Origin of the sequence: Bacteroides sp. NSJ-39 (assembly GCF_014287315.1) — a bacterium.
Taxonomy (GTDB): domain Bacteria; phylum Bacteroidota; class Bacteroidia; order Bacteroidales; family Bacteroidaceae; genus Bacteroides; species Bacteroides finegoldii.
This window is the reverse complement of record NZ_JACOOB010000024.1, coordinates 1-57,671: the sequence shown is the minus strand read 5'-3', so window position 1 is coordinate 57,671 and position 57,671 is coordinate 1. Positions and strand designations below refer to the sequence as shown.

General features: G+C 41.0%; 47 protein-coding genes, 1 tRNA gene and 4 pseudogenes (1 of these 52 running past the window's edge). 29 read left to right on the top strand and 23 right to left on the bottom strand.

The features are described 5' to 3' along the window. The 13 genes from H8S63_RS18215 to H8S63_RS18155 form a co-directional block, all read left to right on the top strand. A protein-coding gene (locus tag H8S63_RS18215; protein ID WP_186927582.1) for an AAA domain-containing protein crosses the window boundary here: on the top strand, window positions 1–2,625 show its 3' portion. It extends 153 nt beyond the left edge of the window; 2,625 of the gene's 2,778 nt are visible here — the last part of the coding sequence; its start codon lies off the left edge, out of view; the stop codon is at window positions 2,623–2,625. A gap of 157 nt (window positions 2,626–2,782) precedes the next feature. Continuing rightward, window positions 2,783–3,193 (top strand): DUF3276 family protein, encoded by a 411-nt coding sequence (locus H8S63_RS18210; RefSeq protein WP_229102267.1) that lies wholly within the window; start codon window positions 2,783–2,785, stop codon window positions 3,191–3,193. A 132-nt stretch (window positions 3,194–3,325) separates the two neighbouring features. Continuing rightward, the gene (locus H8S63_RS18205; RefSeq protein WP_186927580.1) at window positions 3,326–4,831 is read left to right on the top strand and encodes a class I SAM-dependent DNA methyltransferase; all 1,506 of its coding nucleotides are present in this window, start codon (window positions 3,326–3,328) and stop codon (window positions 4,829–4,831) included. 48 nt (window positions 4,832–4,879) lie between these two features. Then, complete coding sequence (gene xerA, locus H8S63_RS18200; protein ID WP_004304867.1) at window positions 4,880–5,872, top strand: site-specific tyrosine recombinase/integron integrase; 993 nt, start codon at window positions 4,880–4,882, stop codon at window positions 5,870–5,872. A gap of 1 nt (window position 5,873) precedes the next feature. Further along, on the top strand, window positions 5,874–6,689 hold the full coding sequence (locus tag H8S63_RS20225) for a hypothetical protein (protein WP_186927579.1): 816 nt from the start codon (window positions 5,874–5,876) through the stop codon (window positions 6,687–6,689). Window positions 6,690–6,699: 10 nt separating this feature from the next. Further along, a complete protein-coding gene (locus H8S63_RS18190; RefSeq protein ID WP_255467684.1) occupies window positions 6,700–7,929 on the top strand; it encodes a restriction endonuclease subunit S in 1,230 nt (409 codons plus the stop codon). A gap of 6 nt (window positions 7,930–7,935) precedes the next feature. Continuing rightward, complete coding sequence (locus tag H8S63_RS18185; protein WP_186927578.1) at window positions 7,936–9,012, top strand: YhcG family protein; 1,077 nt, start codon at window positions 7,936–7,938, stop codon at window positions 9,010–9,012. Between the two features lie 38 nt (window positions 9,013–9,050). Next, entirely contained in the window at window positions 9,051–9,614 is a 564-nt protein-coding gene (locus tag H8S63_RS18180) for a restriction endonuclease subunit S (protein WP_186927577.1), read from the top strand. 8 nt (window positions 9,615–9,622) lie between these two features. Next, window positions 9,623–10,273, top strand: a complete 651-nt coding sequence (locus H8S63_RS18175; RefSeq protein ID WP_186927576.1) for an abortive infection family protein — start codon at window positions 9,623–9,625, stop codon at window positions 10,271–10,273. After that, complete coding sequence (locus H8S63_RS18170; protein ID WP_186927575.1) at window positions 10,254–13,412, top strand: type I restriction endonuclease subunit R; 3,159 nt, start codon at window positions 10,254–10,256, stop codon at window positions 13,410–13,412. The genes H8S63_RS18175 and H8S63_RS18170 overlap by 20 nt, the downstream gene beginning before the upstream one ends. Next, window positions 13,409–15,436, top strand: coding sequence for an AAA family ATPase (locus H8S63_RS18165; RefSeq protein ID WP_186927574.1), 2,028 nt, complete (start codon window positions 13,409–13,411; stop codon window positions 15,434–15,436). The genes H8S63_RS18170 and H8S63_RS18165 overlap by 4 nt, the downstream gene beginning before the upstream one ends. Continuing rightward, on the top strand, window positions 15,436–16,491 hold the full coding sequence (mcrC, locus tag H8S63_RS18160) for a 5-methylcytosine-specific restriction endonuclease system specificity protein McrC (protein ID WP_186927573.1): 1,056 nt from the start codon (window positions 15,436–15,438) through the stop codon (window positions 16,489–16,491). The genes H8S63_RS18165 and mcrC overlap by 1 nt, the downstream gene beginning before the upstream one ends. A 430-nt stretch (window positions 16,492–16,921) precedes the next feature. Then, window positions 16,922–17,356 carry a DUF6078 family protein gene (locus H8S63_RS18155; RefSeq protein ID WP_120067484.1) on the top strand — a complete coding sequence of 145 codons (435 nt, stop codon included), beginning with the start codon at window positions 16,922–16,924 and terminating at the stop codon, window positions 17,354–17,356. 100 nt (window positions 17,357–17,456) lie between these two features. Here the strand turns inward: H8S63_RS18155 and H8S63_RS18150 are convergent, their stop codons facing one another. The 7 genes and pseudogenes from H8S63_RS18150 to H8S63_RS18120 form a co-directional block, all read right to left on the bottom strand. Further along, entirely contained in the window at window positions 17,457–19,547 is a 2,091-nt protein-coding gene (locus H8S63_RS18150; RefSeq protein WP_186927572.1) for a BT4734/BF3469 family protein, read from the bottom strand. Window positions 19,548–20,180: 633 nt separating this feature from the next. Next, window positions 20,181–20,486: pseudogene (locus H8S63_RS18145) on the bottom strand (DNA-binding protein); the annotation flags it as partial. Between the two features lie 188 nt (window positions 20,487–20,674). Then, window positions 20,675–21,121: pseudogene (locus H8S63_RS18140) on the bottom strand (SWIM zinc finger domain-containing protein); the annotation flags it as partial. Window positions 21,122–21,130: 9 nt separating this feature from the next. Then, the gene (locus H8S63_RS18135; protein WP_128858939.1) at window positions 21,131–21,991 is read right to left on the bottom strand and encodes a hypothetical protein; all 861 of its coding nucleotides are present in this window, start codon (window positions 21,989–21,991) and stop codon (window positions 21,131–21,133) included. Continuing rightward, window positions 21,988–25,656, bottom strand: coding sequence for an ATP-binding protein (locus H8S63_RS18130; protein WP_186927570.1), 3,669 nt, complete (start codon window positions 25,654–25,656; stop codon window positions 21,988–21,990). Before H8S63_RS18130 ends, H8S63_RS18135 begins: the two co-directional genes overlap by 4 nt. After that, window positions 25,640–26,191: a hypothetical protein gene (locus tag H8S63_RS18125; protein WP_186927569.1), complete on the bottom strand. Its 552-nt coding sequence runs from the start codon at window positions 26,189–26,191 to the stop codon at window positions 25,640–25,642. The genes H8S63_RS18130 and H8S63_RS18125 overlap by 17 nt, the downstream gene beginning before the upstream one ends. 29 nt (window positions 26,192–26,220) lie before the next feature. Continuing rightward, window positions 26,221–27,417 carry a hypothetical protein gene (locus H8S63_RS18120; RefSeq protein WP_004320669.1) on the bottom strand — a complete coding sequence of 399 codons (1,197 nt, stop codon included), beginning with the start codon at window positions 27,415–27,417 and terminating at the stop codon, window positions 26,221–26,223. Between the two features lie 183 nt (window positions 27,418–27,600). On the opposite strand from H8S63_RS18120, the gene bla reads away from it, so the two are divergent. The 3 genes from bla to H8S63_RS18105 are packed head-to-tail and all read left to right on the top strand — an operon-like array spanning window position 27,601 to window position 30,475. Next, the gene (gene bla, locus H8S63_RS18115; RefSeq protein ID WP_186927568.1) at window positions 27,601–28,488 is read left to right on the top strand and encodes a class A beta-lactamase, subclass A2; all 888 of its coding nucleotides are present in this window, start codon (window positions 27,601–27,603) and stop codon (window positions 28,486–28,488) included. Window positions 28,489–28,537: 49 nt separating this feature from the next. Then, window positions 28,538–29,911, top strand: coding sequence for a GNAT family N-acetyltransferase (locus H8S63_RS18110; RefSeq protein ID WP_186927567.1), 1,374 nt, complete (start codon window positions 28,538–28,540; stop codon window positions 29,909–29,911). Between the two features lie 39 nt (window positions 29,912–29,950). Continuing rightward, window positions 29,951–30,475, top strand: a complete 525-nt coding sequence (locus tag H8S63_RS18105; RefSeq protein ID WP_022275971.1) for a hypothetical protein — start codon at window positions 29,951–29,953, stop codon at window positions 30,473–30,475. Here the strand turns inward: H8S63_RS18105 and H8S63_RS18100 are convergent. From H8S63_RS18100 to H8S63_RS20430, 3 genes and pseudogenes are all read right to left on the bottom strand, one after another. Next, window positions 30,472–32,016, bottom strand: a complete 1,545-nt coding sequence (locus H8S63_RS18100) for a M20/M25/M40 family metallo-hydrolase (protein WP_186927566.1) — start codon at window positions 32,014–32,016, stop codon at window positions 30,472–30,474. The genes H8S63_RS18105 and H8S63_RS18100 overlap by 4 nt on opposite strands. 269 nt (window positions 32,017–32,285) lie before the next feature. Continuing rightward, window positions 32,286–32,750 (bottom strand): MaoC family dehydratase, encoded by a 465-nt coding sequence (locus H8S63_RS18095; protein ID WP_004308264.1) that lies wholly within the window; start codon window positions 32,748–32,750, stop codon window positions 32,286–32,288. Window positions 32,751–32,870: 120 nt separating this feature from the next. Next, window positions 32,871–32,963 (bottom strand): annotated as a pseudogene (locus H8S63_RS20430) (SGNH/GDSL hydrolase family protein); the annotation flags it as partial. Between the two features lie 154 nt (window positions 32,964–33,117). Between H8S63_RS20430 and H8S63_RS18090 the strand changes: the two are divergent. Further along, the gene (locus H8S63_RS18090) at window positions 33,118–34,803 is read left to right on the top strand and encodes an RluA family pseudouridine synthase (RefSeq protein ID WP_186927565.1); all 1,686 of its coding nucleotides are present in this window, start codon (window positions 33,118–33,120) and stop codon (window positions 34,801–34,803) included. Here the strand turns inward: H8S63_RS18090 and H8S63_RS18085 are convergent. Beyond that, complete coding sequence (locus tag H8S63_RS18085) at window positions 34,800–36,161, bottom strand: MATE family efflux transporter (protein WP_099146116.1); 1,362 nt, start codon at window positions 36,159–36,161, stop codon at window positions 34,800–34,802. The genes H8S63_RS18090 and H8S63_RS18085 overlap by 4 nt on opposite strands. A gap of 123 nt (window positions 36,162–36,284) precedes the next feature. Continuing rightward, on the bottom strand, window positions 36,285–36,491 hold the full coding sequence (locus H8S63_RS18080; RefSeq protein ID WP_007750505.1) for a hypothetical protein: 207 nt from the start codon (window positions 36,489–36,491) through the stop codon (window positions 36,285–36,287). Between the two features lie 68 nt (window positions 36,492–36,559). Here H8S63_RS18080 and H8S63_RS18075 point away from each other — a divergent pair, with 68 nt between their 5' ends. The 3 genes from H8S63_RS18075 to H8S63_RS18065 all read left to right on the top strand — a co-directional run bounded on the left by H8S63_RS18075 (window position 36,560) and on the right by H8S63_RS18065 (window position 37,998). Then, entirely contained in the window at window positions 36,560–36,859 is a 300-nt protein-coding gene (locus tag H8S63_RS18075; RefSeq protein WP_004304816.1) for a nitrous oxide-stimulated promoter family protein, read from the top strand. Between the two features lie 19 nt (window positions 36,860–36,878). After that, complete coding sequence (locus tag H8S63_RS18070) at window positions 36,879–37,610, top strand: SDR family NAD(P)-dependent oxidoreductase (RefSeq protein WP_004308271.1); 732 nt, start codon at window positions 36,879–36,881, stop codon at window positions 37,608–37,610. A gap of 118 nt (window positions 37,611–37,728) precedes the next feature. Next, entirely contained in the window at window positions 37,729–37,998 is a 270-nt protein-coding gene (locus tag H8S63_RS18065; protein WP_004320675.1) for a zinc ribbon domain-containing protein, read from the top strand. Between the two features lie 82 nt (window positions 37,999–38,080). Here H8S63_RS18065 and H8S63_RS18060 read toward each other — a convergent pair whose 3' ends face one another. Both H8S63_RS18060 and H8S63_RS18055 read right to left on the bottom strand, forming a co-directional pair. Next, entirely contained in the window at window positions 38,081–38,356 is a 276-nt protein-coding gene (locus H8S63_RS18060; RefSeq protein WP_186927564.1) for a GNAT family N-acetyltransferase, read from the bottom strand. Window positions 38,357–38,468: 112 nt separating this feature from the next. Next, entirely contained in the window at window positions 38,469–39,782 is a 1,314-nt protein-coding gene (locus H8S63_RS18055) for a TIGR01777 family oxidoreductase (RefSeq protein WP_186927563.1), read from the bottom strand. Between the two features lie 131 nt (window positions 39,783–39,913). Between H8S63_RS18055 and H8S63_RS18050 the strand changes: the two genes are divergently transcribed. Further along, window positions 39,914–40,894: a lytic transglycosylase domain-containing protein gene (locus tag H8S63_RS18050; protein ID WP_032853836.1), complete on the top strand. Its 981-nt coding sequence runs from the start codon at window positions 39,914–39,916 to the stop codon at window positions 40,892–40,894. Window positions 40,895–40,932: 38 nt separating this feature from the next. Then, window positions 40,933–41,802: an ion transporter gene (locus H8S63_RS18045; protein WP_128857508.1), complete on the top strand. Its 870-nt coding sequence runs from the start codon at window positions 40,933–40,935 to the stop codon at window positions 41,800–41,802. Between the two features lie 4 nt (window positions 41,803–41,806). Here H8S63_RS18045 and H8S63_RS18040 read toward each other — a convergent pair whose 3' ends face one another. Further along, window positions 41,807–42,175: a DUF2809 domain-containing protein gene (locus H8S63_RS18040; RefSeq protein WP_186927562.1), complete on the bottom strand. Its 369-nt coding sequence runs from the start codon at window positions 42,173–42,175 to the stop codon at window positions 41,807–41,809. Between the two features lie 174 nt (window positions 42,176–42,349). Here H8S63_RS18040 and H8S63_RS18035 point away from each other — a divergent pair, with 174 nt between their 5' ends. Next, window positions 42,350–43,018 carry an MgtC/SapB family protein gene (locus tag H8S63_RS18035; RefSeq protein WP_004308274.1) on the top strand — a complete coding sequence of 223 codons (669 nt, stop codon included), beginning with the start codon at window positions 42,350–42,352 and terminating at the stop codon, window positions 43,016–43,018. 32 nt (window positions 43,019–43,050) lie between these two features. On the opposite strand, the gene H8S63_RS18030 is transcribed toward H8S63_RS18035, so the two are convergent. The 3 genes from H8S63_RS18030 to H8S63_RS18020 form a co-directional block, all read right to left on the bottom strand. Further along, window positions 43,051–43,824 (bottom strand): TIGR03915 family putative DNA repair protein, encoded by a 774-nt coding sequence (locus H8S63_RS18030; RefSeq protein ID WP_186927561.1) that lies wholly within the window; start codon window positions 43,822–43,824, stop codon window positions 43,051–43,053. A 21-nt stretch (window positions 43,825–43,845) separates the two neighbouring features. Continuing rightward, window positions 43,846–45,114 carry a putative DNA modification/repair radical SAM protein gene (locus H8S63_RS18025; RefSeq protein ID WP_186927560.1) on the bottom strand — a complete coding sequence of 423 codons (1,269 nt, stop codon included), beginning with the start codon at window positions 45,112–45,114 and terminating at the stop codon, window positions 43,846–43,848. A gap of 182 nt (window positions 45,115–45,296) precedes the next feature. Then, the gene (locus H8S63_RS18020; protein ID WP_007750534.1) at window positions 45,297–45,473 is read right to left on the bottom strand and encodes a histone H1; all 177 of its coding nucleotides are present in this window, start codon (window positions 45,471–45,473) and stop codon (window positions 45,297–45,299) included. Window positions 45,474–45,619: 146 nt separating this feature from the next. Here H8S63_RS18020 and H8S63_RS18015 point away from each other — a divergent pair, with 146 nt between their 5' ends. From H8S63_RS18015 to H8S63_RS18005, 3 genes are all read left to right on the top strand, one after another. Then, complete coding sequence (locus H8S63_RS18015) at window positions 45,620–46,267, top strand: helix-turn-helix domain-containing protein (protein WP_186927559.1); 648 nt, start codon at window positions 45,620–45,622, stop codon at window positions 46,265–46,267. A 252-nt stretch (window positions 46,268–46,519) separates the two neighbouring features. After that, window positions 46,520–47,152, top strand: a complete 633-nt coding sequence (locus H8S63_RS18010) for a hypothetical protein (RefSeq protein WP_007765521.1) — start codon at window positions 46,520–46,522, stop codon at window positions 47,150–47,152. Between the two features lie 111 nt (window positions 47,153–47,263). Beyond that, window positions 47,264–49,405 (top strand): KamA family radical SAM protein, encoded by a 2,142-nt coding sequence (locus H8S63_RS18005; RefSeq protein WP_186927558.1) that lies wholly within the window; start codon window positions 47,264–47,266, stop codon window positions 49,403–49,405. Here H8S63_RS18005 and H8S63_RS18000 read toward each other — a convergent pair. From H8S63_RS18000 to H8S63_RS17985, 4 genes are all read right to left on the bottom strand, one after another. Continuing rightward, the gene (locus tag H8S63_RS18000) at window positions 49,402–50,724 is read right to left on the bottom strand and encodes a nucleobase:cation symporter-2 family protein (RefSeq protein WP_007765516.1); all 1,323 of its coding nucleotides are present in this window, start codon (window positions 50,722–50,724) and stop codon (window positions 49,402–49,404) included. The genes H8S63_RS18005 and H8S63_RS18000 overlap by 4 nt on opposite strands. After that, the gene (locus H8S63_RS17995; RefSeq protein WP_186927557.1) at window positions 50,725–51,432 is read right to left on the bottom strand and encodes a DUF5020 family protein; all 708 of its coding nucleotides are present in this window, start codon (window positions 51,430–51,432) and stop codon (window positions 50,725–50,727) included. A gap of 76 nt (window positions 51,433–51,508) precedes the next feature. Next, a complete protein-coding gene (locus H8S63_RS17990; RefSeq protein WP_186927556.1) occupies window positions 51,509–53,104 on the bottom strand; it encodes a SusD/RagB family nutrient-binding outer membrane lipoprotein in 1,596 nt (531 codons plus the stop codon). 16 nt (window positions 53,105–53,120) lie between these two features. Continuing rightward, the gene (locus tag H8S63_RS17985) at window positions 53,121–56,255 is read right to left on the bottom strand and encodes a TonB-dependent receptor (protein ID WP_186927555.1); all 3,135 of its coding nucleotides are present in this window, start codon (window positions 56,253–56,255) and stop codon (window positions 53,121–53,123) included. Window positions 56,256–56,361: 106 nt separating this feature from the next. Here H8S63_RS17985 and H8S63_RS17980 point away from each other — a divergent pair, with 106 nt between their 5' ends. The 3 genes from H8S63_RS17980 (at window position 56,362) to H8S63_RS17970 (ending at window position 57,476) form a co-directional block, all read left to right on the top strand. Then, entirely contained in the window at window positions 56,362–56,943 is a 582-nt protein-coding gene (locus tag H8S63_RS17980) for a uracil-DNA glycosylase family protein (RefSeq protein ID WP_186927554.1), read from the top strand. A gap of 41 nt (window positions 56,944–56,984) precedes the next feature. Further along, window positions 56,985–57,338 carry an arsenate reductase family protein gene (locus H8S63_RS17975; protein ID WP_186927553.1) on the top strand — a complete coding sequence of 118 codons (354 nt, stop codon included), beginning with the start codon at window positions 56,985–56,987 and terminating at the stop codon, window positions 57,336–57,338. Window positions 57,339–57,403: 65 nt separating this feature from the next. After that, window positions 57,404–57,476: transfer RNA gene (locus tag H8S63_RS17970), tRNA-Trp, on the top strand. 87 nt (window positions 57,477–57,563) lie between these two features. On the opposite strand, the pseudogene H8S63_RS20425 reads toward H8S63_RS17970, so the two are convergent. Beyond that, a pseudogene (locus tag H8S63_RS20425) lies at window positions 57,564–57,671 on the bottom strand (DDE transposase); the annotation flags it as partial.

Genomic DNA, 57,671 nt, shown 5'->3' with positions numbered 1-57,671 from the left:
ACTGATCCGGACAAACCGGACCCCAATAATTATCAAATAATCAGTAAAGGGAGAACTTTATCGAACATTAAAGCCTTATCTATTTTTAAAGCCGGATCACACAGCTATTGGCACATTCGTTTTCTGAATGGTAAAGAGTATGATTACAGAGAAAAGGACTTAGAAATTATCGAATCATGCTTGGGAGAGAGTCGTTCGAAAAGTATATTCGAATATTTGAAGAAAGTTGCCGATGCGAACGAATTGAAAGCTGATGACGGAACGAAGCTATTGGCAAAACAATATGAAAAGATTCATTTCATCGCAAACAACAGAGCTATTGCTGTATATCTGAATCCTCAAAAATATAAAATGCAGACCCGGACTGCCTCAACCTTGATTTTTCCTTTCGGTTGTAATGCAAGCCAGCAAAAAGCAGTCCAGGCAGCTTTTGAGAATCAAATCAGTGTTGTGCAAGGACCTCCGGGAACTGGAAAGACCCAAACGATTCTGAACATCATTGCCAATATCCTTGTACGTGGTAAGACTGTTCAGGTAGTATCTAATAATAACTCCGCCATTGTCAATGTACTTGAGAAGTTATCCAAATACGATATGGGATTCATTGTTGCATTGCTAGGCAGCACAGCTAACAAAGAGAAATTCATCGAGACTCAAGAAGAGGAAAAACAATATCCGGAGAACTTTGAGTCATGGCATGATGCGGATGCCGACCAACCTCAATTTCTCGATCAGATACATCATCAGACCGAAGAACTAAAAAGCATATTTTCCAAACAGGAACGCCTTGCCATGGCAAGACAGGAAATACAAGCTTTAAAAATAGAGTGGCAACATTATCTGCAAGAGTTCGGAACAAAAGGAATTACTCTCCAACAACGAAAGAGTTCCAACTCGGCAGACCTTCTAAATTTATGGAATGAATGTCAACAATTTGCAGAAAAAGAGCAATCATCAAGTCTTCGGGGAATAGCAGCTTTTATTCAACGGTTGAAATGGTTATTCTTTAAATTCAGGAGCAAAACGATTTGTAAAATCCCCGATAAAGGTTTCTATAAACGGGAGATGAGTTTGATTATCGCCGACTTCCAAATCTTATTCTACCAAACAAAGTATGCAGAGCTGGAAGTTGAAATAGACACATTAGAAAAGGAGCTTGCCAACAAAGATGCAGCAGAAATGGCTAGACAAATGGCCGATACATCAATGAAATATCTAAAGAATCAGTTATTTCATACCTATGGCAATAATCATGACAAGCCCATCTTTACGCTCCCTGATCTAAAAAATAATTGGCGAGAGGTACAAAAAGAATACCCTATTATCTTAAGTACAACCTTCTCATCATTAAGCAGTCTGCAACGAGATGCTATATATGATTATATCATTATGGACGAAGCGTCGCAGGTTTCCGTTGAAACCGGAGCTTTAGCTTTGTCATGTGCTAAAAATGCAATCATTGTCGGTGACACCATGCAACTTCCCAACGTGGTCACAGAAGAAAATAAGAAAACGCTAAACTTTATCGCTAATGCGTGCCTGATTAAACCGGAATATGATTGTGCCAATATGAGTTTTCTGCAATCCGTCTGCAAAGTTATTCCGAATGTACCACAGACCTTGTTACGGGAACATTATCGATGCCATCCTCGAATCATCAACTTCTGTAATCAGAAATTTTACGGTGGAGATCTCGTCATCATGACACGTGATAAAGGAGAAGAGGATGTCATTTGTGCCATACGGACAGCCAAAGGTAATCACTCCCGCAGTCACATGAATCAACGGGAAATAGATGTTATCAAAGAGGAAGTACTACCGAATCTATCTTATGAAACAGATGAAATTGGCGTCATAGCTCCATATAACAAACAAGTAGATGCAGTAAAATCCGCACTTGAAGAGGATATTGATGTTGCAACAGTCCATAAATTTCAGGGAAGAGAAAAGGATGCTATCATTATGACCACTGTCGACGATGTCATCACTTCCTTTTCCGACGATCCCAACCTGCTCAATGTTGCTGTTTCGCGGGCTAAGTCACAATTCTATTTAGTCGTATCGGGAAACGAACAACCCAAAGACTGCAATATCAGCGATTTGATTGCTTATATCGAATATAACAATGGCACTGTTTCCACCAGTAAGATTCATTCTATATTCGATTATCTATATGAGCAATATACAGATGCCCGAATTGCCTATTTGAAAAAACACAAGAAAATATCCGAATACGATTCCGAGAATCTTACATTCGCCTTACTCGAGGATATCCTGAAAGAGAATATCAATATGCGTCATTTGAATATCATTTGCCATTTACCACTCTATATGTTGATTCAGGATTACTCTCTATTGAATGGAGAGGAAAGCAAATATGCTGCAAATATAAATACTCATATTGATTTTCTAATTTATAATCGTGTGAGTAAACAACCGGTATTGGCTATTGAAACAGATGGTTATACATTCCATAAATCGGGGACGAGTCAATCAGAACGCGATATTAAAAAGGATCATATCTTAGAGTTGTACGGAATTCCGTTGGTGAGATTGTCTACTATAGGTAGTAATGAGAAGAAAATTATTGGAGATAAGTTAAGCGAAGTATTACATTTACATTAGAATAACCATCTCAAACTATATTTTTAACATACATTTTTTTCTCAAATAAAAGTTTTTGCAGGTTCTAGCCATAGAAAGAAGAAATTTTACTCCATTTATAATAACAACATCAGTAATAATGCCTACATTTACTCCCAATTTAAAGTACGACAACATTATGGAATATAGATTATCAAGTCATAGCGGAGATTTATTCTTTGATCTGAAAGAAAATAATGAAGAACAATATCTCAAAATAACCCAAAGTAAAAATATAGGTTCCGGAAATTTCAGAAGAGAAAAAATATTCATAGATCGTTCAGAGCTATTACAATTCAGAGATGCTATCAACAAAGCTATTGAATATTGGTCTTTAGAAATAAAAAGAGAAAATAAACCAGAGAAAAAATATTCTTTAGAAGAAAAGAGACAAGAATACGGAAATGCTTATTTACCTTGGGAAAAAGAAGCTGACGAATATCTAATTCGCTTATATGAAGAAGGAAAAAGCATCAAAGAATTAACAGAAATCTTTGAACGTAATAATGGTGCTATCCGTTCAAGATTGAAAAAACTCGGGAAATTATAATAAAAAACACACTAAATGTTAAGATAAACATTACTGATTATTCGTATTTTTGTATTAATGCATTCAATGTTTTTGGAAAACATTGAATGCATATAAAATATAAATCGCAATAGTAAAAAAATAGTTATAAGTATGGCAAAGACAAATACAGCCGAATTAGGATTTGAAAAACAAATATGGAAAGCAGCTGATTTATTACGTGGCAACATGGATGCATCAGAATATAAATCAGTCGTTTTAGGACTTATTTTCCTTAAATATATATCAGACAGTTTTGAAGCAAAACATCAAGCTCTCATCAATGAAGGAGAAGGCTTTGAGGAAGATAAAGATGAATATTCCTATGAGCATATTTTCTTTGTACCCAAAGAGGCTCGTTGGTCGGTCATAGCAGAAGCAGCGCATACTCCGGAGATTGGCACTATCATCGACAATGCCATGCGACTGATAGAGAAAGAAAATCCTCGTTTAAAAGGGATTCTTCCTAAAAACTTCGCACGACCAGAATTAGATAAACGCCGCTTAGGAGATGTCGTAGATTTATTTACAAACGTTCAAATGAAAGAACATGGGGACAGCAAAGATATACTGGGGCGTACCTATGAATATTGCCTCTCCAAGTTTGCAGAAGCAGAAGGAAAACTTGCCGGCGAATTTTTTACACCATCATGTATTGTCCGTACATTAGTTGAAGTGCTTCAGCCATATAGCGGACGTGTATACGATCCGGCTTGCGGCTCTGGTGGCATGTTTGTACAATCAGCCAAATTTATCGAACGACATCATGGAAATATCAATAACATATCAGTATTCGGTCAAGACAGCAATCCTACTACATGGAAAATGGCTCAAATGAATCTGGCGATTCGAGGCATTGAACCTGACCTTGGAAAATTCAACGCTGACACATTTTTTGATGACCAGCATCCTACACTAAAAGCTGATTACATTCTGGCAAACCCTCCGTTTAACCTAAGTGATTGGGGAGCAAACAAACTTCAGGATGATGTACGCTGGAAATATGGTATACCTCCTGCTGGAAATGCCAACTTTGCCTGGCTTCAACATATGATTCATCATCTTTCCCCAAAAGGACGTATAGGAATGGTACTTGCCAATGGTTCTCTATCCTCGCAAACAGGCGGTGAAGGAACTATCCGCGAAAATATTATAAAGGCAGATCTAATAGAAGGAATTGTAGCATTACCTTCCCAACTTTTTTATACAACAGGTATTCCAGTCTCTTTATGGTTCCTCAACCGGGCTAAAAAACAAACGAATAAAATACTGTTCGTTGATGCCCGTAATATGGGTAGTATGGTTACTCGCAAACTCCGTGAATTATCCGAAGAAGATATAATGAAAATAGCGGGTACCTTTGATGCTTTCAATTCAGGAACTTTAGAAAATGAAAAAGGTTATTGTGCTGTTGTATCAATAGAGGATGTAGCCAAACAAGATTATATCCTCACCCCGGGACGGTATGTAGGAATTGCAGAAACAGAAGATGACGGGGAACCGTTCCAAGAAAAAATGGAACGTTTGACTTCTGAATTATCTGATTTATTTGCACAATCCCATGACCTCGAAGAAGAAATTCGCAAACAATTATCTAGTATAGGATTCACAATCAAATAAATATTACTATATTCTTCGATTTATTAATTAACTCAATAATAGAAGAATATGAAAGAAAATTTGATTCAAGAAATTAGCAATGCGATGACAGATGTTTTAAGTATAGAACAAATGGCTCAACTTAATGGAGTATTACTTCAAGTTATAAGTAAATACACCATTACAAAAGACGGTGAGAAAGAGCATGAAAATGCTGCTACAAACGACCGTCTGCTTGAAATCTTTTTGTCCGCAAAGCAAGTTGAAGGCTGTACTACTCCGACTATCAAATATTATAGTTCAACAGTCAAACAACTTTTCAAGACTATGCCTAAAAAAGTAGTAAACTATTCTACAGAAGATATACGAGCATACTTGGCTGTATTCCAACGCAAGCATAAGTCCAGTAAAGTGACAATAGATAATATTCGACGAATCTTTTCTTCTTTCTTTTCATGGCTTGAAGAAGAGGATTATATCATAAAGAGCCCTATACATAGAATCCATAAAGTAAAAACCGGCACACAAATCAAAGAAGTGCTTACTGATGAGAACATCGAACACCTTCGCGACAACTGTACGGAAATTCGTGACCTTGCAATGATTGATCTCTTATGCTCAACCGGAATGCGTGTCGGTGAATTAGTAAAACTAAACCGAGAAGACATCAATTTTAACGAACGAGAATGCATCGTTTTTGGCAAAGGCAATAAAGAACGAATAGTATATTTCAATGCAAGAGCTAAAATACATCTGCAACAATATCTTAGCTCCCGTAAAGACAGAAATAAGGCATTATTTGTCTCTCTTGCCAAGCCACATAATCGACTACAAATATCGGGTGTAGAGGTTCGGTTACGTAAAATTGGGCATTCTTCAAAAATTGCTCGTGTCCATCCTCACAAATTCCGACGAACACTTGCTACAATGGCTATAGATAAAGGAATGCCTGTAGAACAAGTACAAAAGTTACTTGGTCATGTAAAAATTGATACTACCATGCATTATGCTATGGTTAATCAAAATAACGTAAAACTATCTCATCGTAAATACATTAATTAAAATGCGGATAAGATACAATACATATAACAATAAGAATCATCTGTTTTACAAAAACAGGCAGATAAATGATAATTTAGAGCAGCAGGCACAGGCATTGTTCAAGTCGTGGTTTGTGGATTTCGAGCCGTTTAGAGGTGGAAAGTTCGTAGAATCGGAGTTGGGGATGATACCGGAAGGATGGCATATAGGAGTTCCAAATGACATTATCATTTCAACATTAAGTGGAGATTGGGGAAAAGAGAAGCAACAAGGAAACTATACTAAAAAAGTGTCCTGCATCAGGGGCGCAGATATTCCATACATAAAAATGGGAGAAAAAGGTAATATGCCTACTCGATTCATCTTGGAAAAGAACTATCAATCCAAAGTATTAACTCCCGATGATTTAGTAATAGAAATATCTGGAGGAAGTCCAACTCAATCAACGGGAAGAATTTGTAGAATTTCCCAAGCGTTATTAGAAAGATACAATAATTCGATTATCTGTACTAATTTTTGTAAGGCAATTAAGCCAACATTGGAATATTCTTCATATCTATATTATTTATGGAAAATGCTCTATAAACTAGGCATAATGTTCTCTTATGAAAATGGAACAACAGGAATCAAGAACTTTGATATTAACGGATTTGCCCAAAAAGAACGAATAATCATACCCCCTAAAGAAATTGTTTATGCTTTTAAGCAAATTATAGAAACTTTTTATGTAAAAATACAGACTAACGGAATCGAATCCGAACAATTGGCAAAAACAAGAGATACTCTTCTACCAAGATTGATGTCAGGAGAGTTAAATACTAACGATTTAAACTGCTAAATTCTCATTTATGGAACAGTGGAAAAAATATCAATTAAAGGATGTGACCACCCTTTTAGGGGATGGTTTACATGGTACCCCAAAATATGACAAAAATGGAACTGTTTTTTTTATCAATGGGAATAATCTTGTTGATGGAAAAATCGAAATAAAAGATTCAACAAAGCGTGTGTCAGAAGATGAAGCTAATAAGTATAGGAAAAATCTAAACCATCGAACTATATTAGTTTCTATCAATGGTACAATCGGTAATGTCGCAAAATATCAAGGAGAAGCGTGCATCTTGGGTAAAAGCGCTTGTTACTTCAATGTTGCAGAAGATTTCGACTTGAATTTTATATATTACGTTGTTGCCTCCCAACAGTTCAAGAATAGCATAATGCATTTAGCTACAGGTACAACGATTAAAAATGTGTCATTGGAAACAATGAGGAATTATTCATTTGTAGCACCAAGCATAAATGAACAAAAGCGCATATCATCTCTTCTTTCATCTCTTGATAATAAAATAGACTTGAACCGTCGGATAAATGATAATTTAGAGCAGCAGGCACAAGCGTTGTTCAAGTCGTGGTTCGTGGATTTCGAGCCGTTCAAGGATGGAAAATTTGTCGAGTCAGAGCTGGGGATAATACCAAAAGGATGGAGAGTTGGTAAAGCCGAGGATTTTTATTATATTAATATTGGTAAGACCCCACCACGAAAAGAGCAAGTATGGTTTTCCAGTAATTCATCAGATTATATATGGGTATCTATTTCAGATTTAGGATCATGTGGAAGATTTGTTTTTACATCATCTGAATTCTTGACACATGAAGCCATCAAAAGGCATAATATTATACTTGTTCCCAAAGATACGATTTTACTAAGCTTTAAACTTACAATCGGAAGAGTTGGAATTGCGGGAACTGAATTAACAACTAATGAAGCTATAGCAAGATTTATCACATCGGATGAAAATAGGGAATATACATATTTCTTATTAAAAGGGTATAATTACGAAAAGCTTGGAAGCACATCATCCATTGCAACTGCTGTCAATTCTAAAATAATTAAGGCGATGGTAGTTTTGATGCCAGATAAAGAAATACTTAAAGCATTCAGTTCATTGGCTAAACCGTATTTCGACCAAATACTAAGAAATGAACAGGAAAGTATTAGGTTAACAATTCTACGTGACACACTTCTCCCGAAGCTGATGTCAGGAGAACTAAAAATTAACGCAACTGAAGTATTATAGATTACGATGAACAAGTCAATAAACATACTTGATAAAGAATATCTGCAATGGGTGAAAGACCTTTGCGGTCGCTACCGTCAAAGCCAAATAAAGGCAGCGGTGAAAGTAAATGTGGAACAGTTGAAATTCAACTGGCTTTTAGGTCGTGACATTGTTGAATTGCACGTAGAAGAACGCTGGGGCGAAAGTGTTATCACTCGATTGAGCAAAGATTTACGTGAAGCTATACCCAATGCGGCTGGTTTGTCAAAGAGCAATATTTACTATTGTAGGAAGTTTTATTTGTTATACAAGGATGCTCTGAAAACTTTCCACCAACTTGGTGGAAAAAATGAAACGGAATTATTCCACCAAGTTGGTGGAATATTTGAAGTCCCATGGAGACACCATTGTTTGATAATGGATAAAGTGAAAGACGATATAGACAAAGCTCTGTTCTATGTTCACCAGACGGTGGAGAACGGCTGGAGTCGTAGTATGCTGCTCAATTTCATTAGCACCGACCTTTATGAGCGGCAGGGCAAGGCACTGACTAACTTTACAAAAACATTGCCTGACGCGATGAGCGACCTTGCACAGGAGTTGACCAAAGACCCCTACAATTTTGCTTTCACGGGTATAACTGGGCGTTACAATGAACGGTTGCTCAAAGATGCTCTACTGAATAACATTACCCGATTCCTGATTGAACTGGGTACGGGTTTCGCTTATGTGGGCAAAGAATATCGTTTAGAAATAGGCGAAACGGAAAACTTTATCGACTTGCTCTTTTATAATCTTTCGCTTTCCTGCTATGTAGTGATAGAGGTAAAGATCGGTAAATTTGCTTTTGCCGACATCGGTCAATTAGGTGGATATGTGGTAGCTTGCAATCATTTGCTGCGTAAGGAAGGAAGGGATAACCCAACCATCGGCTTACTGATTTGCAAAGAGAAAGACCGCATACAAGCTCAGTATGCTTTGGAGGCAAGTAGCCAACCTTTGGGTATTTCCGAATATGATCTGGAGAAGTTTTATCCCGAAAAAGTGGAAGGTACCATGCCTACCATAGAAGAGATAGAAGCTAAATTAAGAGATAACTAACAATGAAACCAACAATTTAACCCGCTAAATTCTCATTTATGGAAGAATGGAAAGAATATAAATTAGGAGAAATATTTGATTTCAATAACGGCTTATCCAAAGGAGGCAAATTCTTTGGACATGGTTATGATTTTGTTTCATTCAAGACTGTTTTCAAGAATCATTTCTTACCCAATACACTAGATGATTTAGTTGAGTCATCAAAAAAAGAAAGAGAAAAATTCTCGATAAAAGAAGGGGATGTTTTCCTGACTCGTACCAGTGAAACACAAAATGAACTGGCATATAGTTGTGTTGCACTAAAAGATTATCCAAATGCTACTTATAATGGTTTTACAAAAAGACTTCGTCCTAATGGAAAAATCAAGATTGATTCAATCTTCTCTGCCTATTTTTTCAGAAGTGCTATTTTTAGAAATCAAGTTACATCTATGTCTAACATGGTAACAAGAGCTAGTTTAAGTAATGAAATGTTGGATAGAATGAGTATTAAAATACCAAGTTATGATTTACAAAAGACTATTGGCAAAATACTTTTCAGCTTTGATGCAAAAATTCAATTAAATAAACGTATAAATGATAATTTAAAATTAATCGCCTAATATTCACTATGCTTTGGATTCGAAAATATATTAACCAAACACCAAGTTTCAACAACTTTGAAACTCACATTTCAACCATCGAAAAGACAGTTGAAACGAATCCTGCATTATGTATAGAAACCTGTAAAAGCCTAGTTGAAAGCATTTGCAAAACAATACTTACTAATCAAAATATCGAACACGACAACTATGGGCAATTTCAAGCTTTGGTAAAGCAAACAATAAATTGTCTGATAGATACAAATGAATGCTATAAAGATGATTTATGTGAACTCGTCAGGAGAATAGCGTCAGTCTCCCAAAAACTAGCGGAAATAAGAAATATTTCCGGATTTGCGTCTCACGGTCAAGACATTAACCATGTCTCAATGAGTACAACAATGTCCTTACTGGCATACAAAATAACAGATGTGTTAGGTGGGTTTATTATACATTATTATATAAATCATGCAAGTAAAAGAGACTCACGCATACATTATGAAGACTGCCAAGAATTTAACGAACTGTTTGACGAAGAAAATCCTCTAGAATTAGGTGGAGTTATTTTATCTGCTTCCGAAGCATTATATAAACAAGACTATCAAGCATACAAAGAAATATATTTTTCATATTTAGATAACTTAGAAAAAGAACGAAAATATGTCATTTACAGAAGGTAGTTATGAAAAAGCATTGATAGCTCTCTTCGAGAACTTAGGCTATCAGCATCAATATGGTCCCAATATTGAACGGGACTATTATGTACCTTTTTATGAAGAACAATTAATTAAAAGTTTAACCACTATCAATTATGGAAAACCTCGCCCGGCAATTGACGAAGCTATATCTAAACTAAAAGATATCGAAATAGGTAGCCTGCCACAGAAAAATGAGCTTTTCATGGACTATCTTCAACATGGAATCGAAGTCTCTTTTTTCGACGGAAAAGAACAACGTAACGATATCATCTACCTGATAGATTACAATGACAAAAACATCAAACGTAATGACTTTAAAGTTATTAATCAATGGACGTTCGTTGAAAATTCAGAAAAGCGCGCTGATATAATCCTATTTGTCAATGGTTTGCCACTCGTTGTGATTGAGTTAAAATCTCCATCAAGAGAAGAAACAAATGTATCTGAAGCCTATCTTCAGTTACGTAATTACATGAAAGAAATTCCCTCACTTTTCGTATATAATGTCTTTTGCGTAATGAGTGACATGGCTTGCTCAAAAGCAGGAACAATCACCAGCAATGAAGACCGTTATATGGAATGGAAAACCAAAGACGGAAAATATGAAAGTTCCCAGTTTATTGATTATGATACCTTTTTTGAAGGAATATTCATAAAAGAACGTTTCATTGACATTATCAAGAATTTCATTTGTTTTTCTAAAGAAGAATCAGGTGCTGCAAAGATTTTAGCCGCCTATCATCAGTATTTTGCTGTGAAGAAAGCAGTAGAACGAACTAAAAAGGCAACACAAGGTGACGGAAAAATCGGAGTCTTCTGGCATACGCAAGGAAGCGGAAAATCACTATCAATGGTATTTTACGCTCATCTTCTTCAGGATGAATTAAGTCAGCCAACTATAGTAGTTATTACCGACCGGAATGATTTGGACGATCAACTCTATACTCAATTCTCCAAATGCCAACAATTCTTGCGCCAAATCCCCATACAAGCAAAAAGCCGGGAAGATTTAAAATCACTATTAGCCGGACGAGAAGCCAACGGAATAATATTCACTACAATGCAGAAGTTTGAAGAATCTGACGAACCTCTTTCTCTAAGACGAAATATTGTAGTCATGACCGATGAAGCACATCGAGGACAATATGGATTTGAAGAAAAAGTAAACGAAGAAACTGGAAAAATATCAATCGGTACTGCAAGAATTATACATAATTCATTACCCAATGCGTCCTTTATAGGTTTCACAGGAACACCCATTTCTACTAAAGATCGAGATACAACAGAAGTGTTCGGCGACTATATCGACATCTACGATATGACACAAGCAGTATCCGATGGTGCAACTTGTCCCGTGTACTATGAATCTCGTGTCATCAACCTGAATCTTGACAAAGATACATTGAAAGCAATAGATGACGAATATGAAATACTTGCGTCAGAAGGTGCTACTGAAGAACAGATAGAAAAGAGTAAAAAACAAATGTCACACCTTGAAGAGATACTTGGCGCACCTGCTACCATAGATTCATTGTGCAAGGATATTATAAAACATTATGAAGAAAACAGGCAATTTGAATTGACAGGAAAAGCAATGATCGTCGCTTATTCCCGCCCTATCGCAATGAGTATCTATCATAGAATCTTAGAACTTCGCCCCGACTGGACTGATAAAGCGAAGGTGGTAATGACAGGCAGCAATAAAGATCCGGAAGAGTGGCATGACATTATTGGCAACAAACAATACAAGAAAGAACTTGCCAAGAAATTCAAAGACAACAATGACCCTATGAAAATAGCCATAGTCGTAGATATGTGGCTTACAGGCTTTGACGTACCATCTCTGGCGACAATGTATGTCTATAAGCCAATGAGTGGGCACAATCTCATGCAAGCAATAGCTCGTGTGAACCGCGTCTTTAATGATAAAGCTGGTGGTCTTGTTGTCGACTATATCGGGATAGCCAAAGCATTGAAACAAGCAATGCACGATTATACAGTACGAGATCAAAAAAGATTCGGCAATCCCGATATCAAAAAAACTGCTCTTATTAAGTTTCAAGAGAAATTGGAAGTTTGCCGAGATATCTTCCACGGTTTTGATTATAGCAAATTCCAATCCGGCACTGATAACGATCGTGCACAAATTATCAAAGGTGGAGTCAACTTCCTCATGGACAGTAATAAGAATGATAAAATGCAACTATTCCAAAAGGAATCATCCTTATTACATAGTTCAATCACATTATGCCGTAGCCTGCTTAATGAGCAACAACGCTATGAAGCAGCTTTTTTTGAGACAGTACGCATATTACTATCCAGAATGACAGGCAAAGGTAAAGTTTCCAAAAAAGAAATAAACGCCCGTATTGGCGAACTTATCAAACAAAGTGTAAAAAGTGAAGGTGTAATCAATTTATTCTCGGATGTAAAAGCCGAATTCTCCATTTTTGACGCAGCATTCTTGGAAGAAATATCCAAAATGAAAGAGAAAAATATAGCAATAGAGCTATTAAAGAAACTTTTGGCGGAAAGAGTTACCATATATCAAAAAACTAATTTAGTTCAAGCGGAAAAGTTTTCTGATTTATTAAACAGAGCATTATCTAACTATTTGAAAGGATTACTTACTAATGAAGAAGTCATTCAAGAGTTATTAAAGCTTGCTGCAGAAATCTCGGAATCAGAAAATCAAGGCAATGAATTAGGACTTACTGCAGAAGAAAAATCATTTTACGATGCTTTGACCAAACCGAGAGCAGTACAAGATATATATACGAACGAACAACTAGTTGCGATGACAAAGGAGTTAACAGACGCCCTACGCAAAAATCGTACAATCGACTGGCAGAAGAAAGAATCCGCCAGAGCAGGGATGCGTCGTATGATAAAAAGACTTCTGAAAAAATACAAATATCCACCAGAAGAAGCTGAAAATGCACTGGAAACAGTTATTCATCAATGTGAACAATGGACTGATAATGATTCTGATAATTACAACTCATTACTCAACGAAACTAGAAAATATGATTTTCATAACGAAACATATCCTCCAATGGCGGCAGATGAAAGAGTTGAATATTATACCCCAAAGAACAACAATAAAAATACCCTATTATGAATATAGACATAAATAAGTTAGAGAAGGAAATAAAAGATTATAAGGCAAATTTCTTCTCCTCTTGGAATGATGAAAAGTATAAATGGGAAGCAGTAAGCTGGTTTCAATCCCATTGGGATATCAAGTCCCCAGATTTCACACAAATGCTTGAAACTTCTCTTTCGAAAACTCAAAATCTTCTAGGAGCACAACATTATTTTCCTAGACGCATGATAAAGAATTTCGCAATGGTTGCCCCTGAAGATGTAAGAAAGATGTTTATTGATTTATATAATGAACATATTCCCCTTTCCGATCGAATTTATAAATTTATTAAAGAATCAGACTTTATACTTGAGAAATACAAAAGCACTTGGAGAAATCACTTTCAAGATTATAGAACAATAAGCACCTATTTATGGCTTAGATATCCAGAACGATATTACATATTTAAACCAAGGGAATTCTCGCGAGTATCTCAAATTTTAAATACTAGTTACACCTTCAAAAAAGGTGCTACTCCCAATACTGTATTGCAAGCATACGAATTATATAATGAAATCAAATGGATTTTGCAACAAGATACAGAACTGAAAGCAATGCTTTCTGATGTCCTCACTCGCACTCCGAATTGTGATCCTGATCTCGAATTAACAACTACTACTGTAGATTTTCTATACTTCTTAGATAAGAATAATCAGAAAAGTCAAAAAACATTTCAGATAGCAGGAAAAAAGCAAGAAAAAGACATCCCTCCCTTAACTCCCTCTACTTCCAAACTTCACTACTGGTGGCTAAATGCTAATCCTCAAATGTGGAGTTTGTCCAATTGGAGCATAGGAGAAATTCAGTCTTACACTTTATACAATGACAATGGAAATAAACGCCGTGTATTCCAGAATTTCTTAGATGCAGAAGCTGGTGATATAGCAATCTGTTATGAAGCAACTCCTACCAAACAAGTAGTTGCACTTGCTAAGATTTACAAAAAGAATGATGGAAAACTTATCTATTTCCAAAAGACAGAATCGCTTACTTATCCTATTGATTATTCGATTTTAAAAAACTGCGAGGAACTCAATAATATGGAGTTCTTCGCTAATCCTAATGGCAGTTTATTCAAACTTACCCAAAATGAATATGATTTCATTATGGATATAATTCGAGATACAAATCCTATTAAACGAACAAATGAAAATATCAGCCGATACACAGATGAAGATTTTCTAAATGACGTATTTCTTGATGAACAAGAACTCAAAACCCTAAAAAGTATACTCAAATACAAAAAAAATATCATATTGCAGGGAGCCCCGGGAGTAGGTAAAACATACTCTGCCAAACGACTGGCCTATACAATAATGGGAGAAAAAGATGATTCAAGAATCTCAATAGTCCAATTCCATCAAAATTATTCATACGAAGATTTTGTTATGGGTTATAAACCTCAAGAAGAAAAATTCGAACTAAAAAAGGGAATATTTTACAAATCTTGTATTACTGCCGGAAATGATCCAGAACACGATTATTTTTTCATAATTGATGAAATCAATCGTGGTAATATGAGTAAAATATTCGGAGAATTATTAATGCTAATTGAAAAAGATTACCGTAATGTTAAAATAGCATTAGCACACAATGGAGAACTTTTCTCTGTGCCAAACAATCTCCACATCATAGGTATGATGAACACCGCAGATCGCAGTTTGGCTATGATTGATTATGCATTGAGAAGAAGATTCTGTTTCTACAACATGAAACCTGGATTTGGTTCAATCGGCTTCCAAAAGTACCAAAATGAATTACATAATACCACTTTCGACAAATTAATTGAAACGATCAAGAGATTAAATGATGAAATATCCAGAGATGAATCACTCGGTGACGGATTTCAAATAGGACACAGCTATTTATGTGGATTAGAATCTTGTGATAGAGTAAAAGAAATTATATTCTATGACATTATTCCTATGTTACATGAATATTGGTTTGATGATAAACAAAAAGTTGATTTTTGGGAAAATGAACTAAAGAGCTTATTCTAATGACAAATGACAAAAATATATTAATTAAAAATATTTATTACATGCTAGCTTATGCCTTTCAGGTACTTAAGCGTAACAACTATGCAAGTATAGCTTCTGAAAAATTCGAGCATATAGAAGACTTGTTTGCAGAAATCCTATCGCGAGGTATTTCGTATCAACTAAAACAAGGATTATATCGTGAATATGTACCAAGAACAGAATCACTACCTACAATGAAAGGGAAAATTGACATAACAAAAACTATTAAACATAGAATACAATGTCAGCAGATCCTATCATGCGAATTTGATGAACTATCAGAAAATAATATATTTAACCAAATATTAAAAACTACAATCAGTATTCTTCTCCAAGAAAAGATAGTAGCCAAAGAACGAAAAAACAAATTAAAGAAAGTCCTACCATTCTTCGTCAACATTAATACCATTGAACCATCCATCGTAAAGTGGAATACACTCTATTTTCAACGTAATAATCAGACCTATAAGATGCTGATGAATATTTGTTATTTTGTTTTAGAAGGTTTACTACAGACAACTGAAGATGGTAAATATCACATGGCAACTTTCTCTGATGAATATATGCATCGGCTTTATGAGAAATTTGTATTAGAATATTACAAAACAGAACATCCTGAATTAAAGACCAGTACTTCCCGAATAAAATGGAATATTGACTATCAATCCGATAACAAAGCACTAGAATTACTTCCATGTATGCAATCAGATATCATGCTAGAATACAATGGAAGAACGCTTATTATTGACACCAAATATTATTCGCAAACAATGCAAAAACAATATAACAAACAAACCCTTCATTCTAACAACTTATACCAAATTTTCACCTATGTAAAAAACTATGATATACAAAATTCAAGCAATGTTGCAGGTATGCTTTTATATGCAAAAACTAATGAAGAAATTACTCCTGATTTAGAAACCAGTATATGTGGAAATAGAATCTATGTCAAAACTCTCGACTTATATACAGATTTCAAAAATATTGCATCCCAATTAGATGAAATAATAAGCTATATAAAGATACATTAAACACATATAGACTCATTGTGTATTTTAAGCATCATCCGATGAATCCCATATTTATAAGATTATAAACAAATATTTGTCTCGCTATCCCCCCCTAATTACAATAGATAACCTTTATAAAACACTCAACTTCGTTTATAACAATTATTTCCCTAAGGAAGTTGTAGATGAATTGATTTCCTCAAAAAACAAAAAGATTGATTGGCTAAAAATAGAGATAAAGAACCTTAAACAAGAAAGAGAAACCTTGCTGCAAATAATTAGGGATATGTATTGAGTATCCCTAATTATCAAATGTTGATAAGAAATCCCCATTACATACAAATAAAACAATCCCAACGCTTCCCATTCCCAAAATAAAGTCCTACTTTTGTGAAGAATTCTGTTTGCTATATTTACAACAGTATTTCACAAATAAAATAAACCCTACAAAATGAAAGAAGAACCCGACAGCCTGTCTGTCCCCTACAATTTTGCCCGTTGCTTCAACGCTCAATGTCCACAAGCCCCCAAATGCCTGCGCCACATAGCTACACAACTTGATACAGCCGACAACCTATATATCACTATCATTAATCCGGCACGTTATCCTGCGGATGGGAATCAGTGCGAATGTTTCAAGACTGCTGTCAAAGTTCATGTGGCATGGGGACTAAAACGGTTGCTTGACAGAATCCCTTATGAGGATGCAGTCAGTATCAGAATACAATTGGTAGGACACTATGGGAAAACAGGATATTATAGGTTTTATCGCGGAGAACGGGGGCTTATGCCTAAAGACCAAGCCTACATCAGACAACTATTCCGTAATAAAGGGATAAAAGAAGAACCAACTTACCAACGTTACACAGAAGAATATATTTGGTAAGTTGCTATCATCTGTCACAGTTTAGGGGTTAATAGTTTAGTAATGAACCGATAAGACTGTGACAGCAAAAGGTGACAGCAGGGTGATGGCATTTTTGCCGTCACCTGGTTATTAGTCTTACAACATGATAGAGTGTACCGCTACGCGTATGTTTGGAAGGTATTTCTTGCTTTTTCAGTATTCTTCCGAAGGAATTAACCCTCTTGACAGACATCGGGATTGAACTGCCTTTTTGAATATCTTCCATAATCTCCGCTGGAGACAACCACTCCCCTTCTTCAGGCTGTGCGGCACGGAAATAACGGAAGAAAAGTTGCTCTTCCGGCGGGACTTGTTCAAATTCACGGTTGTTTTCCACCATGATCTTTTCTTCCTCCTGGTCGAACCAGTAACGTTCGCCATGTTCCAATTCGTACATAGCTTGTGCGTAAAGCTGCTCATAGTCTATCGGACGGTTGGTGTCAATCACTCCGGTCACTTCGATGCAAATAAAACGACGGCTGCCGGAAGGGTCGGTCAACAAGTCTTTTTGGTTGCTTGTGGCTATGAATGAGGCGTAACGACGCATTTCAAGCACGGCACTGCCATGAGGTTTCTTCACATTCAATACAGGCTTTTGCAGAATATGTTTCAGAAAGCCTTGTTGTGTCGAACTCACCTGGTCAAATTCATCGATATTGATAAGTGCAAAACGATTGAGGTAAAGTTCGGCATCTTTCTTTCGGGAGAAATCAATGCTGTCAGTATAGTAGGAACGCTCGGAAGGGGGCATTATGCTCCGGCAAAAGGTGGATTTACGTGTCCCTTGCGGTCCGACAAGTAAGGGCGAAACACTATTCGCATACTTTTTATCGCTTCCTCTCCAATGAGAAACCATATTGAGGAACCAACGGTGGAACAAATCCATCCAATACGGATTCTTACAAGGGACGGTGGCTGCCAATGCACGAATACGGTCTTTACCGTCCCATGCGGGAAGCCGGTAGAGGAAATCTTCCAACGGGTTGAATACAGGGACGCGGTTGGAGTAAATATAACGACTAATGTCCCTGTCCCACAATGGGATGCCTTCCATTTGCGCATCCAAAGCAATGCTGTTCAGCGCACGTTTGTCGAGAGGATTGAAGCGGAAACGAAAAGAAAGCCTTTCACGATATTCTACCTCACCAATTTGAGTGTTATGACGGAATTCATAGCGGCGTTTCATAAATTCTTCAGTCTGCAAGGCGAGTTGCTGTTCTTTGCTTAGGCTGATATTCTTACCGAAGCCTTTGCACTCAGTATATATATTGCCAATCATTTGCCGGATAAGCTCTTCCTGTTTATACATATAGAAGTGGAAAACAGTACGTTTCACAACTTCTTCTTGCGGAAGTCCCGAAGCAAAACAGTTTTTAGCCAGTTGGACAACTAAAGGATGCCATGTGTCTTCGCTCAATTCGAGTCCCGCTTCCCGGAGATCGGCATACGCTTTCCGAAAAGCGGCTTCGAAAAGCATCAGGAAGGCATTTTCCGCATCATATCCCGGTACGGCACGGGTTAATGGAGATTTCTCCGCCTGAACCGCTTCACGGAAAGTGGTTTCTTCGGGCATTGATGATGGTTGAGAGAGATAAAATTGGACTGAATCCGGACGATATATGATATCCGGATCGTGGGATAATCGCGAATATTGTTCCAAAGTCGGTTCTTTGGGAAGTATATCGAATGGGATCTGGGGCTGATAACATTTCACAGCCAATCGATAAGCATGGGCGTGGAATAATTCCGCTTCTTCCCGTGTATTGGGAAGCGAGTTGTCCGGTCGGGTAAAGGTAGTCCATATTTTCACCGTTTTGCCACTTGAACCCATGAAAACACAACGGGTTTGTGGTTGCTCGCAGGCTTTTTGTTTCACTAAAGCTATTTCCGACTTATTGGATAAGGGACCGACAGTTAGTTCTACAATACCGTTGTAGTTTTTCATCTGTTTCTGACCGTTTACTTTACGGAATTCAGCGGAAGGAATTATCTTGGGCAGTTTATCGGCAAACATACACCGTTCATCGGAAAGGGTATATCGCAGATGTTCTCTGAATGTAGAAACAGGACGGGATTTTATTTCTGTCTTTATCTTATTTACCAGTATATCAAGATCCATTACGCTGAGCGCTATCGTATCTTCATTCTTACGAAATTGAGTAATTTTCATTAATTTGATAATAATTTGTTTTGTCAGCGTCTTTGTGATCGTTGAGACTGCTAAATTAATCATAATATCCGAAACCAGCAAAGAAAACAAGTTTTTAATACAGAGAATTATTGATATATCAAGCATCTCTTTAGCTGAAAGAAACGGGATTGTCACCACCTAATTACGGGACAAATTAGTTTTCTCTGCTTGAAACTACAGTTCCAGCGAAGGGAAACTAGAGTTTCATCGGTGAGAAACCAATGGTTTCAAGTAATTGGAACTAGAGTTTCAAGCGTATAAACTAAAGTTTCAAACCGCAGAACCAACAGTTTCGCACCTTGAAACTGTTGGTTTCAAGGCAGGACACAATTCATAAGTACGGGGGTAATAAAATGAACGACTTATCCATTTATGGCTAATACTATTCATTTTCAAACAAAGACTTTATTTTGTCTTTGTTTTTTAGGTGACAGCATTATTGCTATCACACTGCTGTCACCTTGTGCTGTCACAGCATTAAGCACTTATACTCTGCAAGTTAGATTATAGTCTGTGACAGATGACAGATATATTTTGTTTTTTCATTTCATAGAGAGCTGAATTCTGAGTTCAAGTTATAAATGTGACACCGACTTATTTCACAGGGAACAATTATTCAGTCATTGTATCATATTCCGCAATCTTCTCCTTACACAAGCGTTCAGTAATATCTTTCAGAATATCTACACGGGAAATAAGGTATTCTAGTTGTTCTTGTGAGATACTGAAATCTTTGTTATAGCGAGCTTCTATGTAAGAACGGCATAATAAATCAAAACATTCTTTTTCTGAACCTGTATTTTGAGGAAAGACTGTTGTCAATTCCTGTGAGAAACGCTTTACCATCCCACCAAATTCTTTGATTTTATGACTCTTCGGACGATAGTTCGTAAAGACCATCAGAATACAATTATAAATCCAGCAAGACTGTCAATTTTTCCTGTGTACGTTTGGGTAAACGTTTTATAGACTTTTTCATTATCATTCTTATTTGTAACTTTACAAAGGTACGAACTTTGCCATACCCTAGCAACAAAGATACAAAAAACTTATAATAAAGTTGATATACACAAGTCTTTGGTACCGGAGACCATTCCTTAACTATTAAAATAATTCAAAAGCGCTATTTTAAATTCCGGATTCATTGAGGCATACTCACTGATAAATTTAGAAAGTTCCTGCGGATTAATGAATGACAGCAATTGTTTGATGTCCACATCGGGTTGTACAACCTCTTCTTCCTTTGTAACTATTCTCATTTTTGAAAATGCACTACGACTTACTCGTTTATTATTATCACGGATTGCCAGAAGTGCTGCCACGACATGCTTGCAGATTTCTCCATCATACGGACAATCACAGTACCAGGATTCTACTTCCTTTCCGTTCATAGATATTTCTACATTATAATCATCCGTTCCCTCTACGGTTGCAGTCCATTCACCAGGTGAGGTTTCTTTCAGTTCGGAAACGGCATCTGTATCATAATACTCTTCCCCGCGCATCAATATCTTATAGGGGACAAAGTTCTCAAAATTATCCAGTGTAATCATATGACTAATTTAATACTTTATATATCCTTCTTGTTCATACGCTTTCCCATATTTATGAATCATTGCCACCAACGGCCTTAAACGTGCGTCAGAAACCAACATAGCCCGATAACGCAAATACTGATTATCATAAAGCTGCCGATTTCCGTCCTTGAGACGCTTCTCTACATCCGCAGGAATGAAAAATTCCGCACGGTTGCCCAATTTGACATAGAATTCATTTAAAAAGATAGAAATGCCAGCCAAATCTATGTCTCCGAAATGAATATAGCGATTGGGAATTATCTTTAGCCAGTTACACAAATCCTTCGATTGCGGATAACGGGACACGAAAAGAACTTTCATTCCTTCAAACAAGTACTTTTGGGCACGGATATGTTGGAAATTTTCTCCATTCTCTATACCCACTACTACAACATCTTCAGGAATACGGAAATATTCGTAATCCTGCATGAAAATAGAAGTGCCTTGCAAGGGAGAAAGCACACATGGTTCGCCATGAAACGTAGCTTCTATAGGCGTATAACAATTGAGGAGAAAACCTTTGAACGTACGGGTATATCTCAATTTAGAGTCCCCCGCCTTCGCCACTTGCTCCGAACGTGACACTTCATCCGGACAGTTCTTCATCTCAATCCAATCTTCCAGCTCCATGCCGGAAGTATAATTCTGGGAGATGTAGATACGGCATCCTTCCGGATCAATCATACGAAAACTACGCTTACTCCCTCGGGGAACAATAGTGATAATTCCCTCATCCATTAATCTATTTGCTATCAGTCCATCAAACTTTGTGTAAGGTATGAGCTCGCCGCCCAGCATTTTCAGAACTAGCCTCGCCATTGCCAATGTAAATAAACTGCCACTCATTTTTCTATCTTATTATAGGTTAACAATGGGACAACCTGTGTATTTGACCGCCCGTCTTTACTCAATAAATAGGTATAACGATAATCTTCCACATTGTAAGTAGTGGGAGAACTGTTTACCAACAATATATTCCGGCAATTGGCAAAGTCCAAAATACCTTTCACATTGTTGGGGTGTAACTTGCCTATTTCATCCATCATACAATGGATTTTAAAGTCACCAAACTTACGTGACGCCTTTTCTTTGAATACATTAATCAGCATGATATTGACCATTGCTTTTACCAGAATATCCGTGCCGTCAGAACCTACATTGGCAATCTTCTCCACCCATCCCGTGTCATTATCATTCTCTTTCACGCGGAACTCCAGTTTGAATGTATCGGCAAGCGCCAACCGCCTGCGTCCCGGCTCGTCAAGCAGGAATTTCATAAACGACAACAAATGCCGGACAGCCACCGCATTGACATCTTCACGGGAATCCTGCGAGAACAAATCAACCTTTCCCATATTATATTGGTTCTCATCGCTAAACCGTTTAATCTCCAGCAATAACTGCATCAGTTTATCGCTGCTCTGAAGCGGGCGAAGAGCTATTTCCTTTATTACTCCGGCAAAATTCCGCTTGACAAAATCGTCGTTGATATCCTTTATTGTTCTGTGTATCTCGCTTTCATTACGGGTCAGTCCTCCCACTTCCTGCGAAATCCGGCGGATTATATCCGTATACCGTTCACTGATATGTTTCTGATAATCGGAAATCTTATCATTATCTACAAACTCGCACAGATTGGAAGCGAAATCATAGTAATCCTGTTCTCCAACCAGTTCCGTACGGAAATGAAACGTGTTTTTTGACGAGAAGTTTCCATTGAACTGCGTCACCGCTTTCTTGAATTCTTCTGTTTTTCTGATAGTGGATACGATGAGCGACTTCAACTCTTCCACAATAACATCGCAATTTTTCCGAGTAGGCTTCTCTCCTATTTCTATCACAGAAGGCGGACAAAAAGTTTCATCTTTCCGGAACATATCCACTTTATTCAACCCGTCCTCCAATAAGTGCAATTCTTTGCCAATCCGCTCGAGATGCTCGTCCGCCCCTTTTTTCTGAACCTGCAACTTCTCCTTTTTCAGAGCGAAACGTTCGTCCAATGCAACTAGCTTCGCATCCAGTTCTTTCTTCCTGCTTCGCGTAGCAGGTTCTTTATCAAACAGCTCCTCCTTGTCTCTTTCATAAAAAAGAACTTGTGGGCGGGATTTACCTATATAATCCAATTCTTTATTTATTTCGGCAAGCCTGTCATCATACTTGCGGATAGTGACCGTATCAGCACCCTTTCCATTCAATTCATTCTCCTGCGCCTGCTTCAATTCCTTTTTCCGCTCCGCAGTTTGCTGTTTCATCCGCTCTATCTCTTGCTGAATGCCGGCAACAAACTCCTCCAGTTCCTTCCGGAGTTCCGTCCTGCTATCATTATACACTTTCCGGCAAGCTTTCAACAGTTTTTCCCGTTCCGCCAAATGCTTCTCCTTCTCGCCTTCCGCCACATAAAGACGATGACCGATATCATTCAGTTGCGCCTGTAATTCTTCGGTACATCCTCTTTTCCATTCCTCTTCCTTCGTCTTCCATGAGGCGTAATCAGCCTGCAAATTCTTCAATTTTGCAGGAATCTGCATTCGCTCGGCTTCCATCAGATGTTGTTCTTCCAAAATACTATGTATTTGCTTCGAATACTTCTTCTCCAAAGAAGAAACAGCTTCCCCCTCTTCTTCCGTCAGTCGGGTGAGACGGTCGGTACAGAGTTGCCGGGCTGCTTGTTGCCTGTCGCGCTCCTGCTTCATTTCCTCGGGAGTGCGGACAGAACGCTCGATTGCTGTCAGATTGAGTGAAACGCCGAACAAAGTAGCTTCCTTATTCACTAATTGAGGTTGCAGTTCATTGTTGTACAACACCAGTTCCTCATCCGCCACCTTGCCTATCGTCTCCTGCCAATCCGGTTTGTTCTTCTCCAGCCATTCACACAAAGAACCTTTTCGTTTCTCAATCAAGGCATCCAATGTTTGCAACTGTTCTTCAATCGCGCTCCGTTCTTTACGAACGGTCTCCATCTTTGTCTGAAATTCCCATTTCAATTCTTTCACTTTCCATTCACACTCCTGTCTCAACTGCTTTATTTCTCCCTGTTGCTGACGGATGCTATGTTCCAGTTCCTTGTCCTTTTTGCGCAGTTCGTTAATCCCATCTTCACAATCGGACATTTCCTTTTGATGGGGATGTTCGTATTTCACCTTTTGAAGTTTCATGTTACACTGTGCCTGTTCGTCGCGCAACTGCCGGATACGATTATCCACAGTCTGCACTTTCTCTTCTTGCGTTGCCCTTACTTTCTCTTCTTCCACACGAAGTTGTTGCATCAATTCTTCCTGCTTGCCGGCAATCTCCGCATTCCGAGCATTTATCCGTGCTTGCTGGCTATTCTCAAAAGTACGGAAATCAGCTTCCAGTTTCTCAAACAGCAATCGGTACTTACTCAATACGTCCTCATAAGCCCTTGTCAGTTCCGATTTCATATTCCGGACTTGTTCAAGTTCCTGAATCAGTAATTCTTCGCAAGATACCCGTTTGATGATTTCTTCAATCTGCATCTGCTCGTAATGCAGACGTTTCTCACGTATCTTTTTGAGCAAATCGTTTATTATACCTATATCCCTAATCAAGCCATCACGCTCATTGGTGTACTTTTGTTGCAGTTCACCCATAAGCCGCAGCAACCGTTCACGTTCCGTCTCCGCTTTAGCCTGTTCTTCCTTCACTAACGGAATCTCATGCAAAGCCTGTTTCTCTGCAAAGTTAAGCTCCGCACGCCCTTCACCAATCTGCTTTTGAGTATAAATCAAGTCACGATAGGCGTTCATTACTTTCTCCGCCATCTTCCGGACAGGCACTTCTCCATTCTTGTTCTTTGTAAACCAAAGCATCACGTCCCTGTATTCCTGCTCGAATTCCTTTATCTGGCTACGATAGAAGTCCAAATCGACAGAGATATCCTCATCACTCATCGAACGGATAATGGTATCTTTTATAAAGTCAGCATCCAGTTTGGAATTTAAAAAGACGTTCTGTATCGTACGGGGAATATTCTGATATTTTGCACTTTCCACAATGGCAAACTTGCGGTAGGGTATCATTTCATGCTTGCGGTTATTACCGAAAATAATGTCCCGATACATTTCATAGCTAGTCACTTGTGCAGTAATCTGAATCTTCGAACCGATATGTTCGCGGATGCGTCCCCACTCGGAATGTACCACATTGTGTTCGTCAATGAACCAGTCCTGTTGGAATGGCGCATCAATAAAACGGAAAAACACCCGTCCCTGGGATTTGGCAGCTACCACACAATACGCCCCATTCTCCCGCATCACCTCATAGATAATGTAAGAATTGGCGTATGGAAAGTAAAAAGCATCGAAGCTTTTCTTCTCCTTCGGAATACCCAGTCTTAGTTTGTCAGCATTATAAAAGAAGAGGATGGCACGGAGCAGCGTACTCTTACCGACACCTTGCGTACCTATAAAATGTACGTTCCCATCCAACTTCACTTCCGCATACGGAATATGGGCACTGTTCAGAAAAATAATCTTATTCAGGTATCTCATCTTGCACCTCCTCTGAAATTGTGATACAATCAACCAAGTCCTCCATATAATGGAAAGCCGACAATACTTTATACGTCCCGTCAAGTTCGTTTTCTTTCTCTATCAGTCCTATACTCTCCAGTTCTTTCAGCAGTTTGCCGACTACTTCATCATATTTCTTCTTATCCGAAAACAGTTTGGTTGCCTTTTCTTTCAGTTCGATATCGCATCCTATCTGAATCTCAATATCAGCAGCACGGAACAGAAAGCCCGGGCCAAATGCCGAATGATAGGTTTTCAGGAAACTCAAGTAATCAATCCACTTCTGAATTGCTTCCAGTTTACGTTCCAAATCGACTTTCGATTCCTTGCGGGTAAAGTAGTAATAACTATCACCACCTTCCAGATAAAAACCGATGCCTTTGTAGTAATCATAATAATCGGGCAAATCTTCCTCAATGGCATCATACAAGCGTTTCACTTGGGTAGAGACACTATTGGAAGAAATGAATCCCCCTTTGCTAAGTATATTAAATATCTCTTCAGTATATTTCATAGTCATCTGTTTTTAGCATTCAGCATACATCATTTGGCATATATTAAAGGGTATTCCACCTCATCGGAGATTTCATAAGTATCCGTAAAGCGAAGTTCGTCGGCATACTGTGACGCCAATTGGCAGAAAAAGATTAATTTCTCTCCACGTGTCACCTCTTTCCGGTAGCGATAGTTCATCACAAAAGAGAACAGATGGGTGCTGGACGCCATAAATGAATTATGCACCTCCTGCAAGTTTACGGTATCTATCATTTGCGACTGCCCATCCAGGTATCCTTCCGGAATGGCATCTGCCAGTTGTTTCATTCCTTTCGGAGAATTTCTCTGCCGCGCGACAAGTTTCTTCAAAATCTGAAAAGCCTCATCGGAAGTCCGTAGATTATCAATAGAAAGCTTGATGCGATAACCGACCTGCGGCTCCATCCAGACGGGATTCTTTTGCGCTGCAACCGAACGGATACTGGTATGTTCTTCCAACAGAAACTGATCTTTCAAATACTTCAGTTTCTTTACTTTCTCGAAAATACGATTCTGATAGTCAATGAGATTCAGGTAATGGATAATTTGCTTCTGGATTTCAATCAGATTGTGATATGAATCGTTCAGCTGTAGTTTCACGTCGCTTACTACATTCCGCATTTGTACGTCCATCGCCACCCGGAAGAAAACAGGCTGTCCGTAGTCTATCAATTCCTCACTTTTACGAATCAGTAGAGCAATATTATTCCGTTTCTCATCAAGCCGGACGAGTTTGGTTTTCTTTATCTTATAATTCGGTTCGTTCTTATAAGTATTATCCATGTTCCTTTTCAAGTCCATCACATTGCGGACTGTAGTCAGAGCGATGTTTTTCAGGCAGCGTTTCACTTCACGCTGGTAGTTGTATTTACGTTGTTCGTTATTCTCTTTCAAGTAATAGTCAATGTTTTCATTCAGTCGTGTCAGGTAATCCTGCACGAAAGATACATTGATTTCTTCATTTACTTCGAGCACGTCTTCAAAGAATTTCAGATAAATATCCTCCATTTCAAGAAAGTCGCCAGTGTCCCGGATAACTCCATAGTCTATCAGATAGCGGATACGCTCTTCTTTGTACTCCGTCATTTCAAGCGCATAATCATAACGGAACGAAAGAGATTTCCGTTTAGCAAACATTTCTTTCAAGAGCTCTTTCTCCCGGTCGAGACTCTTGACCAGTTCTTCTATGGAACGAAAAGTACTCATATTAGTTTTGTCTTTTAATAATGTTTACTGCTTCAATAGACTACCTCAGCCTATTCACTTACAAAAGTAAAAAAATCTATCGTGTCATTACTATTATTGAATAAGAATTTGTCTCTAAGTTTAGTATTCATATCTTTGTGCTTTCAACAAGAAACAAGAAACCTGTTTAACAAAAAATAGATTATGCGCTCATTCATTATTCTTCTCTGTCTGATACCGACTCTCCTTTTTGCCCGACAGAGCCAGCTCAAGACACTGTTAGAACAAGCTATTAAAGGGAAAAAGGCGGAAATAGGGATTGCCGTTATTATCGATGGAAAAGATACAGTCACTGTGAATAACGACATCCAATATCCGCTGATGAGTGTTTTCAAGTTCCATCAGGCAGTGGCTTTGGCCGATTATATGGATAAAAAGAGATTGCCGCTAGGGACTCTGTTGTCAATTAAGAAATCAGATTTAAAACCGAATACATACAGTCCGTTGCGAGATCAGTTTCCACAGGGAGGATTCGAAATGAGTATCGCTGATTTATTAAAATACACCCTGCAACAGAGCGACAATAATGCTTGTGATATTCTTTTCAATTATCAAGGCGGGCCGGATTCTGTCAACCGGTATATACAATCACTGGGGATTCGTGATTGCGAGATCACTCATACAGAGAACGATATGCACGAAGACTTAAACCTCTGCTATAGCAACTGGAGCACACCGCTGGCTGCTGCCAAATTACTGGAAATATTCCGCCGCAAAACATTGTTCGATGAAGCCTACAAAGACTTCATCTATCAGACAATGGTAGAATGCCAGACCGGGCAGGACCGTCTGGTTGCCCCGTTACTAGGCAAAGGGGTAACCGTAGGACATAAAACAGGAACGGGAGATTTCAATGCGAAAGGACAGCAGATAGGCTGCAATGACATTGGCTTCGTTCTCCTACCCAACGGACACGCATACAGTATAGCCGTTTTCGTGAAAGACTCTGCGGAAAGCAGTCTGGAAAACAGTAAGATTATCGCTGATATTTCCCGCATTGTCTATAAATATGTAATCCGGACAACAAAGTAATACGACAACAACGATAACAATAAAGATAAAGACAAAAATTAAAATCAGCATGAAACTACATCATATCGCTATCTGGACTTTTCGTCTGGAAGAATTAAAAGATTTCTATGTCCGCTTTCTGGGTGGAACGAGTAATGAAAAATACATCAATCCGAAGAAAGGATTCGAGTCCTATTTCATCTCTTTCGGAGAAGGCCCTTCTCTGGAATTGATGAGCCGGACAGACGTACAAAATACTCCGATAGAAGAGAACCGTCTTGGGCTGACGCATCTTGCCTTCACCTTCCCCAGCCGAGAAGAAGTGCTTCGCTTCACGGAACAAATGCGCTCCGAGGGATACATCATAGCAGGCGAGCCACGTACTTCGGGAGATGGTTATTTCGAAAGTGTAGTTCTTGATCCTGACGGTAACCGGATAGAATGCGTATGCCCCCCGCAGGCAGACGAACCACAGGATGATTGTTCGTTTGAAACGGAACGCTTACTCATCCGGCCTTTTCGGGAAAATGATGCAGAAACATTCTTCGCTTGTTGCCAGAATCCGAATCTGGGCAATAATGCCGGATGGGCTCCCCATAAATCGATAAAAGAATCGCGCGAAATCCTCCAGAACGTGTTTATCGGTCAGGAGGATATCTGGGCTATAACACTGAAAGACACACGACAGCTCATCGGCTCCATCGGCATCGTCCCCGACCCGAAGCGGGAGAACCCGCAAGTACGTATGCTGGGATACTGGCTCGACGAGCCTCACTGGGGAAAAGGATATATGACGGAAGCGGTACAAGCTGTGCTTAATTATGGTTTCAACGAACTTCAGCTCAGCCTTATCACCGCCAACTGTTATCCGCACAACAAGCGGTCTCAGCAAGTATTGGAACGCAACGGCTTTATCTGTGAAGGTGTACTGCATCAGGCGGAACTTACCTACAACGGAAATATATACGATCACCTGTGCTATTATCTGCCTAATATATGCCGACCTGTTCCGGAAGACTACGACAAGATTCTGCAAGTATGGGAAGATTCCGTACGCCATACGCATCACTTCCTCACGGAAGAGCATATCCAATTCTACAAACCATTGGTACGCAACCACTACTTATCGGCTGTAGAACTGTATATCATCCGCAATACCAATGGAAAGATTGTCGCCTTTATGGGACTGAGCGACGAACTCATCGAAATGCTGTTCGTAAGCCCCGGCGAACAGGGAAAAGGATATGGCAGACGATTGCTGGAATACGCCACCCGGAGAAAACAGATAAATAAAGTAGACGTAAACGAGCAGAACGACAAAGCACTCGGATTTTATCTCCGCATGGGATTCCGGATCATAGGCCGAGATGAAACAGACGGTATGGGCAAGCCTTATCCGATTCTCCATCTGCAACTGCCGGAGGCAGAGAACGGCAACAAGTAAAAACAACTCATTCCCCCCCCAAAAAAAAACGAGAGCCATATGAACCTGCGTGCAAGACTATCTGAGCGTGTACACATCGAGAATATCAGAGAGATACTTCATTACATACAAGACGACGAACGCCTCAGAGAAGAAATCTACCGGTTGATATATGATGAGGACAGCATCGTCTCTTACCAGGCACTGTGGGTTTGTACCCATTTCTCGAAACCGGAAGTAGAATGGCTGAGCGGGAAACAAAATGAATTGATTGATGCAACGCTTACCTGCCCGCATTCAGGAAAACGAAGAATGCTCTTGAACCTGCTATGTCAGCAACCGCTAGCCGACCCTCCACGGGTGGACTTGCTGGATTTCTGCATAGAGCGTATGGTATCCCGGCAGGAACCGCCCGGAGTGCAGTCACTTTGCATCAAACTTGCTTACCAACTGACCCGTTTCATCCCGGAGCTTCAACAAGAATTGCGCACAATGCTGGAAATCATGGAACCCGAATTACTGGTTCCCGCTATCCGCTCTGTGCGCAAAAACACGTTGAAGGCAATCAAGGCAAAGAAGAACTAATAATTCTTCATCAGTTCCTTAAAATACCATTGCATCTTCCCAAAATTCTCCAGGGATATATACTCATTTTCGTTATGTATCGTACGCTGTTCGTACTGGTTCAGACAAATAGGCAAGAAACGGTAGATGTCATCGCTCACCGTCTGATATTTGTAGGAATCGGTACCCCCGATCGTAATATAAGAGGTAACGATAGCTGCGGGATATATTTTTGCCATCTCTTCCTTGATAATCTCGAAGCCTCTAACGTTTTCAGGAGAGATGCTTGAAGGCTCACGTTCCGATACCACATGAATGGCAACATCGTAACCTTCACACAACTTCTTTACATGCTCTATCACCCCGGCAACCGATTCACCGGGCAAAATGCGGAAGTTTACAGTAACCTCAGCCTCCGAAGCCAATACATTGGCCGCATCACTGCCTTTAGCCATCGTGATGGCGGTTGTAGTGCGTACCAGCGCATTGGAGGCGGGAGATTTTTCCATAGTCTTCAGCAGTAGCGGTTCGAGTAGCCATTGATTGGCTATCGCCATCTGCGAAAAGAATCCCATTTCCTCTCCTACATTATCGAAAAATGCTGCTATGGGAGAAATGATTTCTGCCGGGAACTGGTTGTCATTCAGCTTCTCTATGATTTCTGCAGCATACACCAGAGAACTCTTTGAAGGTGGCATCGAAGAATGCCCTCCCATCCCTTTTATCGTAAGGCGCAAGGTCAGAAAGCCTTTTTCTCCCACTCCCACCAATGCCAACGGTTCTTGTATGGATTCTATTGCCGAACCGGGAGCTGCAATGATGCCTCCTTCATCATAAACCGCACTGAAGCGTAGCCCTTTCTGTTTAAAATAATCGGCAATTTTGAAAGCCCCCTGACGTCCGCTCGCTTCCTCGTCTTGCCCGAAAGCAAACCAGATGTCTCTTTCCGGTTGGAAGCCTTCGGCTATCAGGTTATCCGCTCCCTCCATCAGAGAGAAGAGCATACATTTCATATCAAGTGTTCCACGACCGTATATGCGTCCGCCTGCAACAGCTCCTGAGAAGGGAGGATAATCCCACTTTTCCGAATAAGTCCTGATGGGAGGCAACGGTTTGTCGTCAAACCGGAAAACCGTATCTGCAACAGTCACCGTAAACGGATCATATCCGACTACCGGAACCACATCGTAATGGGACAAGAATAATATCGGTTTCAGATCACTGTTCTTGCCTTTCCAATGAAACACCAGCCCGTATGTATTAATGGTATCTACATCCATCACCCTATATACCTCCGGATAAGAATCGACCAGGTACTTCATAAATTCATCGAAAGGCTTGAAATCAGTCTCTTCATACACTTCATTACTGATTGTCGGGATTCGTATTCCTCCGACAAAACGACGTACTGATTGCTCCGAAGGAGCTGTGTTCACCAGTTCTTTATCATCCGCATTCTTGGGCACTTTACCAAATTTATAAGTTACGGTCCGTACTATCAAAACCAGAATAAGTATAAGCAACAGGATTAATAAAACTGCTAAAATCTTTTTCATTTTCATATATCAATGCTTTATTATAAAACATAAATGGAACATTATTGTTTTGAGAATATGCTTTTGCGAGAGGAATCCGCATCGGTTGAATCCCCCGTGAAATGCAACGAAAGAGTTTAAACCGGCACAGCCGTTCAGATTTATGGGAGTAAAAGGATAAAATTATCCCCGGAAACGATCCATCTGAAGCACATCCCAAAAGTTTTTGTATCTAACTTTTGAGACGTATTTCGATCATTTCCGGGGATAAAATCTGTTTCTTTAACAGCTTGCCATTAATTGAAATAATAAAGGAATACAGCAATTCCTTCCAGCGCCTTCTTTGGTTGGTCTTTTATTTCGATAGCAAACTTAATTTCCGCTTTTGCCACACCACGCAGATTAGTCAGCGAGTGCAAAGTAGTCACCAGACGGATGCTCTGTCCTGACAATACAGCCTGACCGAATTTCATTTTGTCCATGCCGTAGTTAATCATCATTTTCAGGTTATTCACCTGGATAATCTGATTCCACAAATAAGGAAGCATGGATAATGTCAGGTAGCCGTGAGCAATCGTGCTATGATAAGGGCTGTCTACTTTAGCACGTTCCGTATCTACATGAATCCATTGATGATCCAGCGTTGCATCAGCAAAAAGATTGATACGTTCCTGCGAGAGTTCCACATAATCGGAAACACCTATCTGTTGGCCTACTAGTTTTTCGAATTCTTCATACGAATTGATAATTACTTTTTCCATAAGTCTTATCGTTTTTATGGGGGTTATTTACTATTAAATTGGGAACAAAAATAGGAAAAATAAACTGATATGCCACCAAATTTATAAATAAAAGCAAGGAATGAAGTATTTAGGTATGTTTTACAAACCGGAAGCCCGTTTCAGTGCTTCTGACAAAATACTGTAACCCCTGCCATTCAAATGTAAATCGTCGAGAGTCAACTCCGGAAGTAAAGTAGACATCCAATGCCCAAAATGCCATGTGACTGTTGCCAAGAAAGGCAAATTTAGGTTTCTCTCCCATTCTATTCATGTTACTTCATTCGATAATTCACAGATTTACTTTACTTTTGCAAAGGTAATCACATTCATTCATATATATAAACCGATGATACATTTTTTCAAGCAACCCATTTCTCACCTTGCGTTACCGGATAAATTCACTTATCCTTTCCACTATACGCCTCATCCATTGTGCGTGTTGGCAGCGGAAGAAGTGAAAGAATATATCGCGAGCCGAGAAGAATGGCAAGAAGAATTAGCTTTCGGAAAAATGTTCGGGGTACTGATTGTACAAAAAGAGAATAAACAAGAGACTGCAAAAAAAGAAGCAGTCAATGAAATTGGTTATCTCGCTGCTTTCTCCGGCAATCTGGCAGGGAAGAATCTGCATCCTTATTTTGTCCCTCCTGTCTACGACTTATTGCAACCGGAAGGATTCTTCAAAATTGAAGAAGAACAAATATCTTCCATCAATATCCGTATTCGTGAATTAGAAAACAATCGTTCTTATCTCGATTTTATAGAAAAGTGGAAGACGGAAACGGAACAGGCTAAAGCAATCTTGAATCAGGCTAAAGCAGCACTCAAAGCAGCAAAGGAGGCGAGAGAGATTCGCCGTCAATCATCCTCTGCCCTTTCCGAAGAGGAACAAGCCTCCCTGATCCGGGAAAGCCAATACCAGAAAGCGGAATACAAACGACTGGAAAAAAAATGGAAGAAACGATTGGAAGAACTCGAAACGGAAACGAGACACTTCGAGACTGAAATAGAACAACTGAAAACCGAACGGAAGGAACGTTCGGCAGCCTTGCAAAGAAAGTTGTTCGAGCAGTTCCGGATGCTGAATGCCAGAGGAGAAGTGAAAGACCTATACACTATCTTCGAGCAGACAGTTCAGAAAGTTCCTCCTGCCGGTGCGGGTGAATGTGCTTTGCCTAAATTGTTGCAATATGCGTATCTTCATCAATTAAAGCCATTGGCTATGGCTGAATTCTGGTGGGGAGACTCTCCTAAAAACGAAATCCGGCATCACGGATATTATTATCCTTCCTGCAAGGGAAAATGTGAACCTATTTTGCAGCATATGTTGCAAGGACTGGAAGTAGACGAGAATCCGTTGCTGAACTCCATCCATGAGGATGAAGAACTGGAAATCGTATATGAAGATGAATGGTTAGTGGTAGTCAATAAGCCGGCAGGAATGTTGTCCGTTCCGGGAAAGGAGGAGGACAGAGATTCAGTTTATCATCGCCTGAAAAAGAAGTATCCCGATGCTACCGGACCTATGATTGTACATCGCCTCGATATGGCGACTTCCGGATTATTGCTCGTAGCTAAAACAAAAGAGGTGCATCAACATTTGCAGGCACAATTTGCAAGCAGAAGTATCAAGAAACGCTATGTAGCCGTGTTGGATGGGGCAACAGCAACAGTAGAGAAGACAGCACTGCCGCCCGGAAGAACAGGAAGAATCGAACTCCCTCTCTGTTTGAATCCTCTTGATCGTCCCCGGCAAATCGTCAGTAGAGAACACGGGAAAGAAGCGATTACAGAATACCGCATCATCAGTGAATCAGAAAAACACATCCGGATTGCTTTCTATCCGTTGACCGGACGGACACACCAATTACGGGTACACGCCGCCCATCCGGAGGGTTTGGGTTGCCCCATTCTTGGGGATGAACTTTACGGAAAGAAAGCGGACAGACTATACCTCCACGCCGAATATATAGAGTTCCGTCATCCCATCAGCGGAAAGATTCTACGCATACAGAAAAAGGCCGACTTCTAAACAGTAACCGTACTTGTGAACACCTGCTTCTTCAACCTGCGATAAACGTAGATAAATGCCGGTACGAGGAACAAATCTGCCGCTATCCAAGCCATCGGATCACCGTAGCAGACAGCAATAAAACCGAATGCAGGCACAGCGTAAATGCTGACAAGGATACGCGCAATCATCTCCGCCACTCCCGAAAACATGGCTAGATTGGTATATCCCACTCCCTGAATCGTGTAGCGCAGGATACACAACAATCCAAGCATCGGGAAGAACATACAGGAGATATGCAGGAATAACTCGGTATCCAACAGGATTTCCGTTTCCGACGGATCTACAAAGATCAATGCAAAATATTTGGCTCCCACCATCAGAAGAACGAATGTAAATGCCGCATAAACGATCATCATCAAAGCACTCGCCTTAATTCCCAACCAGACACGCTCCGGTTTTCCTGCCCCATAATTCTGTCCGCTATACGTAGCCATCGCAATTCCCAGACTCTCGAACGTGCAGATAAAGAACATCTTGATGCGCATAGCAGACGTAAAAGCTGCCACACACGCTGTTCCCAATGCATTATTCGCACTCTGAAGCATGATGCTGCCGATAGCCGTGATAGAAAACTGCAATCCCATAGGCACACCAATGTAAAGCAGTGTCTTAGCCAGTTTCGACTGGAACCGGCGTTCTTTCGGAGTACCTTGCAATATTTCAAACTTCCGGTACATATAAATGTAGCAGAGAACAGCCGACAATCCTTGCGAAAAGACAGTAGCAATAGCAGCTCCCGCCACTCCCCAATCAAGTACCAAAATACAGAACAAATCAAGAATGATATTCAGAACAGCCGCAAACAGCAGAAACCAAAAAGGCGTCTTACTGTCTCCCAACGCACGGATAATGCTCGAAAGAAGATTATAGAAGAAAGTACACGGCACACCAATAAACGTGACAAGCAAATAAGCATACGCCCCTTCGAAAATATTCTCCGGCGTACGCATGATCCGAAGAATATCCTCACATAAAATACAGGTGAGAAGAGCAATCACCACAGACATTCCCGCAGCCAGTTTCAGACTGACGGCCACATAACTGCGCATCGTACTGTAATCCCGCGCCCCAAACTTCTGCGCAACGGGTATTCCGAAACCTCCGCAACATCCATTGCAGAACCCGAGAATAAGAAACACTACCGATGTGCTGGCTCCAACAGAAGCTAACGCGTTAATTCCCAAAAACTTTCCTACAATTGCAGCATCAACAAGCGAATACGTTTGTTGCAACAGATTGCCGAGTAAAAGCGGCAGCGTAAACTTTAAAATGAGAGGTAATGCCGGCCCTGCCGTCATTTCTTTAGAAGTTGCCATACGTCTATGTTCTAAAATCGGATGCAAAGATACGGAAAATTCAATGAATTAGTTCCCGATTCCCGCTCCTCTTTTAGTTGACATAAATCAAAAAAACAGTATGAGAGCACTGACGTCCCCAGTCTACCGTTTCACCAACCGCTTAGGTGAACCATGCCACGAGCATCCCAGGCAGAAGACTTCTGTCAAATCGAACCCCTCCATCGAATCTTCCGGATATTTGGGAACGACTTCACCATCTTCGAGCACATAAACCAGCAGCCTGTCACCCTGTTCATTCTTCACATACATAGCTGCAATCTTGCATTGCGGACACAATAACTTTTTCATGCTGCAAAGATACAAATTCTGCATAATCTTCGCTATCTTTGTCACTCCAAAGTGTAAAAAAGAAAGAGATGAAAGCATCACGCATTGCGCACGAAAAGAAAACGGTAGAGTTGATGATCCGCCTCTATTGCCGGAAAAAAGAAAAAAATACAATTCTTTGTGCCGACTGTGAAGAGTTGCTCCGCTATGCCCACGCACGTCTCGACCATTGTCCGTTTGGAGAGAAGAAGAGTGCATGCAAAGAATGCACCGTACATTGTTACAAACCCGTCATGCGCGAACGAATGCGACAGGTGATGCGTTTCTCCGGACCGAGGATGTTGCTTTATGCACCCTGGCAGGCCATACGACATTTATTGAACCTATAACTCACTAAAAAAATCAGTAATGAAAAAAGCCATTATCATTGGCGCTACCTCCGGCATCGGACAAGAAGTTGCAAAATGTCTGTTACTGGATGGATGGCAAATCGGAGTAGCCGGCAGACGGCAATCTGCTCTCGAAAACCTACAACGGGCAGCACCGGATCAGATTCAAATTCAAACGTTGGACGTAACCCAGGAAGATGCAGGCGAGAAATTGAATATGCTCATCGACAAGGTGGGCGGCATGGATTTGTTTCTTCTTAGTTCGGGCATCGGTTTCCAGAATACGAATCTGAACATGGAGGTGGAACTAAACACAGCATACACCAATGTAGAGGGATTTATCCGCATGGTGGATACCGCTTTCATCTATTTCAGGAAAAGCGGAGGCGGCCACCTGGCAGTCATCAGCTCCATCGCGGGAACGAAAGGACTTGGAGTGGCTCCTGCCTACTCTGCCACCAAACGCTTCCAGAACACTTACATAGATGCTCTCGAACAACTTTCATATTTACAAAAACTGAATATCCGTTTTACTGATATCCGTCCCGGATTTGTTGCCACCGACTTGCTCAACGACGGGAAACATTATCCGCTATTGATGGATGCAGCGAAAGTGGGACGTCACATCGCCTGGTCACTGGAGCGGAAACAGCGGATAGTAGTGATCGACTGGCGCTACCGGATACTGGTCTTTTTCTGGAAAATGATTCCCCGTTGGATGTGGAAACGGCTGCCCGTGAAAACCAATTAACACCAAAAGCAAACCAGGAAAGAAATAAATGAATAAATAGCAAGACCGGATTACTTCTTTTCCAATATTTCTACTTACATTTGTCTTGTAACATAAACTTATAATCTAACAAAAAAAGATGGAACAAAAATTTTGTCAAAGTTGCGGTATGCCGATAGACGACTCAACTTTTGGAAAAGAAACGGACGGTAGCAAGAACGAAGATTATTGCCACTATTGCTATGCGGACGGACATTTCACGAAAGAGTGTACCATGGACGAGATGATCGAGCTTAATCTGAATTATCTGGATGAGTTCAATAAAGACTCGGAAGTGAAATACACAGTGGAGGAAGCACGGAAAACGATGAAGGAGTACTTTCCACAGTTGAAGAGGTGGAAACAGTAAATCAGTAATATAGAGATGCGTCGGAAACTATTAAGAATATGTTTCTGACGCATTTTTAGCTGACAAAGTATCTTCTTTGAAATCAATCAACAACACCATTTATTTCCGGGTGTCTTTCCAACCACCTCACCGCATAAGAGCATGTTGCTTTCGGCTTCATCCCGTTGGCTGATGCATACTCATAAGCAGCTTTTACCAAGGCAGCGGCAATCCCCCGTCCTTCAATGGGTTGTGGCACAATTGTGTGGATAATATCAAGAGAATCACCTATCAGGCGGTATTGTACAAAGGCGGTGCGACCGTCTACTTCTGTCTTGAACAATTTTTGTTCGGGCTGATGAATAATTTCGTAATTCATAATTGCTGTTGTTTTAAAGTTGGTTTATCGGCCGTTAAATACTTTCGCTAAACAATCTTATATTATTTATTAGGTGCGGATTGCATAAGCTGATATATGTATATGCCTGCGATCAGAGTTGCTCAATCCACTTCAACTGGCTCGTATCGTATCCACGACGCTCGGCAGCGGTGACGAGTTTCTTCTTGATTTCTTCCGGCAGTTGGGGTGTACGGCTTAGTATCCAGAGATATTTATCAGTACTGCTGCCTACCAGGGCATAATTATAATTCTCTTCATCCAGTTCCAAGACATAATAATCAGAATAGAAACTAAGGAAGAAAGACACTTTCAGTTTGCCCGGCTGTGCGGGATCGGGTATTTTGGCATGTCCGTTGGCAGTCTTGCAGATGTCGTAAGGAGAATTACGTTTGCATCCCCGGTTCTCCACACGAATCATGCCGTCGGGACGGAGCGTGTAAGTAGCCGTGACGTCTACAAGTCCGTATTCAAAGCGATTCTCGTAGCGGGCTATTTCATACCAAAGTCCCATATACCGGTGCAGGTCGAGAGAGGTAACCGTACTATGGTCCGTACCTCTGAAAAGACGTCCGACATTGGGAATGGAGAAATGAAATCCCGCCTCCGTCAGACGCGTTGGGCGGACTCTCTGGCCAGCAGTCAGGAAAGATGCCGCTTCACCATATAAGATACGGAAAATTCGTTGCGGAGCTACCATCGTTGTCCATGCCCGATAAGCCTTTCCCATCGCACGGGTGAAAGCATATTGCGAAATCTGCTGCGGAGCAACCAGATTATATACCCCATGTGTCTCTTCGTGAGTGATAAAGAACTCCATTGCACGGCAAAGATCCCGTATCGATATCCACGGAAAAACCTGCGTACCGGGACCGATGGCAGTGGCTATCTTGGTGGCTTGCAAAGGGCGAAGCATCTGCTGCATCGCTCCCCCGTCCGGAGAAAGCACTACGCCGAAGCGTGTAATAACGAGCCTTGTAGGTTCGGGACAGTGTTTCGCTTCCTTTTCCCACGCATAGCAAAGATCGGACAGAAAACCTTCTCCACGGGTACGGGTATATTCGTCCACCTCCGCTTCCGAAGGATAATAACCTACGGCAGAAGCCGAAATCATCAGTTTCGGTTTCGTTTTGACTGCGTTCAAAGCGCGGATAATACGATTGGTTACAACAATACGACTGTTGAAAAGCTCCTGTTTATATTCCGGTGTCCAACGTTTATTGATAGGTGCACCTGCCAGGTTGATGACAACATCACAATGGGTCAGTGTCTGAATCAAATAACCGGACATACCTTCGCGAAACATCGACCTTCCCAGAGGAATGATCCGATGTCCGCCCTTTTCTGTAAGATAATTAGAAAGATGTTTACCTATATATCCGGTAGCTCCGGTCATTGCTATATTCATCTTGATTCGTTGTTTATTTTAACTCTATTAGAAAAACGTATAAAATGCAAGAAAAGTTCTTTGAAAAAAGCAAAATGAGGTTATCTTTGCAAGATAGACGTAAACATTGAAGCATCCAAAAAGGTTATAAAATGAAAAGACGAATGAAAATCAACTATATTCTTACACTTATATTAGTATTTTGCATCGGCGCTTCCATCCCAATATTGACAGGCAGCAGCCAAGTGAACGAACAACATTCCGCCAAATCGGAGGTGCCTTATTGTGTCACTCCGCCTACTGTTCCCGCACAGGTCACCTTCGACGGGGAAACGATCGACCTCCGCCGCTATGACCGTCGCGAACGGATGGACCGCGAGATGATGGCCTTCACCTATATGCACTCCACCACCATGTTATTAATCAAGCGCGCCAACCGTTACTTTCCCATCATCGAACCGATACTGAAAGCAAACGGTATCCCCGACGACTTCAAATACCTGATGGTCATCGAGAGCAATCTGAACAACATTGCACGCTCTCCGGCAGGAGCAGCGGGCCTGTGGCAATTTATGCCTGCCACCGGACGGGAATTCGGGCTGGAAGTGAACGATAACGTAGACGAACGCTACCATATTGAAAAAGCAACTGTTGCCGCCTGCAAATACTTCAAACAAGCGTATGCCAAATATGGCGACTGGATGGCTGTCTCCGCCGCCTATAACGCCGGACAGGGACGTATCTCCTCCCAACTTGAAAAGCAGTTGGCAAGTCATGCCATGGACTTATGGCTGGTAGAGGAAACTTCCCGCTACATGTTCCGTCTGCTGGCAGCCAAAGAGATATTCAACAACCCGCAACGTTACGGATTCCTCTTGAAACGGGAACATCTGTATCCGCCTATTCCTTATAAAGAGGTAACCGTCAACACTTCTATCGACGATCTGAACGACTACGCAAAATCACAGGGAATCACCTATGCCCAACTCCGTGATGCCAACCCCTGGCTGCGCGACACTTCATTGAAGAACAAGACCGGAAAGACATACATTCTCTATATTCCTACACAAGAGGGAATGTATTACAACCCGCAAAAGACCGTTGCCTACAATAAACAGTGGGTCATCGACTAAAAAGGCTTTTTCTTTAATTCCGGCCAAACACTATTGATATGAAACTGAAAGAAAGAATCCATCGTTTTTTGCATGACGAGAAACTGAAACGAAAGTTGTACGTCATCATCTTCGAATCGGACACCCCTGCCGGGAAATTGTTCGACGTGATTCTTATCGCCTGTATTCTGGTCAGCGTATTGCTCGTCATCATCGAAAGCCTGAAAGGACTTCCCACCTATCTGACGACTCCGTTCGTCATTATGGAATTCCTTTTCACCGGCTTCTTTACTTTCGAATACCTGACGAGAATCTACTGTTCACCCCGTCCCCGGAAATACATATTCAGCTTTTTCGGTATCGTAGACTTACTGGCCACGTTGCCTCTTTACATCGGTCTGCTCTTTCCGGGCGCCCGCTATCTACTCATCATCCGTGCCTTCCGCCTGATACGTGTGTTCCGCGTCTTCAAGCTTTTCAACTTTCTGAATGAGGGGGAACGGCTGCTCACTGCCTTGCGTGAAAGTAGTAAGAAGATTGCAGTGTTCTTCCTGTTTGTCGTCATTCTGGTGACTTCCATCGGAACGCTAATGTATATGATTGAAGGAACGCAGCCCAACTCCCAGTTCAACAATATCCCGAACAGCATCTATTGGGCTATCGTCACCATGACTACCGTAGGTTATGGAGATATTACTCCCGCCACCGGCCTCGGAAAATTCCTTTCCGCCTGCGTCATGCTCATCGGTTACACGATTATCGCCGTACCGACAGGTATCGTATCTGCCTCCATGATGAAAGAATATAAACGCAGAAGAGACAAAGAATGCCCCAACTGCCATCGATCCGGACACGAAGATAATGCAGAGTTTTGCAAATATTGCGGCCACAGCCTGGCCCCATCCGAAACCAAAGCGGAAGAGAAATAAATCCCTATGATCTACGCCGGACGAAACGCTCGAATAAGACAATGAAAACGCATCCCACAGCATAGCAGGCAATATCTCCCCAATCGAACGTAGAACCCAGCACAATTCGGGCTACGCGGTTCGTGACACCCAATGTTTCCACCAGCTGGAAGTATTGCAAGACTTCTACAAAACAGGCAAAAAGAAAGACATAAAACGGCATCCGCGGAATCCCCGTCGGCAGAAAGATACGTACAAAGCTATATACCAGCACTACAACCAGCATATCTCCGACATAGGGACGTATGAAACGGTCGCGCACATACAAAGCTATCAACACCTCCATACAGAAGATCACCAGAAAGCTGATTATATAAAAAATTCTTTTCTTCATTATTTGCTCGGTCGCGGGATTAAACATTTATTTGAATCTGCGAATATACGATAAAATGAATTGGATACGTTCAAATATTACTAAATGATTGATACAAAAAGGGGAAATAATTGTATATTTATGGTCCTAAGCATTTTTCCACAAACAATAAAAAACAGAAAGGAGATTGAACACATGATGTTGAATATGGATTTTGTAATCCGTTTATTGGTCGCCGGAATACTGGGAACCATCATTGGACTGGATCGTGAATACCGTGCCAAAGAAGCCGGATACCGCACTCATTTTCTCGTGTCGCTAGGTAGTGCTTTGATTATGATTGTTTCCCAATACGGGTTTCAGGAAATTATAAAAGAAAGTAGTGTCACACTCGATCCCAGTCGGGTGGCGGCACAGGTTGTCAGCGGCATCGGATTTATCGGTGCAGGAACCATCATCTTTCAAAAACAGATTGTACGCGGACTGACTACCGCCGCAGGAATCTGGGCAACAGCAGGTATCGGTCTGGCGGTAGGTGCAGGAATGTACACCATCGGTATTGCCGCCACGGTGTTGACCCTCGTCGGACTGGAACTACTTAGCTATCTATTTAAAAGCATCGGAATGAAAAGCTCGATGGTTTCTTTCTCAACTCCCAACAAAGACATACTGAAACAGATAGCGGACAGATTCAACTCTAAAGACTACCTGATAGTCTCTTACGAGATGGAAACGCAACACACGGGTGAAACAGAATATTATCAGGTTACGATGGTTATCAAGTCGAAACGGAATAATGATGAAGGGCATCTGCTTTCGCTGATACAGGAATTTCCGGATGTAACGGTGCAGCGAATTGAATAGTCAGACTTTCGCTCCTCTCCCAAAATGGAAATCTACTTCTGCTTTTCCGTCAGATACTTCCAATAACGTACAGGCATATCCTGCCTGTGCTTTCTCGGATTCATGCGTTCTTTGATACAAATGGCCTTGAAATATGTCTTCCAAAGTTGTTGGAAAAGCTTCTCATCCTTGTCCATCAGACTTTCGTCCAGCATCCCCGTAATCAAATGGGATTCACGGCTGTCATCATCAAACGAGATAGTCGTCACCTCCTGCAAGTCATAATAAAATCCGTAACGGCGTTTCATGTCGTAAATAATCCACTTCTGATCGGCAAAACGGTCTTTGAAATGGTGAACCGTCAGCGGGAGCGCATTATACTGCGGTTCGAAAGCGGCAAAGAATGTACCGTCGGCAGCTTTCTGGAAACGGACAAACTGCATCAGGTGCACACATTCGCCATCCACTTTCTTCCATATTTGCGCCAATTGCAAAACGTCCGGATCACCAAAATTGGTTTCAATAGAGCGGGGTGCATCGATTGCTTTACGGATATATCGAAAAATAAGAATTCCTATTTCCGGAAGTTCCGACAGCCAACTTTGCGTGAGGCAACCCAAAGCAGAAGAGGAAACTTTCTTCTGCAATCCCCGCCACACACGCCCGGCCTTTTCTTCATCGGTCACTACCGTATGCAGCTCATCACAAAATAAAGGCAAAGCATCTCCTTCCGACAACAAAGCATCGGGAAAAGTCTTGCGGAAATAGGCGTCGAACACAGCCGTCAGCAGCCCATCAAAGGTTTTATCGTAAATATAAACATTCATAAAAAACACCAAGCATATTTACTATTCGCCAAAATCAAGCAACAGCTGACGTTCATCCACTTTCTTTTTCGGTTTCGGCAACAATAAGCTGCGCACCCGTTGCGGAGAAAGTTCGTTCACTGTCTGCATCTGGAGAGGCAGTTCTTTGCAAGTGATGAAATATTGCGCTTTCTTCATCACCACTCCTATCTTCTTCAGTTCATAAAATCCCAGCCGCGAAAAACGACGGGAAGCAACAATCAGTTTCGCCGACTTCACCCCTACTCCCGGCACACGGAGCAACATTTCGTAGTCCGCCTTATTGATGTCGACAGGAAACTGTTCGGGATGGCGCAAAGCCCACGAGAGTTTCGGGTCTATTTCGAGATCGAGGTCCGGATAGGAATCATCCACAATTTCATCTACCTTGAATTGATAAAAGCGCAATAACCAGTCAGCCTGATAGAGCCGGTTTTCACGTACCAGAGGCGGCTGTTTCAATGCCGGAAGGCGCTTATCATACGTATTCACGGAAACGTAGCCCGAGTAATAGACACGTTTCATGGTGGGGCGCCCATAAAGTGCCGACGAAAGAAAAAGAATATCTTTATCCGATTCGGAGGTAACTCCCACAATCACCTGGGTACTTTGTCCCGCAGGTGCGAAACGCGGTGCGTGGCGAAACTTCTGCCGTTCTTCTTTACTCTCCAACACGCCTTGTTGAATGTATTTCATCGGAGCAAATACGCTTTTATGGTCTTTTTCCGGTGCAAGCAGTTTCAAATTTTCTTCTTTGGGAATTTCAACGTTGACGCTAAGACGATCGGCATACAATCCGGCTTCATTCACTAATTCGCGACTGGCTCCGGGAATACTCTTGAGATGGATATAACCGTTAAAACGGTACACTTGCCGCAAATCTTTGGCTACACGCACAAGTCTCTCCATTGTATAGTCCGGATTACGGACCACTCCGGAGCTAAGAAACAGCCCTTCGATATAGTTACGACGGTAAAATTCCATCGTCAGCTCCACCAATTCCGAAACGGAAAAGGTAGCGCGGGGAAGATCATTGCTACGACGGTTGACGCAATAGGCACAATCGTAAATACAATAATTGGTAAGCATGATTTTCAATAGCGAGATACACCGCCCGTCCTCGGCAAAACTGTGACATATCCCCCATCCTCCCACAGTGTTTCCCAGCGTTCCCGGCTTATTGGAACGCACCGTACCACTGGAAGAACAGGAAACATCGTACTTGGCAGATTCTGCAAGTATCTTCAGTTTAGCTAAGACGTTTTCGTTCATGATTTCCAATCTGATTATTGTCGCAAATATACGATTAATATTAAGAATACAAAAAAACCAGACTTTCACAAGCCCGATTTTCAGTACATAAGTTGCAAAAAGAGAAGCTTAAAAAATAAAAAGAGGATATATCATGATGATATACCCTCTCATTTCTTCTGATATCTTAGTAGTTTCTAATCTTACTTTTTAGAAGCTTCCAAAGATGCTTTACGGAATTCTTTCATTGCTTTTTCGATTTCCAAAGAAGCTTTACGAGCGCGAGTTCCTGCTGCTTTGTTACCGTTTTCAATCTGAGCGTTAGCATCTTTTGCGAAGTCAGCATACAGAGCTGCTACTTTTTCTACCAATTCTTTCATAATCCTTTTATTTTTTCGTTAATAATGTGTCGCAAAAATACACTGTTTCCCGAAATAAACGCGTAAAAACAATATTTTTTTTGAAATATTCTTTGAAAATAATGCAAAAAAAGGTCTTTTCGCCATTTTTACCTACCTTTGTAGCCATGAAACCGCTTACAGATACCGATTATATACATACTTTGATTGCTGAAGGAGAGCATCAACAACAGGACTTCAAATTTGAAATTTCCGATGCACGCAAGATAGCCAAAACCTTGTCCGCTTTTGCCAACACCGACGGAGGAAGATTGCTTATTGGCGTGAAAGACAATGGAAAAATAGCAGGCGTACGTTCCGAAGAGGAGAAATATATGATTGAGGCGGCCGCACAACTTTATTGTGTGCCCGAAGTGGAATATACAATGCAAACATACATAGTAGAAAGACGACAGGTATTGGTAGTCACTATCAAAGAGACCCTTCACAAACCGGTGTATGCCAAAGACGAAACTGGAAAACCGCTCGCCTATCTCCGTATCAAGGACGAAAACATATTGGCGACACCTATACATCTCCGCGTGTGGCAACAGAGCGACAATCCCCGTGGCGAACTAATCCGTTACACTGAACGTGAACAGCTTTTGCTCGATCAACTGGAACACGGTACTCTACTATCACTCAACCGTTATTGTCGTCAGACAGGAATCTCACGCCGTGCCGCCGAACATCTGCTTGCCAAATTCGTTCGTTATGGTATTGCAGAACCTGTATTCGAAAATCATAAATTCTACTTCCGGATGAAAGGTGAATGATCGCAATTACATTAGAGACTTTATGCTAAACAATGATGGTACTTTTCGGCTCATCGCAGAAGAAAGTCGGCATTCAGAATCCTGTTTTCAAAAAAGAGACAATGCCGGATATTGAAAAGGACTTGGAATGTTGGTGAAACCCAACTGTTTTTTGTACCTTTGCACACGAAATATCAGCTTGGTTGGTATGCAACAAAGCTATCACACACGTTCAATTAGTAAATTGTAAATAATAAAATTGTAAATACAACAATGGGCTTATTTGGTTTATTCAAGAAAAAATCCGATGAAACAAAAGTCGGCAATGTAGAAGATTTCATTTCTCTGACCCGGGTCTATTTCCAGTCAGTTATCGCCACTAACCTTGGTATCACAAATATCCGCTTCCTGCCGGATGTAGCCAACTTCAAACGTTTATTCAAGGTACCTACGCAAAATGGCAAGTTAGGATTGGCCGAAAAGTCAGCTTCGCGCAAAATGTTGATGCAGGACTATGGATTGAATGAGAGTTTCTTTAAAGAAATCGATTCTTCCGTAAAACGCAACTGCCGTACTCAGAATGATATTCAATCTTATCTGTTTATGTATCAAGGATTCTCTAACGACTTGATGATGTTGATGGGGAATCTGATGCAATGGAAGTTCCGCATGCCGTCTATCTTTAAGAAAGCACTTTATGGCATGACTCAGAAAACGGTCCACGATGTTTGCACAAAGACTGTATGGAAAGCTGATGATGTGCACAAGACTGCAGCGGCTGTACGTCAATACAAGGAACGTCTGGGATACTCGGAACAGTGGATGACGGATTATGTGTATAATATTGTCTTATTAGCAAAAAAAGAGCCGAAACGCAAGAATGATGACACGGAAACGAAAAAATAAGTTGCTCTAAAATGTTAGAAAATCGTAAAGATTAGCACGATAGAAAAAGCGGAGGTATGAAACTTCCGCTTTTTTCGTATCTTTATATACCATTAAATAGAGAGATTGCTTATGAAACAAAAGAAAATGCTTACACTTACTTTTTCACAATTGAAACAAATCTATAATCAAGAAATTCCGGAAGTGGTGGAGATGGCTGATAAAAGCTCTTCTGTTGAGGAGTTTAAGCTCAAAATGCAACGATTTCTGGAGACTTGCAGAATGGAGAATAAGACTGCGAAAGAGGCTAGGGAGCAAATTCGACTTTTACTCCATTATGATGGACAGAATGTCCATGAACTGTCTACGGGACAGGATATGTCAATACAGACAATACGGTTGCTTTATGAATTTCTGACGGGAACATTAGAAAACATGGAGTTACCGACAGACTTATTCATAGAACTCTTTCAAATGTTCAAACGATTGAAAGGGGATGTAATACCTTTACCGTCTCCGCAACGTATCAAAAACCGGAATGACCGTTGGGAAACAGGATTAGATGAAGAGGTACGGGAAGTGCGGGATGAGAATAAGGAGCGGATGTTGCATTTACTGATTCAAAAGATTGAAAACAGAAAGTCGAAACCTTCGGCACGTTTTCATTTTGAAGAAGGGATGAGTTATGAAGAGAAATACAGACTGGTGAGCGAATGGTGGAATGACTTTCGCTTTCATTTGGCAATGGCTGTTAAGAGTCCGGGAGAGTTGAACCGTTTTCTAGGAAATTCACTTTCGTCAGAAACAATGTATTTGCTTCATCGTGCCCGAAAGAAAAGGATGCCGTTTTTTGCCACTCCTTATTACCTGTCATTACTCAATGTTACGGGATATGGATATAACGATGAAGCGATCCGGAGCTATATTCTTTACTCGCCACGACTGGTAGAAACTTATGGAAATATCCGCGCATGGGAGAAAGAAGATATTGTAGAGGCGGAAAAACCGAATGCAGCAGGATGGCTATTACCGGATGGACATAATATTCATCGACGTTATCCGGAGGTTGCTATTCTTATTCCTGATACGATGGGAAGAGCGTGCGGAGGACTTTGCGCTTCTTGTCAACGGATGTATGATTTTCAGAGCGAACGGTTGAATTTTGAGTTTGAAACGTTACGACCGAAAGAGTCATGGGAACGCAAATTACGACGCTTGATGACTTATTTTGAAGAAGATACGCAATTGCGGGATATTCTTATCACCGGAGGAGATGCGCTGATGAGTCAGAATAAGACACTTCAACACATTCTGGATGCAGTATATCGAATGGCCATACGCAAACAGAAAGCGAACCTTGACCGTCCGGAGGGTGAAAAATATGCAGAACTGCAACGGGTAAGGTTAGGTTCCCGTTTACCAGCCTATTTACCGATGCGCATTAATGACGAGTTAGTGGAGATATTGCGGGAATTCAAAGAAAAGGCTTCGGCAGCCGGTGTGAAACAGTTTATTATCCAGACCCATTTCCAGACCCCATTGGAGGTGACTCCGGAAGCTAAAGAGGCTATTCGGAAGATACTTTCCGCTGGATGGATCATCACGAACCAATTGGTGTACACAGTGGCAGCTTCGCGACGAGGACATACAACACGGCTCCGACAAGTGCTTAATTCATTGGGAGTGATGTGTTACTATACTTTTTCCGTGAAGGGCTTTAATGAAAATTATGCGGTGTTCGCACCCAACAGCCGTTCGATGCAGGAACAGCAGGAGGAAAAAATATATGGCAGAATGACACCGGAACAGGCAGAAGAATTATATAAGATATTGGAAACAAAGACGGGAACAGAAAAAGATATGAAAGAAAAAGAAGAGGTTGCCAAACAGTTAAGGCGGTTCATGAGAAAACATCACTTACCTTTCCTTGCTACAGATCGCAGTGTACTGAATTTACCAGCCATCGGCAAAAGTATGACTTTCCAATTAGTGGGACTTACAGAAGAAGGGAAACGCATCCTATGTTTTGAACATGACGGAACGCGCCGCCACAGTCCGATTATTGACCGGATGGGACAAATTTATATTGTAGAGAACAAATCGTTGGCCGCTTATCTGCGCCAATTGGCTAAAATGGGAGAAGACCCGGAAGATTATGCTTCGATATGGAACTACACCAAAGGGGAAACCGAAACCCGTTTCAGTCTCTACGAATATCCGGATTTCCCCTTCCATATAACTGACAAAATGAGTAATCTGAGTATTGAAGATTAATCTTTCTCTTCTTTTACACGTATTACTATATTGGCAATAATTGCAGTCAGGCCTCCGGTAGTGATTCCCGATGAAAAGATACTTCGAATCGCTTCAGGGGCTTGTTGCAGTACGTCCGGCATTAATTCTACTCCCAAGCCAAGAGAAAGGCTGACCGCTAATACCAACGTTTCTTTACGACCGATTTCCTGAGAAGAGACAATGCGGATACCTGCGGCGGCTACCGTACCGAACATAAGCAAGGTTGCGCCACCCAGTACTGGATCGGGCATTAATGAAAAAACAGCCCCTACAATAGGGAACAAGCCCAAAAGTACAAGCATTGCAGCAATATAATAACCCACATAGCGACTGGCTACTCCAGTCAGTTGAATAATACCGTTGTTCTGCGCAAAAATAGAGTTTGGGAAGGAGTTAAAAACTCCGGCAAGGAAAGAGTTGAATCCGTCTGCCATTACTCCACCTGAAACTCGTTTCAGATAAGAATCACCTTCAATCGGAAGACCGGATATCATAGAATTGGCAGTCACGTCGCCCGTCGCTTCAATAGCCGTAATCAAGTAAACCAGCCCAATAGCTATAAAAGAGGAAACATTGAAGTCAATGCCATATTTAAAAGGTTGAGGAATATTGAAACTCATCAGCATTCCTACATTCAGAGAGCTCATATCGACTTTCCCTAAGACAAAAGCCAAACCATAACCAAGACAAAGCCCAAGAACAATGGAACTCATGCGCAGGTATTTATTTCCGCAACGATTGAAAAATAATACACTTAAAAGTACCAGTGCAGCAATAGATAGATTTTCCCAAGTTGCAAAGGTTCCGTTATCCATAGCAGAATATCCACCTCCGCAAGACACGATCCCGACTTTTATCAGGCTCAATCCGATAAGTAGCACAACAATACCGGATACTAACGGAGTGATGATATTACGCAAGTACTTAAAAGTACGGCTGACAATCATCTCGATGGGCGCGGCAGCCATACAGGAACCGAAAATTAGAGGTAATCCACCGACAAGCCCTGTGGCAATGATAGGCCCTATAAAAGAGAAACTGGTTCCCTGAATACAGAGCAGCCCCGCTCCTATCGTTCCGAAACGGCGACATTGAATGAAAGTTGATACTCCTGAAGCAAAGAGAGACATAGAGACCAGAAAACTCGTCTTCTCCACATCCAGTTTCAAAGCACTCGCAATGATAAGTGGCGGTGTAATGATGGCAACAAAGATAGCCAACAGATGTTGCAAAGCGGCAAACAGCGCATCTTTAAAAGGAGGACGGTCTTCAACACCGTAGATTAAATCTGTTTTCATTTAATTCAATGTCCATTTTAGGGCTAGTGTCGGGATTGCATAAAAGCCATCACGATTACCGAAGTTATTACTTAATTCCACTTCCGAGCCTATACTTAAGTTGAAATTCTTATTTACTCCTTTAATACGGTTCAGGTTTACCCAAAACTGTGGTTCGGTAAGGAAGATCGTTTTCCCATAATCCGTTTCCTCACGCCACCAGTCGGCAAACCCGGAGAAAGTCAGCAAGTTATGGCAAAAATTAATGTACCAAGTACCTGTCAATTGGAAATTGTTAGGTGATTTATGCTTCTGAATGTACTTATACATGGCGCTCACAGTGAAACCTTTTGAGAAAGAAGCATTGTTATAAGTATAGGTAGCACCGGCCAGATAAGCATTATTGTAAGAAAATCCTTTTGCCAAACCACCGTTATATTCGAGATGTGCGGAAAAAGGAGCTTTCCAGAATTTCAACTCACGGGCAATCTCCCAATAAGCGGAAGCTACCCCATCGGAAGTATAATCCATATCAACAAAGAAATAGGTACTTCCCCAAGCATCGGAATGGAATTTCTCTACAGTAGAAGTCAGCAAAGGACGACCTTTTAAATCTTTATCATACAGGGAACGTCCGAAATCATAATGCAACTGTATGTTTTGAGCCCGCAATCCCGACACGGGCCAAAGCAACATACAAAGAAAAAAAGCAGCAATAATCTGTTTCATGAATAAATGTGTTTTTTAATGAAAGCGCAAAATTAGTTAAACCTGCACATATACACACATTACTTACACAGATTTTTTATTCCAAACTATTATTTCCCGTGTCCCACCATAGGTATGTACCTTCGTGGTCTTCTCCATCCAAAGCTTTCACAAGGGCAGAATATTGCTCCGGATCTTCTGTTTGCAAAGTACCGGGAAAGTGAAGTCGGCGTACCATCGTCTCCGAATCTATACATCCGTTCCTGCTATGATTGAAACGTACGGGAAACAAGCGGGGATATCCCGTACGTCTTTGTTCAGCCCAAGCTTCACAGCCTTCGGGAAACATGGCAATCCACTTTTGGGTAATAATCTTCTCCAGCTTTTTCTCCTTATCATCCGACGGATTCCATTTTGGTGATACCTTACAACGAGCTTCCACATTATTCTCCGTTTCATAAGTGTCTACAAAATTTGAAGCTATCCGTTCGCTCTTCAAGTAATCTTCTACTCCATAAACACCCCATTGTTCGAAAGAAGTCATCACTCCGTTCCGATAGCAGTTTTCTTCATCTTCGTCTGTCCAACCGCGTAAAGCGGCCTCAGCACGTAAAAACCAGACTTCAGAAGCCGTCATCAGAGGTGCGTCCGTAGCCTGTGTGACCGACAATCGGGACAGCCCTGCATAATGATTATGTGCAAAACAAGTTCCCTGACGAATGCCACGATACTCTCCCTTAAACTTTTCATCCGTACAAGGAACGAAATAGGCTTTGAGTCGGGGATCACCGTATCCTGTAAGTATAGACTCCATTGAAGCATTCATATACGTTTCATTCCACACCAGATTAAGTTCTCCCAACGGATTAATATATCCCGATTTTGTAGAAACCGCAACTTTTTCCGATCCTCTCTCAAAGAAACCGTAATCATTTTCCTTTATCTTCTCTATTTCCGAACGTGCCTTGTCGGGAGCGATTGATGCAAGACGCATAGCCAAACGCAAGCGCAAAGAATTGGCAAACTTCACCCAAGAGGAATACTTGCCATCCAGCAGAATGTCAAACCGGGCGAACCCATTGGATTCCGGTTTTTCTTCTATATAACCGATAAGAGCGACAACGGCAGAATCCAGTTCATTAAAGAATTCATAATAGACCTCTTTCTGCGTATCAGGTTGATAATGCTTTTCCGCATTCGCAAAATGCCTGTAAATAATAGGACCATAGTAATCCGTTACCCGATGCATTACTTCCACTTTCAATATTTTCGTAATACCGAACAGGGCTGGATGAGTATCACGGGTAGCATTCTCCGACTGATATATCTGTGGAAAAATATACGAATACACATGTGTCCACATCGCACTGTTCCAACCATCCTGCATATTATAATCGGAATTATTGGAACCACCGTTCAGAGGTTTGGCGTCATGCATATATCCACTGAACATATCCGCATTCAAATTCTGTATCAACTGGAAAGGCCAGTTCTTCCCCTTTCCGTAATCGTAATTAAAATAAATGCCTTGTTGGATAATCCCCAGACGGATTCCATAACCATTATCATCAATGATCAGATCTTCATTCGTAATGCCGGACAGATCGGTATTATAATCGCGGAAGTTGCCCGTGCATGCTACGCAAAAAAGCCACCAGCCTATCAAATATAAATATATGTATCGTTTCTTCATTTTCCCTTTTCAGCTTTTAAAACTCACATTTCAGCGTAAAACCCAGGCTACGGGTAGTAGGCATTCCGAACACCTCGATACCTTGATTATCATTTCCTGTAGAAAGTACCAGATCCGGGTCAAAAGGTGCTTCCTTATACAAGAAACACAGATTACGGGCTACAAACGAAAGTTGCACATTCTTCAATACTTTAGTTTTCTGCATCCATTCCTTAGGGAAATTGTAACTCAGCGACACTTCACGCAAACGCAGATTAGTGGCATCGTACATATAATATTCCGTCACTCCGGCACGTCCGCCTACCACATTCTTATAGAATCCTTTCACATTGTCTATCCGTTCCCCTTCCAGCACAACATATCCTTTATCACGAGCGTCTGCTGTTATTTCCGACACTCCATAAAGATCCATTTCCGCCTGCGTTTGCGAAAGGACTTTACCGCCATAACGCCAGTCGAGCAAAAAGTAAAAACTGAATCCCTTGTAAGAAAACGTATGATTCCATCCCATTAAAAAGACCGGATTGGCATTTCCTACTTTCACCGTATTACCATCTCCTTCCACCAACGGCAGCCCTTTATGGTCTCCTTCCGTCCCATAAACAATCTTTCCCTGATCATCGCGCACAAAAGCTTTTCCATATATATCCCCGATAGAACCGCCTTTCACCAATTTCATAGCATAGCTTGAAGAAAAACTTGTAGGTCCGTAAACGAACTCCTTCAAGTCATCATGCAACTTCACAATCTTATTCTTATTGGAAGAAAAATTGAGCGACGTCTTCCATGTGAAGTCAGAAGTTAACACCGGAGTAGCATTCAGCGTAATTTCCCATCCCTTGTTTTGAATATTTCCGGCGTTCACATACCGATAAGCAAACTCATCACCGGCGAGAGCAGGAAGTTTGAAAAACTGATTATACGTGTTTGTGCGATAATAAGTCAGGTTAATTCCCAAACGGTGTCGGAAGAACTTCCATTCCGTTCCGAATTCCATAGCATGAGTCATTTCCGGTTCCATTTCTTTAAAAGGCGCAGCATCATTTGCCTGTACTTCACCACCGGCATTGACGTGCGAAGTGGAATTTGTGATGTACAGAGGGATATCATTTCCCACTTTACTGTAAGCCCCGCGTAGTTTTGCAAAAGAAATCCATTCGGGCAATTTCAGCCATTTATCAAGCAGTATAGAAAGGCCGACGGACGGATAAGCAAACCCTGATTTCTCATGCTTGGTATAGGACAACGTGGACGACCAGTCATTACGGGCTGTCAAATCAAGAAATATCTTTTCCTTATAACCTATCTGAGCCGTACCGAAAAATGATTGCAACTGCCGGTGTGCATCTATCTTCTGATCAATACTGGCAGAGCTGTTCATCACGATATTGGCAATATTAAACACATTGGCGTATTTCAAAGAAGCATTCTTCGAGTCGTAACGGGTTGAGTTCACCACCTTATCATTGATACTGCCGCCAATAGCCGCATCCAGAGTAAAATCACCCCATGTTTTCTTAAACATAGCCATCACGTCACCATACATCTGCGTTTCCTGATAGTCCATCTCAAGATAACGCCCGTTCACTCCGCATAAAGCAGTTGCGGTAGAAGCATAGAATTTCTGACGCAATTTGTCAGCCCAATAATCCATATTGCCACGTGCTTGTATCGTCAGCCAACCATTCACTTTGAAAGTGGCGGAAAGAGCAAGAATGACACGTGTGCGTGTTTCCTTGCTTTGGATACGATTCACTATCCAATATGGATTCTGCTCAAAATCTTCGGTAAACGTATGCCAATTCTGCACATTCAAATTACGCTCTTCATTATAAGTTTCAAAATGCTCCTTATAATAAGACAGATCTTCGCCACGCGGAAAACGGTAAAGCCCTACTAACGGATTCATATAGAAACCTCCTGAGACGGGCTTATTCTCAACCGTTTGTTTCATGACATTGACATTGCCATCCAACTTCAGACGTTTGTTGAACATGGCAGCCGTTTCACGCAGATTGATGTTATGCTTCTTTAATTTATTCCCTTCAATAATGCCTCGTCCGGTAGTATTGGCATAAGAGAAATAAGTTTGCAGATTTTCATTTCCGTGACTGACGGATACGGAAGTCATGGAAGTAAGTCCGGTACGGAAAAAATCATTCAGATTATCATGCACCTCCAAACTTTCCTTTTCACCCCAACTATCTATCACATCACTCACCCCATAGCTATTTTGCATCTGGGGTAAACTGAAAGCCTTTTCAAAAGTAAGTCCGGTAGAGAAGTGGATACTTCTTTTCCCTGTAGAATTTCCTTTTTTGGTAGTGATCAGGATTACTCCATTGGCAGCCAAACTTCCATACAAAGCCGCTGCCGGGGCGCCTTTCAAGATACTGATACTTTCTACATCCTCCGGATTCAGATTGGAGATACCATCACCTCCATCTCGGTTTCCGGCATTTGCCGTTCCGCCAATCGCCGAATAAGCCTGTTCCGGAGAAGTGTTGGACATCGGCACACCGTCTATTACATAAAGCGGCTGATTATCTCCGGATACCGAACGGACTCCCCGAAGAGTAATTTTGGCAGAACCACCCATACCGGAAGAATTCTTGTTGACCTGCACTCCTGCAGCTTTTCCGACAAGGGCTGTTATCATATTTATCTCCTTTAGCCGATTCAGTTCTTCCCCTTTTATTTTCTGAGTCGAATAGGCCAAAGTAGATTCATCCTTTTCAAGCCCTAGAGCAGTCACAATTACATTATCAAGCATGACCGTATTTTCTCGAAGGGAGATTTCAAGCATTGCCCTACCCGCTACTTTGACTTCCACTGTCTCATAACCGATAAAGGAAACTTGCAGAATAGCGTTATCCGGAACGGACAAAAAGAAGCTACCATCTATATCACTGACAGTTCCGTTCGCTCCTCCTTTCTCACGAATGGTTGCCCCGATAAGCGGCTCACCGTTGGTATCGACAACACGTCCCCTTACCGTTGCCGTCGCATTATCCGTAGGGGTTTCTATGGTTTCTATAAACGTAACTTGTTCCGAAGCGTAACCATTCTCGCTTAAAAAGAAGAATGAACTCAATAAACAACTTACAACAACTTGAACTCTCAATGATATTATAAAAGACTGTCTGTTCATTATGCCACAAAAATACGTAAATATTTTATATATTGCATTTTTTCACATTGATTTTGAACGAAATAAACATTATCACTATTTTTGCATGAAATTAAAATGATACATAATGATAGAAATCGAGAAACATCCACTAGAACCATTTCTTCCGGCAAAAGCCAAACTGCTAATGCTGGGAAGTTTTCCACCGCAGAAAAAGCGTTGGTCTATGGACTTCTATTACCCGAACCTGAATAATGATATGTGGCGTATTTTCGGTGTGTTGTTTTTTAATGACAAAGACTACTTTCTAAATCCTACACGGAAAGCGTTTTGCCGTGAACGGATTATAGACTTTCTAAATGAGAAAGGAATTGCACTGTTCGATACGGCCTCATCCGTTCGCCGACTACAAGACAATGCGTCCGATAAGTTTCTGGAGGTTGTGGAAGCCACCGATATTGCCGCAATGCTTCGTCGGCTTCCCGAATGTAAGGCCATCGTTACTACCGGTCAGAAAGCTACCGACACACTCCGGCAACAATTGGATGTAGAAGAACCGAAAGTCGGTGATTATTCGGAGTTTGTTTTTGAGAAACGTGCAATGAGGCTGTATCGTATGCCTTCATCGTCGCGAGCATACCCATTGGCATTGGATAAGAAAGCGGCTGCCTATCGAATCATGTATCAGGATTTACAGTTACTACCCTAAATGTGAAACAACAAATATCAAATAATAAATTAGAAATGAGTATGACACCTTTATTTTTGCAGTACCCGGCATGCAGCACATGCCAAAAAGCCAAAAAGTGGTTAACAGAAAATAACATTGAGTATACAAACCGGTTGATTGTAGAAGAAAATCCTACAATAGAAGAGCTAAAAGCATGGATTCCCCGTAGCGGTCTACCTATAAAGAAATTCTTCAACACTAGCGGACTCGTTTATAAAGAGCTGAAACTGAGTGAGAAGTTGCCAAGCATGAGCGAAGAGGAACAAATAGAACTGCTGGCAACAAACGGTAAGTTGGTGAAACGTCCTCTAGTAGTAACAGACAGTTTGGTATTGGTCGGTTTCAAGCCCGACGAATGGGAAAAATTAAAATAGTTCAAAACTTATTTACCCGAATGTTTGGAGATTCAGAAGTTTCTACTACCTTTGCAGCCGCAAACACGGGAGTAGCTCAGTTGGTAGAGCACCGGTCTCCAAAACCGGGTGTCGGGAGTTCGAGCCTCTCCTCCCGTGCAATAAGAAAACCGCAAATAGTCGTCAAGCCATTTGCGGTTTTCTTATTATTGCCTCACAGATAAGTTACTACGGGTCAGTAGAAATTTAGTGGGGATACGCATATAGTTTAGCAATGCGGAAAAGGAAGAACCTCTTGTCAGCTACGCCTCTTAGGTTTGCTCTGAATAGTTTAATTTTAGCATTGAAAGATTC

What these genes read in the sequence shown, in the direction of transcription:
- H8S63_RS18210 (WP_229102267.1), top strand. Translation starts at nt 2,783, where the DNA reads ATGGAATATAGATTATCAAGTCATAGCGGAGATTTATTCTTTGATCTG.
- H8S63_RS18205 (WP_186927580.1), top strand. Translation starts at nt 3,326, where the DNA reads ATGGCAAAGACAAATACAGCCGAATTAGGATTTGAAAAACAAATATGG.
- xerA (WP_004304867.1), top strand. Translation starts at nt 4,880, where the DNA reads ATGAAAGAAAATTTGATTCAAGAAATTAGCAATGCGATGACAGATGTT.
- H8S63_RS20225 (WP_186927579.1), top strand. Translation starts at nt 5,874, where the DNA reads ATGCGGATAAGATACAATACATATAACAATAAGAATCATCTGTTTTAC.
- H8S63_RS18190 (WP_255467684.1), top strand. Translation starts at nt 6,700, where the DNA reads ATGGAACAGTGGAAAAAATATCAATTAAAGGATGTGACCACCCTTTTA.
- H8S63_RS18185 (WP_186927578.1), top strand. Translation starts at nt 7,936, where the DNA reads ATGAACAAGTCAATAAACATACTTGATAAAGAATATCTGCAATGGGTG.
- H8S63_RS18180 (WP_186927577.1), top strand. Translation starts at nt 9,051, where the DNA reads ATGGAAGAATGGAAAGAATATAAATTAGGAGAAATATTTGATTTCAAT.
- H8S63_RS18175 (WP_186927576.1), top strand. Translation starts at nt 9,623, where the DNA reads ATGCTTTGGATTCGAAAATATATTAACCAAACACCAAGTTTCAACAAC.
- H8S63_RS18170 (WP_186927575.1), top strand. Translation starts at nt 10,254, where the DNA reads ATGTCATTTACAGAAGGTAGTTATGAAAAAGCATTGATAGCTCTCTTC.
- H8S63_RS18165 (WP_186927574.1), top strand. Translation starts at nt 13,409, where the DNA reads ATGAATATAGACATAAATAAGTTAGAGAAGGAAATAAAAGATTATAAG.
- mcrC (WP_186927573.1), top strand. Translation starts at nt 15,436, where the DNA reads ATGACAAATGACAAAAATATATTAATTAAAAATATTTATTACATGCTA.
- H8S63_RS18155 (WP_120067484.1), top strand. Translation starts at nt 16,922, where the DNA reads ATGAAAGAAGAACCCGACAGCCTGTCTGTCCCCTACAATTTTGCCCGT.
- H8S63_RS18150 (WP_186927572.1), bottom strand. Translation starts at nt 19,547, where the DNA reads ATGAAAATTACTCAATTTCGTAAGAATGAAGATACGATAGCGCTCAGC.
- H8S63_RS18135 (WP_128858939.1), bottom strand. Translation starts at nt 21,991, where the DNA reads ATGAGTGGCAGTTTATTTACATTGGCAATGGCGAGGCTAGTTCTGAAA.
- H8S63_RS18130 (WP_186927570.1), bottom strand. Translation starts at nt 25,656, where the DNA reads ATGAGATACCTGAATAAGATTATTTTTCTGAACAGTGCCCATATTCCG.
- H8S63_RS18125 (WP_186927569.1), bottom strand. Translation starts at nt 26,191, where the DNA reads ATGAAATATACTGAAGAGATATTTAATATACTTAGCAAAGGGGGATTC.
- H8S63_RS18120 (WP_004320669.1), bottom strand. Translation starts at nt 27,417, where the DNA reads ATGAGTACTTTTCGTTCCATAGAAGAACTGGTCAAGAGTCTCGACCGG.
- bla (WP_186927568.1), top strand. Translation starts at nt 27,601, where the DNA reads ATGCGCTCATTCATTATTCTTCTCTGTCTGATACCGACTCTCCTTTTT.
- H8S63_RS18110 (WP_186927567.1), top strand. Translation starts at nt 28,538, where the DNA reads ATGAAACTACATCATATCGCTATCTGGACTTTTCGTCTGGAAGAATTA.
- H8S63_RS18105 (WP_022275971.1), top strand. Translation starts at nt 29,951, where the DNA reads ATGAACCTGCGTGCAAGACTATCTGAGCGTGTACACATCGAGAATATC.
- H8S63_RS18100 (WP_186927566.1), bottom strand. Translation starts at nt 32,016, where the DNA reads ATGAAAATGAAAAAGATTTTAGCAGTTTTATTAATCCTGTTGCTTATA.
- H8S63_RS18095 (WP_004308264.1), bottom strand. Translation starts at nt 32,750, where the DNA reads ATGGAAAAAGTAATTATCAATTCGTATGAAGAATTCGAAAAACTAGTA.
- H8S63_RS18090 (WP_186927565.1), top strand. Translation starts at nt 33,118, where the DNA reads ATGATACATTTTTTCAAGCAACCCATTTCTCACCTTGCGTTACCGGAT.
- H8S63_RS18085 (WP_099146116.1), bottom strand. Translation starts at nt 36,161, where the DNA reads ATGGCAACTTCTAAAGAAATGACGGCAGGGCCGGCATTACCTCTCATT.
- H8S63_RS18080 (WP_007750505.1), bottom strand. Translation starts at nt 36,491, where the DNA reads ATGAAAAAGTTATTGTGTCCGCAATGCAAGATTGCAGCTATGTATGTG.
- H8S63_RS18075 (WP_004304816.1), top strand. Translation starts at nt 36,560, where the DNA reads ATGAAAGCATCACGCATTGCGCACGAAAAGAAAACGGTAGAGTTGATG.
- H8S63_RS18070 (WP_004308271.1), top strand. Translation starts at nt 36,879, where the DNA reads ATGAAAAAAGCCATTATCATTGGCGCTACCTCCGGCATCGGACAAGAA.
- H8S63_RS18065 (WP_004320675.1), top strand. Translation starts at nt 37,729, where the DNA reads ATGGAACAAAAATTTTGTCAAAGTTGCGGTATGCCGATAGACGACTCA.
- H8S63_RS18060 (WP_186927564.1), bottom strand. Translation starts at nt 38,356, where the DNA reads ATGAATTACGAAATTATTCATCAGCCCGAACAAAAATTGTTCAAGACA.
- H8S63_RS18055 (WP_186927563.1), bottom strand. Translation starts at nt 39,782, where the DNA reads ATGAATATAGCAATGACCGGAGCTACCGGATATATAGGTAAACATCTT.
- H8S63_RS18050 (WP_032853836.1), top strand. Translation starts at nt 39,914, where the DNA reads ATGAAAAGACGAATGAAAATCAACTATATTCTTACACTTATATTAGTA.
- H8S63_RS18045 (WP_128857508.1), top strand. Translation starts at nt 40,933, where the DNA reads ATGAAACTGAAAGAAAGAATCCATCGTTTTTTGCATGACGAGAAACTG.
- H8S63_RS18040 (WP_186927562.1), bottom strand. Translation starts at nt 42,175, where the DNA reads ATGAAGAAAAGAATTTTTTATATAATCAGCTTTCTGGTGATCTTCTGT.
- H8S63_RS18035 (WP_004308274.1), top strand. Translation starts at nt 42,350, where the DNA reads ATGATGTTGAATATGGATTTTGTAATCCGTTTATTGGTCGCCGGAATA.
- H8S63_RS18030 (WP_186927561.1), bottom strand. Translation starts at nt 43,824, where the DNA reads ATGAATGTTTATATTTACGATAAAACCTTTGATGGGCTGCTGACGGCT.
- H8S63_RS18025 (WP_186927560.1), bottom strand. Translation starts at nt 45,114, where the DNA reads ATGAACGAAAACGTCTTAGCTAAACTGAAGATACTTGCAGAATCTGCC.
- H8S63_RS18020 (WP_007750534.1), bottom strand. Translation starts at nt 45,473, where the DNA reads ATGAAAGAATTGGTAGAAAAAGTAGCAGCTCTGTATGCTGACTTCGCA.
- H8S63_RS18015 (WP_186927559.1), top strand. Translation starts at nt 45,620, where the DNA reads ATGAAACCGCTTACAGATACCGATTATATACATACTTTGATTGCTGAA.
- H8S63_RS18010 (WP_007765521.1), top strand. Translation starts at nt 46,520, where the DNA reads ATGGGCTTATTTGGTTTATTCAAGAAAAAATCCGATGAAACAAAAGTC.
- H8S63_RS18005 (WP_186927558.1), top strand. Translation starts at nt 47,264, where the DNA reads ATGAAACAAAAGAAAATGCTTACACTTACTTTTTCACAATTGAAACAA.
- H8S63_RS18000 (WP_007765516.1), bottom strand. Translation starts at nt 50,724, where the DNA reads ATGAAAACAGATTTAATCTACGGTGTTGAAGACCGTCCTCCTTTTAAA.
- H8S63_RS17995 (WP_186927557.1), bottom strand. Translation starts at nt 51,432, where the DNA reads ATGAAACAGATTATTGCTGCTTTTTTTCTTTGTATGTTGCTTTGGCCC.
- H8S63_RS17990 (WP_186927556.1), bottom strand. Translation starts at nt 53,104, where the DNA reads ATGAAGAAACGATACATATATTTATATTTGATAGGCTGGTGGCTTTTT.
- H8S63_RS17985 (WP_186927555.1), bottom strand. Translation starts at nt 56,255, where the DNA reads ATGAACAGACAGTCTTTTATAATATCATTGAGAGTTCAAGTTGTTGTA.
- H8S63_RS17980 (WP_186927554.1), top strand. Translation starts at nt 56,362, where the DNA reads ATGATAGAAATCGAGAAACATCCACTAGAACCATTTCTTCCGGCAAAA.
- H8S63_RS17975 (WP_186927553.1), top strand. Translation starts at nt 56,985, where the DNA reads ATGACACCTTTATTTTTGCAGTACCCGGCATGCAGCACATGCCAAAAA.